Source organism: Thermococcus sp. 101 C5 (assembly GCF_009372125.1).
Classification (GTDB): Archaea; Methanobacteriota_B; Thermococci; order Thermococcales; family Thermococcaceae; genus Thermococcus_A; species Thermococcus_A bergensis.
In genome coordinates, this window is the sequence record NZ_WHIZ01000003.1 from 1 (window position 1) to 53,994 (window position 53,994).

A 53,994-nucleotide genomic window follows, 5' to 3' on the forward strand; every position below is an offset into this window, starting at 1 on the left:
GTAATGTGTTATGGTCTGAAAATCCTCCTCAGAGTCAAATACTGTTTAAATAACAGGGGGTGAAACTAAACACGCCCTGCTATGGCTGTCCAGTTATAAGCACTTGGCGCCAATCTAGGGGCAAGTCCTACGTTGGCGACAACACCATCACCCAACAATATCAAAAGAAATGTACCTACAATTTCTGCCATAATTATTGCTTTGTCGGATGGTTCGTCGGGCATTTCTATACACCACCGTACAGTTTTTTTTCAAAAATGTTTTATTTAATACCTATTTAATAAACTTTTTTGTTATAACACATTATTATCCTTGTGAGTAATGGGTGTTCCCTTTAACTAAGTGTTAAAAAACAGGGTGCAACTTTGATAATTTGTTCAAAAACACCGTTATTTTCTTTTACAAAATTACCAATTTTTCAAAGTTTTTTGCACAAAATACATATAGGACTTCGGGAATTCCTCATACTGGTGATGCTCATGAACGCAGTTCAACTTGTAAGCAGAGATATTGAAAAGGTGATAAGAGTACAGACGAAAGTTATAGACTATATGACAGACTTCTTTGTGAAGAAGGGCTTTAAGTGGCTCTTGCCAGTTATGCTTAGTTCCATAACCGATCCATTGTGGCCCGATCCAGCTGCCAGTAAAATGAGGGCTCCAGAGATTGAAGCCTATGGAACAAAACTCAAGCTCATGCACAGCATGATTCTGCATAAGCAGTTTGCAATAGCTATGGGACTGGAGAAGATATTCGTCCTTTCACCGAACATCAGGCTTGAGGAGAGGGATAGAGACGACGGCAGGCATGCGTATGAGTTTAGCCAGCTAGACTTTGAGATAGCCTATGCGAGCATGGAGGATGTGATGGGGTTGATTGAAGAGCTTATGGTGGGTCTTTTCAAGGAAGCAAGGAAATGGGGAGAACTTGAGGAAAGAGGACTGCCAAGGATTAAGGCGCCGTTCAAGAGGTTTACCATGAGCGAAATAATGGAAGAGTTTGGAGACGACGAAGAGGCAAGCAAAGCAATGGACGAGCCTTTCTGGATAACGGACATCTCAAGGGAGTTCTATGATAAGGAAGACCCTGAAAGACCGGGACACTTTAGGAACTATGATCTGGTATTGCCCGAAGGTTATGGTGAGGTTTCAAGCGGTGGAGAAAGGGAGTGGCAGTATGAAGTAATAGTCAGAAAACTTAAGGAAAGCGGCCTGAGCTTGGAAGCTTTTAGGCCTTACCTCGAGGTTGCAAAGGCTGGGAAGCTCAAGCCCTCTGCCGGAGCCGGCATCGGCGTGGAGAGGCTTGTTAGGTATATGGTTGGAGCAAAGCACATCGCTGAGGTACAGCCCTTCCCAAGGATTCCGGGAATCCCTGCTGTTATCTAGCTTTGTCCCTTTATTCTATTTTCCATAAGTTTCCAAACCTGTTGTAATGCACTCTGTCTGGCATTATCTCTTTTTCACTGTGGGATGGCTTCTCTTCAGCTGGATACCCTATGCCAATGACGCATAGAATCCTTATATGCCTTGGAATTCCCAGTAGCTCTCTTATATACTCCTCTGCGCTTTTCTCTTCGCTGTGCATTCTGTCGAGCACATGTCCCCAGCATGCCCCTAATCCAAGGGCTGTTGCCGCCAGCTGTATATGCTCTGCTGCTATAGATGCATCAAACACCCATGCGGAGCTTATGTTCTCATCTCCACATACAACTATTGCAAGCGGCGCTGTCTCCAAGAACCTCAAAGCTGGCCTAGTCTGAGCCAGTTTTTTGATAAGGTCTCCATCATCAACAACTATAAAATGCCATGGCCTTCTGTTTCTTGAACTCGGCGAATAGAAAGCGGCCTCAAGGATTTTCTTCACGTATTCTTCCGGAACTTTCTTGTCCTGAAAGCGCCTTATGCTTCTCCTCCTCTTAAATACCTCAAAAAACTCCATACGCTCCACCTCAAAAAGAAAAAATTAGAGGGAGAATATATCCTTTGCGCTGTATTCGGGTTCACGTGCTTTGCTAACCTTGAGCTCCATGTTGAAAGCGTTTATGATGGTTCCTTCTTTTTCTGCCCACAAGCCTGAAGGAAGGGCTAAGACATCACCTTTTAGCTCCTTTCTGGGCTTTCCTATAACCACATAGGCCTCTGCCTCGGGTAATCCTTTAACTCCAAGCTTCAGCAAGCCTACTTCATTGACACCTTCGTGGAGTATGAGGGTAGGTACTTCCAATGGTTCAGCAGGTGCTTCAAGTACAGCAACTTCGTAGTCTTCCTCCACGAACTCTTTGCCTTTCAGCAGCACCTTCAGATAGGGATACTTTTCGATGTCCGCTCTTAAAAGAACTTTCTTGGCTTTCTTTATGTCCTCTGGGGTTGCTGTGGAAATCCCTTCCTCTACGAAGGCTCCAAGTTTGAACCCTCTCTCCTCTGCAACTTTCTTGAAGTACTCAATCTCCTCATTCGTCAGCTCGGGAGTCAATATAAGGGCAATGTCCTTGTGGCTCCCTATGAATTCTCTGACTTTCTCCCATTCCACTTTTTCGCCGTTGAGAAGCGGGAATGTTAAATCCTCAGCCCACGGCCTCTTAAAGCGGCAGATGTCACAGAGGTGTCCGTTGTTCCATCCTGCCACTGAAGAAGCCCTAACGAGCATATCCTCGTAAACCTCGATGTTCATTTCACATGCAAAGTTACACCCGTTGCAGACAGTTTTTACTGGCTTGGTTTTCCACGGGCCGGGTTTTATGAACGGCAGTTTTTCGCTTATAGCTCCGGTTGGACAGACGTCAATCATGTCCCCTATGAAAACCCCGTCCATATCTCCAAGTGTCTCTCCAAGAGGAGGCGAAATTCTTGTTGTGAATCCCCTGAAGAGGTAGTCCACAACTCCTTCTCCAGCTATCTCGTGGGTTAAGTTGACGCACCTGCCGCACAGAACACACTTGTTGTTGTCGAGGACAACGTTTGGATGTGTCTCATCGATTTCAAAGCGGTTTGTCTCGCCCTTAAACCTGTCCTGCTTTGCCTCGTAAAGCGTGGCATACTCTCTAAGCTTGCACCTGAAGACCTCCATACATCCACAGCTCATACATCTCTCTGCTTCCTTAAGCACTTCCTCCTCTGTTAAGGTCTCCTCGACTTCAACGAATCCTTTAATTCTTTCCTCAGCAGGCTTTAATTTTGCTTTAACCCTTGGCTTCTTCTCCACATGCTCATAGTCCTTTTCGGTGACGTCTTTCCAGTGGTTGTATGGTCTCAGGTCGAAAAGAACTCTGTATAGGTCGTCATCCTCCACTATTTCCTCTATGTGCTTTGAAGGCTCAAGGAGCGCTTCCCTTGCCTTGTTGAGCTTGCCTTTGAGGTAGAGGTCAATCATCAACGCGGCTTTTCTTCCAGTTGCTATACTCTCTATGACAGTTGAAGGTCCTAAGACAAGGTCTCCTCCCGCGAAAACCCCTTCAAGGCTTGTCTGTAATGTTATCTCATCTACCGCGGCTTTTCCACGCTTGGCCTCTATGCCGAGCGCCTTCAAGAAGGAATCATCGCAGTACTGGCCGATGGCAAGGATGACGTTGTCAGCTTCCAAGAAGAAGTTTGAGCCCTCTATTGGTACTGGACGTCTTCTTCCGCTTTCATCTGGCTCGCCCAGCTTCATTCTAATTAGCTCAACCTTTTCTACCTTGCCGTTGCCATGGATTTTAACAGGGTTGGCAAGGAATATGAACTCAACTCCCTCCTCTTCTGCTTCCTCAACTTCCCTTGGGTTTGCAGGCATTTCTTCCCTTGAACGCCTGTAAACAACAGTAACCTTTGCGCCAAGCCTTAAAGCCGTTCTTGCGACATCTATAGCAGTGTTTCCACCGCCGACAACGATAACCCGTTCGCCGAGCTTTACTTCTTCGCCCATGTTGACCTTTCTGAGGAACTCGATGCCCTGCATGACACCTTCAAGCTCTTCTCCCTCTATGCCCATTTTCTTACCTTTCCATGCTCCAATGGCTAGGAAAACGGCATCGTATTCTTTCCTGAGCTCTTCAAGCGTTATATCCCTTCCAAGCATGGTGTTGGTCTTGACCTCAATACCCGTGTTAATGACCGTCGCTATATCCTTGTCAAGGACGTCGCGCGGGAGCCTGTAAGATGGAATACCGTAGCGCATCATTCCACCAAGCTCTGGCATGGCCTCGATTATGGTCACATCATGACCCATAGTTCTCAAGTAATAGGCGCATGCAAGTCCCGCTGGGCCACCACCAACAACTGCTACCCTTTTGCCTGTAGACGGAGGTATCTCAGGCATCCATGGTCCGTGTTCGAGATCGTAATCAGCCGCAAACCTCTTGAGCTGTCTTATCGCGAGGGGCTCCTCTACGAGGTTCCTTCTGCACTTGCTTTCACAGAAAGCCGGACAAACCCTTCCAAGAACCGCTGGGAGGATGTACTTCTCCTTCATGAGTTTGACTGCCTCATGGTATTTGCCCATCGCAATTAGTGCAAGATATCCCTGAACATCACTGTGCGCCGGGCACCCATCTTGGCATGGGCCTATACAATCTCCGTAATGGTCGGAAAGCATTAGCTCAAGGGCGGTTCTTCTCATTGAAATTATCTTTTCGTTTAACGTTTCTATTGCCAGACCTTCGACTGGCCTGAGTGTACATGAAGTTGCAATCCCCCTGGGAGTTTCGACTAAGCAAAGGCGGCATGATCCATAGGGCTCGAGCTCAAAATCGTAGCACATTCCTGGGATGTGTTCTCCTTTTTCCCTCAGGCTTTGGAGGAGCACCTTGTTTTCGGGGACGTCAACTTCCTTACCATTTACGATGACCTTGACCATGTCAATCACCCTCGTAGGCATCAACTATCTCTATGGCGTCAAACCTGCACACAGTATAGCACGTTCCGCATTTTATGCAAGCTTCTTGGTCTATTACGTGCGGCTTAAGCTTCTCTCCGCTTATTGCTTTGACAGGGCAGGAAATTGCACACGCTGTACATCCTGTGCACTTGTCGGGTATTATGACATACTTTATGAGGGGTTTACACACCTTGGCCGGGCACCTCTTGTCTTTCACGTGGGCGATGTATTCATCCATAAAGTAGCGAAGCGTTGTAAGAATAGGATTCGGTGCAGTTTGTCCGAGACCACATAGGGAGCCGGCTTTCACTTTTGTGGCAAGCTCCTCGAGCTCCTTTAGGTCATCCATTGTCCCCTGACCGTTGGTTATCTTATCCAGAACCTCCCACATCCTCTTCGTCCCCAGCCGGCAGAAGGTGCACTTGCCGCAGGACTCTTTCACGGTGAAGTCCAAAAAGAACTTGGCGACGTCGACCATACAGGTGTCCTCGTCCATAACCACCATTCCGCCGCTCCCCATTATGGCCCCGGTGGCGTTGACGCTCTCGTAGTCAACCGGCGTGTCGAAGAGCTCCTCCGGGATGCAGCCGCCGGAGGGGCCGCCGAGCTGGACGGCCTTAATCCTCTTGCCGGTCTTCGTGCCGCCTCCGATCTCGTAGAGTATCTCCCTCAGGGTGATGCCCATGGGCACCTCCACGTTGCCGCCGTGCTTTATCTTGCCCGAGAGGGCGAAGACCTTGGTACCCTTGCTCTTCTCGGTTCCGAGGGAAGCGTAGGCTTCCCAGCCGTGCTTTATTATCCACGGGACGTTCGCCCAGGTCTCGACGTTGTTTATGTTGGTAGGCTTGCCCCAGAGGCCCTTTTGGGCTGGATATGGCGGCCTCGGCCTCGGCATCCCGCGCTTGCCCTCGATGGAAGCAATCAAAGCAGTCTCCTCACCACAGACGAAGGCTCCGGCACCTTCCTTGATCTCGATGTCAAAGGAGAAGCCAGAACCGAGGATGTTCTCCCCGAGGAAACCCCTCTCACGCGCCTGCTGGAGTGCTATTTTGAGGCGCTTTATGGCGAGCGGGTACTCGGCACGGACGTATATGAAGCCTTTGGTAGCCCCAATGGCGTAGGCACCGATTATCATCCCCTCTATGACCCGGTGGGGGTCTCCCTCAAGCACGTTCCTGTCCATGAAGGCTCCCGGATCACCCTCATCGGCGTTGCAGATGACGTACTTCTCGTCTCCCTTCGCCTCGCGCGTGAACTTCCACTTCAGGCCCGTCGGAAAGCCGGCGCCGCCCCTTCCGCGGAGGCCAGACTTGATGATGACGTCTATTATCTCCTCGGGCTTCATCTGGAGGGCCTTCTTCAGGGCCTCATAACCGCCAGCTTGAATGTACTCGTCTATGTTTTCTGGATCTATGTAGCCCGAGTTCTCAAGCACTATCTTCTTCTGCTTGGCGAAGTAGCCGTCAACGTCCCACGTCCTTCTCTCCCCGTCCTCCCACCAGTCCCTCTTCACTACCCACTCCTCGATGGGCTTACCTTTGATAACGTGCTCCTCGATGATCTTGGGGACCTTCTTCGGGTCGACGTGACCGTAGGTGATTATTTCGTCCTCGGTGATTATGTCCACGAGGGGCTCGCGGTAGCACATCCCCACACAGCCGACTATCTTGAGCTTAACACTCAACCCTCTCTCTTCCAGCTCGCGTTTTATTGCCTCGTACGTCTCCTTGGCACCGGCCGCTATGCCGCACGAGTTCATTCCCACAGCTATCGCCTTTATCTCAGACATCGAGCTTCCCCTCCCTGAGGTCTCTAATCAGCTTCCTCACCTTCTCCGGCGTCAGCTTGCCGAACACCTTCTCGTTGATCATGATGACCGGTGCAAGACTGCAGCAGCCAAGGCAGGCGACCCTTTCAAGAGTTATAAGCCCATCTTCGGTTGTCTGGCCCTCTTCAACTCCAACTTCTTCTGTAATTGCCTGAGAAATGTTGACAGCTCCGTTAACGTGGCAAGCTGTTCCATGGCAGATTTTGACGACATACTTTCCAAGGGGCTCAAAACGGAACTGGGCGTAGAATGTGGCGACGCCATAAACTCTGCTCAGGGGCACCTTTAAATATTTTGAAATCTCCTCTAGGGCCTCTCTTGGGAGATAACCAAAAATTTCCTGAGTTTTCTGCAACAATGGAATCAAAGAACTGGGATTCGGCTCATAACTATAAATGTACTCAAACTTTGAATTCATGATCACCACCTGCCATTACTATACTATTTATCTACGTCAACGTTTATAAACGTGCACTGAAGTATATGTTTGTAACATTTGGTTGGTCACCTTTTGTTTAAAAAACCCTTAAATCAATTCTTTACAAATATAAACAATGAATAACGGATTCGGGTGATTATCTTGCGATATGTAAAGTTGCCAAAGGAAAATTTTGAGGAATTCTTCAATTCCCTAAGGAAATGGGGCAAATTGTATGCTCCAACTAAGAAGGGCAACATATACTCCTTTCAACATGTAGAGAACCCTCCAGAGATAGCCTTTGATTATACCCGTACAATGCTTCCTCCGAAGAAGTTCTTTGTGAGGCCTAAGGATGAGATGCTGCGACTTAGGGGGGGTAAATGGGAGGAGAGCGATGGAGCCGAACCAATAGTTCTATTTGGGGTTCATTCATGTGATATACACGGATTGGAGATACTTGATAAGGTCTATCTTGCAGAGCCTGTGGATCCATATTACAAAAAGAGGAGAGAAAATTCAATAATAATCGGCATTAGCTGTATGCCCGATGAGTACTGCTTCTGCAAAAGCCTGGGCACGGACTTTGCAATGCACGGCTTTGATTTGTTTCTCCACGAACTCCCTGACGGCTGGTTGGTGAGAGTTGGCAGTGTTAGGGGTCACGAGATAGCGTGGGAAAACGAAGAGCTCTTTGAAGAGCTTACTGAGGAGGACGTAAAGAACTTCAGAGAATTTGAAGAGAAGAGAGCAAATTCCTTCAAGAAGCATCTTAACAAGAAAGGCCTTGAAGATATCCTTGATTTGGCCTACAACAGCCCGGTGTGGAAAAAGTACGAGAAGATATGTCTTGGATGCGGCAACTGCAACATGGTCTGTCCAACATGCAGATGCTACGAAGTATGTGACCTCTGGATGAACGCCTATGAGGCAGCGAGAGTGAGGAGATACGATTCTTGCTTCATGGAGAGCCACGGCTTAGTTGCTGGAGGGCATAACTTTAGACCAACCCGTTTGGATCGCTTCAGGCACCGCTATTACTGCAAGAGCTACTTTGACCCCTCAGCAGGCTTCAACTGCGTTGGATGCGGAAGATGTGATGAGTTCTGTCCGGCTAGGATAGAGCATGTTAAGGTTCTTGATGAGGTAAGGGAGGGGTTACAATGACCTTTCAAACACATGATGCGAGGATTTTGGAAGTTAAGGAGCTCACCTCAAGGGAAAAGCTTTTCACACTCCGCTTTGTCGATCCCGAAATCAACAGAAGCTTCAAATACAAGCCCGGTCAGTTTGTTATAGTTGACATAAGAGGCTTTGGAGAGTTTCCGATAAGCCTGTGCTCAACTCCCACGAGGGAAGGTTACTTCCAGCTCTGTGTTAGAAGGGCCGGGAGAATGACAAAATACATGCACACTCTAAAGGAAGGCGATGTGATTGGAATTAGGGGACCTTATGGCAATGGCTTTCCAATGGAAAAGATGGAAGGTTCGACTTTAATTCTGGTGGCTGGAGGATTAGGGATGGCTCCCCTCCGCTCAGTGCTGTGGTATGCTCTGGATACAGGGAAATACGAGAAAATCTACCTCTTCTACGGTACAAAGGCCTATGAGGACATTCTTTTCAGGGATGAGGTGATACACCTCCTCAAACATGGGGAGGACATGAACTGTCATGTGAAGCTTGCCTACGAAGTGGAAAGCCCTTCATGTATATACCTAGAGAAAGGTTATTCGCCGAGAGTGTGCAAGGGAGTTGTCACAGATCTCTTCAGGGGAGAAACCTTTGACGTCGAAAACACCTATGCGCTAATCTGCGGCCCACCGGTGATGTACAAATACGTTATCAAGGAGCTCTTGGATAGGAAGCTCCCCCGGGAAGGATTTACATGACCCTCGAAAGGAGAATGCGCTGTGGGGTTGGAAAATGTGGACACTGCATCGTGGGAACGAGCACGTCCATTAAATACGTGTGTAAAGACGGCCCTGTCTTCACTTATTGGGACGCTCTATCTACAAGGGGGCTGATATGATGCTTAAGCTTGGTGTTTTTGAGCTGACCGATTGTGGGGGATGTGCCCTCAATATCCTCTTCCTCTACGAAAGGCTCTTTGATCTCCTCGAATTCTACGAGATAAAGGAGTTCCACATGGCTTCGAGCTTTAGAGAGCATGATACCCTTGACGTGGCTATAGTTACCGGGAGCGTATCAACTCAGAGAGACCTTAATTTGCTCCACTATGCGAGAAACCACTCCAATTATCTCATTGCCCTTGGGACGTGTGCCACCCATGGAGACGTGCAGGCGAGTGTTGAGGGAAAAATAAGGGACAAGCTTGAGAGGGTTTATGGAACGAGAGCAAACCCAATGAAAGCGTTGGACTCAGCTCCAATTGTTCAGCACGTCGCTGTTGATTACGCCTTGCCGGGTTGCCCTTATGATAAGGATGAACTTTATCAGGTGCTCATGAATTTGGCAAAAGGTGTTGAGCCACCTACAAAGGACTACCCGGTCTGTGTGGAGTGCAAGCTCAATGAATACGAGTGCGTCCTCGTTAAGAGAGGCATTCCCTGTTTGGGTCCGATAACGCTCGGCGGATGCAACGCTGCATGTATAAAATCCCACCTTGGCTGTATTGGGTGCAGGGGACCTCTACCGAAGGAAGCAAACCCTGCAAGTGAGTTCGAGATTCTCAAGGAACTTGGCTATGACGAGGAGTACATCAGGAGAAAGTTCAAGACTTTTGCAAGGGGTGAGCTGAGATGGTGAGCATTGAAATTGAGGCATTTACAAGAGTTGAAGGAAACGGAGGGGCAGAGGTAATCATCGAGAACGGGGAAGTGAAGGACGTAAGAGTAAAAATATTTGAAGGGCCAAGGTTCTTCGAACTCCTCACCCTTGGAAGACACTACTGGGATGTGCCCGACTTGGAGGCAAGGATATGTGCAATCTGCTATCTCTCACATTCAGTCGCTTCAGTTCTTGGAATAGAGCGGGCTCTGGGAGTTGAAGTTCCAGAGGAGATAATGCTCCTAAGAGAACTCGGCCTTCTAGGAGAACTCATCGAAAGCCATGCTTTACACCTGTACCTCTTAGTGGCCCCAGACTTATTTGGCTATGCTGACGCAATAAGAATGGCTAGCAGACATGGAGAGGTAGTAAAAGAAGGCCTTACAATCAAGGCGTTTGGCAACTACATCCGGGAAGTTATTGGTGGAAGGGAGATACACGGCATAAACGTCAAGCCCGGTGGATTTGGGAGATATCCAACAATAGAAGAGCTTGAAAGAATGGAAAGACAAAGTGAGGCATTATTAAAGCTTGCAAGGAGGGCAGTGGGCATATTTGCGGATCAGGAGTATTTGGGAGCAAAAGCAGAGCATTACGTTGCAGTTAACGGCTACCTCTATGGGGATAAACTTATCGCGGACGATGAAGGGGGCTTTGACTACTTTGAACACATAGAAGAAAAAACCCTGCCCTACAGCTTTGCAAAGCAGAGCAGGTACAAGGGAGAAGTATTCATGGTGGGGGCCCTTCCCAGGGTAATGCTGAAGCACGAAGCCCTCACCCCGATGGCAAAGCACCTTTATGAAGAATACAAAGAAAAGCTCTCTCAGGGATACGCAAGCTTAAACAATCTGGCTCAAGCCATTGAACTTGTATATGCCCTTGAGAGAACAAAGGAAATAGCTCAAAATCTCCTCGACAGAGGAATTAAAGGTGAAAACGTCCCAGTAGAGCCTCGGGAAGGAGAGGGAATCGGATACGTGGAAGCACCCAGAGGCGTTTTGCTGCACCACTACAGGATTGATGAAAAGGGCAACATAGCGTATTCCAACATAATAACTCCAACCGCGTTTAACCATGCCATGATGGAGCTCAGCCTTTACGAAGAGGCTAAAAAGAGATATGGAAGCTCAGATGAAGTGACTTTCCTTCAGAAGCTGGAAGAGACTGTAAGGGCATTTGACCCATGCATTTCCTGCTCTGTGCACGTTGTTAGACTGTGACTCTTCTTTTTATTTTTGTAGTGCAAAAGTGTTATATATGCAAAGAGCATTGACTTAATTATAGAGGTGAGAGTTTTGGAATCTCTGGAAGAAGTTTTTAGACTCATTGACAAAATAAAGTTTGGTGAGATTGCACTCGTTGAGTACCGCAGGTCTTTCATACCCGAGTTCATGACCCTTGGGCTTCTGTACTACGGGAAATCGAGGGGTTTGCCGGTTATAATTGATGATAACTTTGATTCCCTTCACGTTATCCAAAAGCATCTTGAATTTCTTGGTATTAATGAGGACTTTAGAGATGTTCTTGTTGTTAAAACCGGTGGAAAAAGGAAGGTTGGAAATGTTGTTAAGAGAATAGAGTTTGTCAGCGAGCCGGTTATATACATAAGAAATTATGAAGAGGAAGGGAGAGCAGTCTTTTCACAGGTTGAAAACTCCATAAACATTGTCCTTGGCCTGGAAAGACTGTTTTCTTTCGTGTCATCAGTATCGGAATTTTATACCTTTATTCTTACGATTCAGTCTTTCCTTGGAGATGATAGAAGAAAGGCCTTCTATCTGGTCAATAAAGATATTGCATCGTCAATTCCATTTAACCCTCTACCCGAACTTGAAAGAATAGCAACTACGGTGATTGAAGCCACTCCAAGACCTACAAGCGGTATCTTTACCTTCAAGAAATCCCCAAGTTTGGACTTATTTGGAAAGAAAGTCGAAATCTCTGGAGGGGAGTTAGGATGGAAATAACGAAAGAGAGGCTTTTTAGATTAATAGATAGGACACCCTTTGGTGATTTGGTTCTGATCGAGGATGATACTTCTTACGGCTCGGTTATTGCCACTTATGTTTTAGTTAAGTATGCACGAGAGAAAGGAATGAAAATTATGATTGATGACAGCTTGGACATGCTTTTCCTTGTAAAAATGCAGCTCAAGCTCCTTGGCATTAATGAGGACTTTTCAGACGTCTTTGTAATCAAAACTGGAGGAAAGATGAACGTTGGAAACGTTGTGGGAAGAATTCCCCTGGAACCAGAGCCGGTAATATATTTGAACAGATATGAGGACATAGCAAACAAAGTTTTTTCTGAGGGGAAGTACATCAACATAGTTCTTGGGCTTGAAAGGCTTTTCGCTTTCTTCCAGAACTCTAATGAGTTCTACACCGTGATAAGCTCCATTTAGGGATTCTTAGGTAACAAGAGCAGAAAGGCATTTTATATAATAGACAAAAAAGTTGCTTCAAATCTCGAGTTCAACCCAATCCCAGAGCTGGAAGAGATAGCGACTACTCTGGTGTACCTCAAAGGGGAATACGGAAAGGGAAAGGTTCTCTTTGGTAAGACTTCGTTTATAGAGCTTTTGGGTAAGGAATATGAGGCCTCCCTTGAGAGAGTACTCCAGTGGTGAACATGGGGCTCTTTGACATTTTCAAAAAGAAAGATGATGCAATTGAGATAGTCTCAAAACGGCCCGTGGCTAAGTTTAAGGTGGAAAAGGTCTTTGAAATCTTTGGCAGGGAAATTCTGGTTGGAGAGGTCGTTGAAGGAGTTATCTACCCGGGCTATAAAATAAAGGGAAATGGCGCTGCGCTCATAAGGGAAATACAGAAAGACAATCAAAGGGTCGATTTTGCACTCGCATATGATGAAGTGGCCCTTAGTTTAGAGGGAAGGGTCAATGCAAAAGTTGAGGATATACTTGAGGTTTACCAGTCCTAAGAGCTTTTAAACCCCTTCACTCATGCTTTTTTGGTGGTGGATATGATAATATTTGACAACCACTTTCACGTTGACCCCTTTAAAGGGCTGTTCTTAGAGGCGGTTAAAGAATTCCACAAGGCTGGAGGGACGCATCTAAACGTCGTTTATAAGAGCGCCCACGACTATGGGTTTGAAGGAGTTAAAGCTGAGGACTTTATGAAAGCAATGGACTTTCACATAAGCCTTGTGGAGCGGATTAACAAAGAAACTCCTGTTAAGGCATTTGCTGTGGTTGGGGTTCACCCGGCGGAGTTTGCCTACCTTGCGGAGAAGAAAGGTGTGGAATACGCTAAGAACGAGGTCATGAAGGCGTTGGAATATGCGCAAAAGCTCTGCCTTGAGGGAAAGGCCATAGCGATAGGTGAAATTGGAAGACCTCATTACGAAGTAAGCAAAGAGATATGGGAAGCAAGCATTGAGCTAATGAAATATGGGATGGAGTTGGCCAAAGAGGCAGACTGTGCAGTTCAGCTCCACACGGAGAGTTTCAACGAAGAGAAGTTCAGGGAGCTCGGAGCGATCATTAAAGAAGTGGGAATAAAGCCATACAAAGTTGTTAAGCACTACTCCCCGCCGTTGGTCAAGGTCGCCGAGGAGGTGGGGGTTTTTCCTTCAATTCTGGCGAGCAAAAAATCCATTATGGAAGCCCTAATGCAGGGAAGCAGATTCTTGATGGAGACCGACTACATAGACGACAAAAGGCGGCCGGGAGCAGTTTTGGGCCCAAAAACCGTGCCCAAGAGGACGAAAGCATTTATCCAGCAGGGCCTAATGGATGAGGAAACCGCCTACAGAATCCACGTCGAAAATCCAGAAAAGGTTTATGATGTGGAGATAGATGAGTAAGGGCAATTAAACTCTTATCCCTTCTTCTTTAATAGTTTGTATGAACGAATCATTTCTCCTTCTGAATTCCTCTGGAGAAATAATAATCGGGCTTATGAGCTCCCCATACTCAAGAAGTACTTCGGTAGAAATATCTATGACATCTTCAAGTGGAACGTTACCAACAATCATCACGTCTATATCGCTTTCTTCTTCACTCTCTCCTCTTGCATAGGAGCCAAATACAATAATCTCCTGTACTTCATCTCCAAATTTTTCTTTTATTCTTTTTAAGAATACTTCAAGGGCTTTTTTCTTCATTTTTGATCATCTCCAGAGCCTTTTTAACCCTGTCCAAGAATGCTTCAGCACTTTCAACAAGTTCTTCAGCTTCTTCATGTGTTGGCTGGTAATAAATATCATAATCTGCCCGAGATCTCAGAACAAAGGCCTTGTTAAGTGCTTTAGCATATAACTCTTCAATAAATCCTTCCGTCACAAAATACAGCCCAAACATCTTGACAACTCCAGAGTGTTTTCTTGGCTTTATATCTTTTGTTAAGAGTAATGCTTTAGCGGCATGGAACATTGAATAGTATGCTCTACTTATTGCATCTCTAAGCTTGTTGTTTTTCAGAAGTATATGCGCTGAGGAAAGCTCCTCTTCTGCAAGTCTTAAGTGGCGCTCTATCTCTTCCCACATGATGCTCCCCAAGGAAAATTATGGCTAGCCAATATATTAACCCTTCGGGAGAAGAGAAATGGGCAGGGTGGAAGAGGTAGAAAGAAAATTCCAAGATTATATTGAGGATTACTTGCTGCCCATGGTTATTGTTGTCATCCTAGGCGTTGCCATCACTTGGGTTACCTTCTCTGAGGGGAGTTATGAAGCTTTCTGTTGAGTCTTTTAGGGGGGTATTCTCACATTGGGAACTCCGTTAGTGTTCATACTTAAGTCAATTTTTATTTTCAGCTGCATTTCACTATCTCCAGATAGATGCACAGGAATTCGTGGAAGCTTACAGAGAGGATTATCCGCAGATGAAGGATATTGAGATTTTGGAATCGGGATACAAGAAGGCTTTAAAATATCAAAGCGATGCGTTTATGGCAGCCCTTCTCGCTTGGCTTGGCTCTGGTTTTTACTTGGGGCTTTTAGCTTTAGCAATAACCACGGGAGTCTTGGCTGTTAAGAACTGGTCGTATTTATGGATGATAACTGGAGTTCTTTCGCTGGCCTCATTTGGGAGTTTTATCTTGATGATCCTTCATTACCTCCGCAAGCGCTCCATCGAGAAGGCTCTCTTCGCCATCCAGTTCAAGAAGGGCGACAAGGCAGAGATATCAATCAAAATCTAAACCTCTCCCGCCTCTCTCAAAATTCTTTCATAAAGCTCCTCGCTCAGCCAGAAGCCCGTGGCTTTCAGCTTTTCGAGCTCGTCCTTAAGGCTCTCTATCTCCCCACGAAACTTCGCTCTGAGGAGAATGCCGATAGTTCCCACAACTCTAAGTCCCAGAGCCCTCGCTACTTCTCGACCATCATAGTCGTCGATCAAAATAAGCTCGGCGTTCTTTTCAAGTGCTAGAACTATCGCCTCGCTCTCACCTTCATCCAGTTCAAGCATGAGAGTACGTTTTAACCTCTCGTCGGATATCTTCTCCACCTTGATCCATCCGGCGTTTTTAATTGCCCTTGCATCTTCGCTCTCGCCACCTTCAAGGACGCACTCTCGATAAACGGCTTCGGGGATAATTATTTCCCCAAAGAACTCTCGAAGAAGTTCAAGTCTGCCAATCTTGGCAAGATGGGTCAGAGGAGTTGAATCTCCTCTTGGCCAGTTCCTCAAGGAACTCTCTCTTGGTTACTCCCGCAAGCTTGGCAGCTTTTCCGAGGGAGAGAACTCCTCGCTGATACAAAATAACCGCAAGATCAATTTTCAGTTTCCTCTACTTCTTTCCTCGGAAGCTTCATTGCGGCGATTATATCTTCTGGAATTACTATTTCCATTTTCCCCCGGTTGATGGTTGTAGTGGAAAATATTTAAAACCTTAGCTAGACCCTAACCTTTCTCACAACTTTCACTTTCCCGGGCTTTCCGAGTTCTCCCTCTACCTCAAAGACCTTTCCGAAAAACTGCTCCACGACCCAGACGTTAGTTATTAAGTGCCTTGTGACTTCGCTCACCCATATCTCCCCTCCCGCGAAAGCTAGGAACGGTATGAGCTGGTCACCAAGGAACTTATCTACTGCATGTCCTGTCTTTAGTTGCTCTATAAGCTCATTTGCGGCCTCTCTTCCCACGACCTCTGCTGGCTTGCCTCTCTCCCCAAGGGCATCTCCTCCTAGGCGAAGAATGTCTGTGTTCGCCCATACGACGATTCCACTTCCCGGCCCCAGGTGGGGGTCTTTCCCAGCTTCATAGTACTCTTCCTTAATCTTCACCGGCACAGAAGGATAAACCCTCTCAAGGACTTCTCTTGCGGCTTTTGCCTGTCTTATAGCGACGTGAGAAGGCAACCTTACAGCGTGGCTTATTCCTTCAAAGCTGTGAAGTCTTTTAAACTCTGTAGCAACCAACGACTTCTTTTCTTCCCAAGGATAGGCTTTACCAACGACTAATCCTCCGCCTCTTGGATAGTGCCCCCTCCGCTTTATTTCTATCTCCACCCTAACGCCGAGCTTTTCGAGGGCGTAGAGGGTTACGTGCTTGAGATAATCAACTGGAGGGCTCCAGGGGACGTCAGTTCCCCCGGTTATCTCAAAAGTGACCTCGCTATCTGCAAAGACCATCGCTGGCAGAAGGGCTTGGAGAACAAGGGTTATGCTGCCGGCAGTTTTTATTGGTACCCTAATGTGTTTTGTTTTTGTCTCTTTGGGGTAAAACTCCAGTTCAGTTGAACCTTCTCTCGCTCCCTTTACTTCTCCATTTGAAAGCTCCTTGAGAGCTAAAACGCCGTATAGGTGCTGGGGTCTTAGTCCGGGTTTTGGTCTCTTAGCACGGATGTTTATTATCTTAACAGCCTCTCCTGTGATGACTGAAAGGGCAAGTGCAGTCCTTAATATTTGTCCCCCACCCTCTCCATAACTTCCGTTAATGACCTTCATTCTCCTCACCAAGAAACAGTACAAGCGCTTCATTTAAAAGTTCTTCTGACCTTGCGTTGGGTTTTTTCTCTTTGAGCCTCTTGAAGAGCTTTGATAGAGTTGAAGCGGTTCTGAAAGTTCTTTTCTCTTTGGGTATTTTCTCCACCACTTCACCCGACACTTTTACTCCAATCTTTTCCTCTAGGAGTTTCTTGAATTCTTCTTGGCTTAAATATAGCAGCCTTATCTTCACAGGCAGGTCATACTTTTCATTTTTGCTTTCCACTATCAGCGTGAACTCCACGGGAACTTTGAAGCCCTTAATCTTTGCGCTCCCTTTTTCCTTAATCCTTATGAGTTTTTCAACAAGTTCCTCGGGAGGCTCTCGGAGTATTAGAAATCCCTTGTGGGCTTTTAAGAACAGAGGGGCTCTGTAAATCCTATCTCCAATTTCACCCGCTTCAAAATCTTCCAAAGAATCCACATAGCTGTCCCAAACCACTACCGGAGGTTTTATTAGGATCTCTTTTCCTCTCTTTATCACTTCATGGAGCTCGCTATCAAAAAGCCGAAGTTTTAGCGAGCCAAGTTCAAGGACTTCTGGGATTTTAACGGCTCCCTTGATAGCTTCTTTCAAAACCTCTGAAAGGGGGAGTTCTGCATGGTTTATCACCAGCGTGTCTTCCATAAGCTCCAGAGCTTTGAGCTTTTCGATAAATCTCGGCGGGAGGTTTAGGCTTTTGAGTCCAAGTCTAACCGGTTCTTCTTTTAATTCTTCTTTGGATTTTATCTCCATTAGAAGATCTTTGCTGAGGGAGGTTATCTGATAGATCTCCTTCTTTCCCTGAAGGTAGAGGATCCCATTTGAGAGAAGCCTTAACCCAAGACGGCCAAGAAAAGAAGAAAGCTCGCTTTCAGTTCGCGTGCTTATTATCTCTTTCCCTTCAACATTCTCATACCCCTTATCCACCACAATGAAATCAGCCGGATGGATCCCCTTTTCGTATAGAAACCTCTCCAGGATGTCCCTGGCGAGCTCTTCGTTTTCCGCGTAGACTTTTATAAATTCCACTACCTCGTTCTTTCTAACCCCAATAAAGACTACTCCGGAGTATCTCTCCTTAGGTGTAAGCAGGTCAGTCTCCATGATTCTTTACTTTGATATTTGTTTTTATATCCTTTTTCAAAGGCTCATAAATCCTAGCGGCTCTCCGGTGTCAAGGTTTACTATCTTTACCTCTCTCTTTCTCGTGTCCAGAAATGCAACGCTCTTCACTCCGCTGACGTACCCGCAAACTTCACCGGGATTTAGAACTATGCTCCTTCCGGTTTCCCTTATCTCATACTTGTGAGTGTGTCCCCTTATCACTACGTCATAAAGCTGGCTCCGTATAAATGCTTCAACCACCTTCTCATTTGTACCATGCAAAAGAACTATTTTAAGTCCGTCTATCTCCAGTTCTAATATCTCCTCTTCTACTCCAATTGCCTTTTTGAGGCCTTCTCTTTCTCCATCGTTGTTGCCGAAGACTCCCTTAAAGTGCGCATTTAGCTTTGAAAGCTCCTTTTTGACAAAAGGTGCCACGTAATCACCTGCATGGAGCACGAGGTCAACGTTTTCTTTGTTAAACAGCTCAACGGCTTTTGCTATAGCCGGAAGATTGTCATGAGTATCGCTCATTATCCCTATCAGCATTTGTCCACACCTCTGTATAGTCAAGGATGAGGAGTTTATATCTTTATCTTCGGTGGGCTAAAGCTTAAGAACTTCATGTAATCAACAATTTGTATGGTGAGAGGGTGAAGGATGATGCTGGTTGGCAGGGCATTGATCCCGGTTAAGGTGTTAAAATCATTTGGAAGCTGGAAACCCGGGGATACTCCATTAGTTGAAGACTGGAAAGCTAAAGAACTGTGGGAGAGCGGTGTAGTGGAGATTATAGATGAGAGTGAGAAAATCATTCGCGAACTTGAGAAGGTTATAAATGAAGAAAAAAACAGCGAGCCAATAACATCAATTCCTGAAGGACTGTATGAGAGGGCTGAATTTTACATTTACTACCTTGAGAACTATGTAAAAACTAAGACGGATGGGGATATCGAAGTTTTGAGTGCTAAAATGACCAAGCTCTCCAATTTAAAGAGAAAATATGAGTACCTCAAAAGGCTTCGCTTTAACAAGATAATCAACGCAATAATGTTCAGACCGGGAAGCTTGGAAATCTTGAGCAGGCTCTCATTGGAAGAGAGGAGAATATACCTCCAAATATCGCAGATTAGAAATGAGTGGCTGGGTGAGAAGTGATGGACAGGCAGGAGATGATAGAGAGGTTTGTGAAGTTTCTTAGAGAGTACACTGATGATAGTGGGAACAAGGTTTATTTGGATGAAATAAGGGACGTGCTGACCGTCATTCCGAAAAGGCATATTGCGATAAACTGGGAGCATTTGAACGCTTTTGACCCCGAACTTGCTGGCGAGCTTATAGACAACCCCGAAGAAGTCATCCTCGCAGCTGAAGATGCCCTTCAGATAGTCCTTCAGGAGGATTTCTTCAGAAAGGAGCCTTTTCCAATTCACGCCCGTTTCTATGGTTTGCCAAAGAGCTATCTCGTGAAAGAGCTTGGGAGTGAGCACATAAACAAATTCATCCAGGTGGAGGGAATAATAACGAGGATGACTGAAGTGAAGCCCTTTGTTTCAAGAGCAGTCTATGTCTGCAAAGACTGTGGACAGGAGATGGTGAGACTTCAAAAACCCTATGCCACGCTGATAAAGCCCAACAAATGTGAAGCCTGTGGAAGCAGAAACATTGAGCTTGACGTTGATAAGAGTACTTTTCTCAATTTCCAGAGCTTCAGACTCCAGGATAAGCCTGAAAGCCTTAAAGGTGGACAAATGCCCCGTTTTGTTGACGTAATTTTGCTTGACGACCTTGTGGATATTGCCCTTCCAGGAGATAGAGTGGTTATAACCGGAATTTTGAGGGTTGTTTTAGAGCAAAGGGATAAGAGACCAATATTCCGGAAGATAATAGAGGCAAACTATGTGGAGCAGTTAAGCAAGGAAATAGAAGAGCTCGAAATAACTCCGGAGGATGAGCAGAAGATTAAGGAGCTTGCAAAAAGGAAAGATATCGTTGATGTAATAGTCGACTCGATTGCCCCTGCTATTTATGGGATGAAAAAGGAGAAACTCGGAATTGCTCTCGCGCTGTTTGGAGGAAACACGAAGCAACTTCCTGATGGAACAAGGCTAAGAGGAGAGAGCCATATTTTGCTCGTGGGAGATCCTGGAGTGGCCAAGTGTGTTGACTACGATACGAAAGTCGTGCTGGCAGACGGAAGCATCAGACCAATAGGAGAACTTGTTGATGAAGCCATAGAGAAAGCCAAGGAAAGTGGAACTCTCGGAGTTGTTGACGATGGCTATTATGCACCCATAGACCTTGAAATCTATGCCCTTGATGCTTCAACACTAAAAGTTAGGAGAGTTAAGGCAAATATTGCCTGGAAGAGAACTGCTCCAGAGAGAATGTTCAGGATAAAGACCGCGAGCGGAAGGGAGATAAAGGTAACGCCCACACATCCTTTCTTTATCTTCGATGAGGGAAGTTTCAAGATCAGAAAAGCGGAAGAGCTGAAAGTGGGAGATTTCATAGCAGTTCCGAGGATCATTCCTGCAAAAGGGAAACCAGTAAATCTCAACATGGCACCTATTCAGAAACCAAAGACTGCAAAGAGCAGGCTTACCCTTCCAGAGTTCGCAGATGAGCAGTTCTGGTATATCATTGGGCTAATTACGGGAGAGGGACACGTCCAAAAGAGAGGTGGCAGTGCTACTCTTTACTTCACCAACAGTGACGAAGAGCTTATAGAGCAAGTCAGGGAGTATTTTAGCAGGATTGGGCTGAATCCAAAAGTAAGGGGTCCTCACAATGGAAAGACAGCTCACGAAGTCTATGTCTCCAGTGTTGAGCTTTATAGCCTCCTTGAATGGCTTAAAATCTCCAGTAACTCTGCAGAAAAGAGGATCCCACCCCAACTGTTTAGTGCTCGGGATGAGGACATAAAAGCCTTCCTCAGAGGATATTTCGATGCTGAAGGAACTGTTGATAAAGGACGGCCAAAAATAACGATTGTCTCAGCATCAAAAGAACTTGTCAGGGGCATCCAGCACCTGCTGCTGCGGTTTGGAATCAAGTCTCAACTTCACAAGGTCAAAAATAAAGCAACAAACGGAAAGATGGGTGAGAAAAAGACGTACTATCGGCTTTTCATTACCGGAGAGGATGCAATAAAGTTCAAGGATGTTATTGGATTTGGGCTTCAGAGAAAGATGGAAGTTCTTAAGAAAGTGACTCAGAATATCAAATCAAACACGAATGTTGATGTCGTTCCTGGCGTTAGCACTCTTCTTAAAGAACTTAGAAAGAGCACTGGGCTCACTCAAAAGGAAATGGGGGTAAATCGTTCCACATATTTGCATTACGAGCGGGGGGATAGGTTACCCAGCAGAGAAAAGCTTGGGGTTATAGCCAGAACCCTCGAAACACATCTACCCAACTCACATGAGGTTAAACTTCTCAAGCTCCTTGCCAGTTCCGACATATTCTGGGACAAAGTCGAGGAGATAGAAGAGTACAAGCCAGAGCACCCGTGGGTATATGACCTTCAGGTTCCCGAGCATCATAACTTCATAGCTAACGATATCTTTGTTCATAATAGCCAGATACTCCGTTATGTGGCGAATTTAGCGCCGAGGGCTATCTATACCAGTGGGAAGAGCTCAAGCGCCGCTGGTCTGTGTGTTGCCCCAGACTCCCTCATAATAACAGAAAACGGCACATGGGAGATTGGAAAGCTCACTGAAGACTGGATTAAAGACGTAGGGGCAATTCAATACTCCGAGGGTATTTATTACGCTCCGTATCTCGGAGAGAGCTTCTCGTTCAGCGAAGGAAAAATCAAAAAATCGCCAATGAGCAAGGTGTGGAAACTAAAATCTCCGAGAGAGCTTATCATGTTAAAAACAAACACAGGAAAAGAAGTTATAACAACTCCCGAGACCCAATTGATGGTATTCAAAGATGGCAGCTTCAAGTGGAAGAAATCTGAGGATATTCAGCAAGGGGATTATGTAGTAACACTTAGAAAGATCGAAGTTGAAGAGAAACCGCTTTATGTTATCGAAATGCTCCAAGATCTTGATGAGCTCGTTTTATATGGGATCAAAAAAGATGTAAAAAGGTTAATTGAGAAGATAAGAAGAGAAAAAGGCATAACAAAGAGAGAACTTGCAAAGATTCTTGGAGTAAATGAGAACATGCTATATCATAACTGGGTGAATGAGGGAGCAAGAGGCAATATTACCATGAAACACCTGAAGAAGCTCGTTGAGCTTGCAGAAGTGCCGCTTTCATCAATTCATCCAAGAGAAGTTGCTCTTCAAGATGGAAAAAGAATCAGAATACCCAAGCTCCTTGATGAGAAGTTTGCTTATTTTGTTGGACTAATTGCGGGAGATGGAGATGTATCCCGAGCAGGATGGGGAGTTTCTGTGAGATTCTCTAACAGGAGCAGCGAAATGAGAAGAAAATTCAAGGAATTAGCTGAGTATCTTTTTGGAATAGAAGCTAAGGAAAATGCGCAAGAGGACAGAGTTCCAGCAGTGCGCTTTCATTCAAAGGTAGTTGCTCATCTTCTCAAAAAGCTGGGCGTTCCACTTTCACCAAAGTCTGAAAAGGTAGATATTCCCCCAGAACTCTTTGCAGCACCAAAAGAAGTCTTAGCTGCCTATCTCAGGGGAATTTTTGATTGTGACGGAACGGTCGTTCTAAGAAATAAAGGGTCGTCATACATAGAATTCGATACTACAAGTGAAAAGCTTGCTAAAAAGATTCAGCTGGCACTTCTTCGCTTTGGTATAGTCTCCCACTTAAGGAAGAGAAACAGAAAAGGATATGTTAGTGAGATAAACGGAAAAAGAGTTATTTCTAAACACGATAGATGGGAGCTCAAGATATATGGTGAAAACATCATTCACTTTGCGAGGGAAATTGGGTTTGAACATCCCGAGAAGAAAGCCCGCCTTGAAGAACTGGTTAGAAAGCTAAGAGCCTCAAAAAGGGACACTAACATCGACGTTGTTCCTGGTATCGGAGGCTTGCTCCGGAAGATAAGAACCTTCTATGGAATGGGCATTGAAGAAACCTACGGCACAAACTTTGGCTCCGCCATTGAGCATGGACGTCCAATATCAAGAAGACTCCTCAAAAGGGTTCTTAGGAACCTTGAGAAAGCTGATATCGAAAGAGTCCCTGTCGAACTGCCCAATGGGCTCAGGGTTAGAATTGGTGAAGTTATAGAACCAAAAGAAATCGGGCTTAAGAGAGAAGAGTTTTACGAGCTGTTCAAGAGGAATAGAAGTAGAAAAATAGACTACGCACTCCTTGTAAAAGTTGCAAGAGCCCTTGCAGAGAGAGATGAAAAAGCGTACAGAGAGCTTGTCTGGATTTTAAGCGACGTGACTGCAAAGGAAATGGAGATACGCGAGAAAATAGAGTTCCTCAGAAAGCTTGTTAACTCGGAGTTGCTCTTTGAGAGAGTCACTGAGAGCAAGAGAATAAAAAGTCTTTACGAATACGTCTATGATATCACCGTTGAAGGTTCCCACAGCTTTATTGCTAACGGATTCGTAGTCCATAATACCGCTGCTGCAGTGAGGGATGAATTAACAGGTTCCTGGGTTTTGGAGGCTGGAGTTCTTGTTTTAGCCGATATGGGCATAGCATGTCTTCACCCAGATTCGAGAGTGCTTGTGAACGGCAAATACCTTCCAATAAAAGAGTTATTTAATGAGGCAAAGTCCTACAAAGCCAAATCTAACGGGGAGATAGTGGATATTCAGGAAGATACTTTCGAAGTTGTCTCATTAGACCTTGAAAGAATGAAAACTGGTAACTCTTTGGCAACAATCATCCGGAAGAAACAATGGAAAGGAGAACTCGTTAAGCTAAAATTCCGCTCGGGTAATGAACTCCTTCTTACCCCTGACCACTGGCTCATTGATGGTAAAACATTAGAATGGAAAGAAGCGGGAGAGTTTAAACCGGGTGATACGGTCGTTGCTCCTCTCAAACTCCCAGAGGTGAAGGAGAAAATCCACATCCTTGACATACTTCCTGAAAACTGGCGGGTTAAATTAACCAAGGAAGAAAAAGAAGAGCTAAGAAAAGAAGTTCTTAGAAGATTCAAGTCTATTGCAGAATTCAACAGGCACTACGGTATTTCAAAAGACTTCCTATCTGGGAGAGGAGCTATAAAGGTTGGCAAGTTCAGGAAAATACTCAAAGATTTCGGCATTTACGAAAAATGGAAGAAGCGTCCCCTGGCTTATGGGCCATATTCAAGAAGAGAAAAGCTTAAGGTCGCATATATAACTCCAGAAATGGCCTATTTCTTTGGATTTCTGTACGGAGACGGGTGGATTCAAAGAATTGGAGATAGGGTAACACTGCGGATAACCCAATCACTTGTCAATGAAAAACAGCTCAAAAGGTTAAGAGAGAGTTTTGCATTATTTTATCCCAAAAAACTCAGAGAGTACAGGAGAACTACGTCGAGCATCTTGGCAGGGAACAAAATCTCGAGTGAAAGCATAATCTTCTCAGTAAATTCTCCTCTTCTCGGCTACATCTACGAGTACCTCACAAAAGACAATCTAACGAACCTCTTTGGGCTAGATGATGAGGCACTTAAAGCATTTGTTGCAGGGGCTCTGGACTCAGACGGTTGTGTATCAATAAAGCGGAGTGATAAAGGAGAAGTTGTCCACGTGGAATTCCTCCTATCTAATGATATCAGGAAAGATAATGCCTTTGCCATGCTCCTAAGGAGATTTGACGTGTATGCCAGAATTGTAAGAGACAAACGAGAAAACGTTAATAGAATACAAATAACCTCTAGGGAGGACGTTAAAAACCTTTTAGAAGCTGTGAAATCTTACAGCATAAAGGTCAAAGAAATCCCTGAAGTTAAACGCCTTATATCGTCCAAAAGCGACAAATTGCCCTCAGAACCTGTCAAAGAAATTGCGAGGAGGATAAGAGAGGAAATACCAGCTTCAATTCTCCTGAAAAAAGGTCTTTGGAGTATTATCTATGAGTACTCCAAAGGCATCCGTGTTCCAACTAGGAAACAAATCCATAAACTTCTGGAGAGACTTTCGGATTATCTCAGCCCGGAAATAAAATTTAAGCTTGAAATTCTAGCAAGAAGAGACTACTTCCTTGACGAAATTGTGGAGGTAGGGAGGATACCATATGAAGGGCATGTTTACGATCTTTACGTGCCTGTTTATCATAACTTTGTAGCCGAAGGAATAATTGTGCACAACTGCATTGACGAAATAGACAAGATGAGCGATAGGGATAGGAGCTCCATACACGAGGCCCTTGAGCAGCAGACCGTTAGTATATCAAAGGCGGGAATCACCGCGACGCTGAACGCAAGAACCACGGTTATAGCCGCGGCCAATCCCAAATATGGAAGGTTCAACAGGATGAAGCCTCTTCCAGAGCAAGTGGACTTGCCTCCAACACTTCTAAGCAGATTTGACCTTATCTTCGTTCTTCTCGATGAGCCGGATGAAAAACTTGACTCCGAGATAGCCGAGCACATACTTAAGGTCAGAAAGGGCGAAGCTGAGGCAATTACTCCGAAGATACCCCACGACCTTATTAAAAAGTACATAGCCTATGCAAGAAAGAATATCAAACCGGTGCTCAGTAAAGAGGCAATGGAAGAAATCAAGCGCTACTACGTTAAAATGAGAAGGACAATAGGGAGAGGAGGTAGTGAAGAAGGGATTAAACCGATTCCAATCACTGCAAGACAGCTTGAGGCCCTCATAAGGCTTAGCGAGGCTCATGCAAAAATGAGGCTCAGTGAGATTGTCACAAAAGAAGACGCCAGAGCTGCCATTGAGCTCATGGAGTATACACTTAGGAAAACGGCAATGGACGAAGAAGGAAACATTGATGTCAGCATCTTGGAGATTGGAAAATCCTCAAAGAAAATCAACAAGATGGACAAGATTCTCAATATAATAAAAGAGCTTCAGGATTTGGAAGACTACGGGGCCCCTAGGGAAGAGATAATAAAAGAGGCCAGCAAACACGGAATAGGAAAGAGTGAAGTTGAGAAAATATTGGAAGAACTCAAAGCGAACTCAATGATATATGAACCGCGCTCGGGCTACTACAAAGTTTTGTGAAAAGATTAATAAGGCAGAGATAGAACCTTATAGCGAGGTGAGAAAAATGGAGTACGATTATTATGATTATGAGAAGCTTTTGGAAAAAGCATATGACGAACTTCCCGAGAACGTTAAGCACCATACATCGAGATTTGAGGTTCCCGCTGCAATCGTGACAATTGAAGGTAACAAGACAATAATCGAGAACTTTAGAGACATTGCTGAGGCAATGAACAGGGATCCGAACCACCTGCTCAAGTTTATCCTGAGGGAAGTTGCCACAGCAGGTGTCTTGGAAGGAAGAAGGGTTGTGTTGCAGGGACGTTTTACCCCATACCTCATAGCGAACAAAATGAAGAAATACCTCAAAGAGTACGTCATCTGTCCCGTATGTGGCTCTCCAGACACGAAGATCCTCAAGAGAGATCGCTTCCACTTCTTGAAGTGTGAAGCCTGTGGTGCCGAAACACCAATAGAGCACCTCTGAGCTCTTTTTCACTCTTTTATTTGTGTGCATGTATTCTTTTAGACATTTTACGACTATGAAAATCCTTTTAAAGGGGTTTACAAACTACAACTTAGTTAACCAATGGTTATGGGGGCAGCTCTTATGACTATGGAAGAAAAAGTGAAGGAACTCTATGAAAAGAAGGAGAAAATTCTTAAGATGGGTGGAGAAGAAAAAATCGCAAAGCAGCACGAAAAAGGGAAGCTTACAGCAAGAGAAAGAATTGAAAAGCTCCTTGATCCGGGAAGCTTCGTGGAGCTTGGAATGTTCGTAAAACACCGCGGCACAGAATTCGGCCTCGACAAGATGGAACTGCCTGCAGATGGGGTTATTACCGGTTACGGAACCATCGATGGCAGGCTCGTCTTCGTCTACGCCCAGGATTTCACTGTTATGGGTGGTTCTCTTGGAGAAATGCATGCCGCAAAGATAAAGCGCATCATGGAGCTTGCTCTGGAAGCAGGTGCTCCGGTAATAGGTCTCAACGACTCCGGTGGAGCAAGAATTCAGGAGGGTGTTGACTCCCTTAAGGGCTATGGTGAAATCTTCAAGATGAACACGATTCTGAGTGGAGTGGTTCCACAGATTACTGCTATCATGGGTCCCTGTGCAGGTGGAGCAGTTTACAGTCCTGCTATAGGTGACTTTATTCTCATGGTCGACAATCCTGCAAGCTATATGTTCATTACCGGTCCTCAGGTAGTAAAGGCCGTCACTGGTGTGGAAGTTTCTCCAATTCAGCTTGGTGGTGCAATGATTCATGCTCAAAAGAGCGGACAGGCCCACTTAATAGGCAAGAGTGATGAAGAAGTTCTCATGCTCATAAGAAAGTTGCTAAGTTACCTTCCATCAAACAACATGGAAAAGCCACCAAGATACCCGACCAACGACCCACCCTTCAGAAAGAGTGAAAAGCTCTATGAGATAGTTCCCGACGATCCCAACAAAGGTTACGATGTGAGGCAGGTCATCTATGAGATTGTTGATAGAGATGCCAACGGAAATCCGGATTTCCTCGAAGTACTTCCATACTTCGCTCCAAATGCAGTTGTGGGCTTTGGAAGAATGAACGGGCAGACAGTTGGTATAGTCGCAAACAACCCAATCCACCTTGCTGGAGTTCTTGACATAGACAGCTCCGACAAGATAGCGAGGTTCGTAAGAACCTGTGACGCCTTTAACATCCCGATAGTCACCCTCGTTGATGTCCCCGGTTACTTACCCGGAGTTCAGCAGGAATACGGTGGAATCATAAGGCACGGTGCAAAGGTACTCTACGCTTATTCAGAGGCAACAGTCCCGATGGTTACAGTAATCCTGAGGAAAGCTTATGGTGGAGCTTACTTAGCAATGGGAAGCAAGCACCTCGGTGCAGATTTTGTCTTTGCCTGGCCAACAGCTGAGATAGCCGTTATGGGTCCAGAAGGAGCGGCAAATATCATCTTTAGAAAGGAGATTGCCAAAGCAGAAAATCCAGAAGCGGTTAGACAGGAAAAGATAAGGGAGTACAGAGAGAAGTTCGCTAACCCATATGTGGCCGCAAGCAGAGGCTACATAGACGACGTTATCGACCCAGCAGAGACAAGAGGAAAGATTATCATGGCGTTGGAAGCTTTGGAGAGCAAGCGTGTAAAGCTTCCACCGAAGAAGCACGGCAACATACCGCTGTGAGGTGCGAGAGATGGTCACAGTGGAGTTTTTCCTTGAGGGCTTTTATATTACCATTTTGGGTGTTGTGGTGGTTTTCCTAGTGCTGGCACTGCTCGCCTTGGCAATGTACGGAATAGGCCATCTAGAGAAAGCGCTGATTGAAAGAAAAAAGCCTGTGGAAGTTAAGCCTTTACCCAAAGAAGAGAAAGAAGAAAAGGTCATCGCCGAAGAGAAGCCTTCAATTGAGCCCAAGAAGCTTGCTGTAATCACTGCTGCGGTTTTGGCCTACATAGCGGAGAAAAACGCCCAGCTCAGGCCTTTGCCGTTTAAAAAGAAACCTTCCGATGTTTGGCGTTTATATGGCGTCCAAACCCAACTTGAGGAAGTTGAGAACTTTAATTATGAAATGGGGGCATGGTGATAATGAAAGGTAAAGTTAAGGTCATTGTTGATGGCGTTCCCTACGAGGTTGAAGTTGAAGAACTCGGTGGCGGGAAGTTCAAAGTCAGTTTTGAAGGAGAAAGCTATGAAATTGAAGCCAAAGACCTTGGAATACCAATGGGTGCCCTTCAAGCTCCTTCGGCAGCTCCTGTTCAGGCTGGTGCTCCTGTCGCTACTCCTGCGCCAGCTCCAGCACCTTCAGCGCCGGTTGGGGTTTCTTCTGCTCCAGTGCCGGCTGGTGAAAATGTTGTTACAGCACCAATGCCGGGTAAGGTGCTTAGGATTTTGGTTAGGGAGGGTGATGAGGTTAAGGCTGGTCAGGGGTTGCTTGTGCTTGAGGCAATGAAGATGGAGAACGAGATTCCTTCGCCGAGGGATGGTGTTGTTAAGAAAATCCTCGTTAAAGAGGGCGATACAGTAGATACCGGCCAACCACTAATAGAACTCGGGTGATGGAAAATGGGGCTTGAACAGGCAATACTTGACTTCTTTGCCAACATAGGTCTCTTTCACTTAACAGTAGGAAATGTGATAATGATACTTGTCGGGTTTATCCTAATCTATCTGGCTATAAGGTATGAGATGGAGCCATTATTGCTGCTTCCGATTGGAGCAAGTGCCGTACTGGTAAATCTCCCGCTAACAGGCATTTTGAGCGCTGACCCACACCATCCGGGACTGTTCTACCTTATAAAGCACTACCTTATCGACACAGAGGTCGTCCCATTACTGATATTCTTTGGGCTTGGAGCAATGACAGACTTCGGTCCAATGATTGCCGATCCAAAGACCGCACTGCTTGGAGCAGCAGCACAGATTGGTGTTTTCGTTGCAATGCTTGTCGCGATTGCGTTGGGCTTTAACCTTCAGGAGGCAGCCTCGATAGGTATCATAGGTGGTGCTGACGGCCCAACGACGATTTATCTAACTACAAAGCTCGCTCCTCACTTACTCGGTGCGACTGCAGTGGCTGCTTACTCCTACATGAGCCTTGTCCCGCTCATCCAGCCTCCCGTTATCAAGGCTCTTACAACCCCTGAGGAAAGGAAAATCAGAATGGAGCAGTTGAGACCAGTTTCAAAGAGGGAAAAGATACTGTTCCCAATAGCTTCAATGATAATCATCGGTCTTCTCGTGCCTTCAGCAGCTCCCCTAGTTGGAATGCTCATGATCGGCAACCTCTTCAGGGAAAGCGGTGTTGTTGAGCGTTTAAGCAAAGCCGCAAGAGAAGAGCTGATGAACATTGTTACAATATTCCTAGGGCTTGGCGTTGGTTCGACAATGCAGGCAGAGAGCTTTCTAACCTTAAGCACAATAAAAATCCTCCTCCTTGGTGTTGTGGCATTTGCTTCAGCAACAGCTGGAGGAGTATTGCTTGGTAAACTCATGATGAAGCTCAGCGGTGGAAAGATAAACCCAATGATCGGTGCAGCAGGAGTTTCAGCAGTTCCAATGAGTGCTAGGGTTGTTCAAAGGATCGCTGCAAAAGAAGACCCCGGAAACTTCATACTAATGCATGCAATGGGACCAAACGTTGCTGGAGTTATAGGAACCGCAGTCGTAGCTGGAGTTCTGCTCTCAGTGCTTGGATGATTTCTTCTTTTTTTATTAAACTCCTCTGATGAATTTCATTTTTAATTGGATAGAAAAGTAAAAATCTGAGAAAAGAAGATCACATCATGCCGGGCATTCCGCCCATTCCACCCATGTCTCCTTCTCCGCCTTTGCCTTCGTTCTTTGAAAGCTTTGCAGCTATGACGTCGTCGATTCTGAGGATCATTATTGCAACTTCGCTTGCGCTCTTTATGGCCTGCCTCTTAACCCTCGCTGGCTCAATGACTCCCCTCTCGAGCATGTCAGCTGGCTCTCCAGCGAAGACATCTACACCGATTGCTTTTCCTTTGTTCTTGTGCTCACTTATGGCCTTAACAAGGACATCTATTGTGTCAAGCCCTGCGTTCTCTGCGAGGGTCTTTGGAATGATCTTCAAAGCCTCGGCAAAGGCCTCAACTGCAAGCTGTTCCTTGCCTCCTACCTGCTTTGCAAACTCATCAAGTCTGATGCTAAGCTCAATCTCTGTAGCTCCTCCTCCTGGTAAGATTGCACCGTCTTCCATGACGTCCTTGACGACTTTGATAGCGTCTTCGAGGGCTCTTTCGACTTCATCCACAACGTGCTCTGTTCCACCTCTGATGAGGATTGTGACGGCCTTTGGATTCCTGCAGCCCTCAACAAATATCATGTTCTCGCCAGCAACCTTCCTCTCCTCAACAAGCTCGGCATAACCGAGGTCTTCGCTTGTTAGGTCTTTGACGTTTGTGACGATCTTTGCACCTGTGGCCTTGGCAAGCTTCTCCATGTCGCTCTTCTTGACCCTTCTAACTGCCAAGATACCGTGCTTTGCGAGGTAGTGCTGTGCTAGGTCATCAATTCCCTTCTGGCAGAAGACAACGTTAGCACCTGTTGCGGCTATTTGCTCCACCATCTCTTGGAGCATTTTCTCCTCCTGCTCGAGGAATGCGTAGAGCTGGTCTGGGCTTGTGATGTTTATCTTTGCGTCTGTTTCGGTCTTTTTAACTTCGAGGGCATCGTTGATAAGTGCAATCTTGGCGTTTTCAACTTTCTTTGGCATTCTTGGGTGGACTCTCTCCTTGTCGATTACGACACCCCTGATGAGCTGGGTGTCCCTTACGCTTCCACCCTCCTTCTTCTCAAACTTGATGTTGTCAATATCTACAACGTATTTGCCGTTAAGCTTCTCGGCAACCTGTTTAACTGCCCCCACAGCAAGTTTTGCCAAAAGCTCTTTGTGGCTTTCAGCATTCTTACCGGTTATTGAAGTTGAGGCTATTTTTATGAGGATTTCCTCATTGTCTGGTTCAACTGAGATTGCCATGCTGTCAAGTATCTCTTGAGCCTTCTCGGCTGCAAGAGTGTAACCCTTAATAATTATGCTTGGGTGGATATTTTGATCTAAAAGCTCTTCAGCCTTTGCTAAGAGTTCTCCCGCAATTACAACGGCTGAGGTTGTTCCATCTCCGGCTTCCTTGTCCTGGGTCTTTGCGATTTCAATAATCATTTTAGCTGCAGGGTGCTGAACGTCTATTTGCTCCAAAATCGTTGCACCGTCGTTTGTGATGACTATGTCTCCAAGGCTGTCAACAAGCATTTTGTCCATACCCTTTGGACCAAGGGTGGTTCTTACGGTCTCCGCTATGACTCTAGCGGCCAAAATGTTTAGTCTTTGGGCATCCCTTCCAACGTATCTCTGGGTTCCTTCGGGGAGAATAACAACAGGCTGTCCACCTTGTCCTACCATCATTTCAATTACCTCCGTTATGTTAAACAAGAACCTTTCGTTAGTACTCTATAAAAACGTTTCTACTTAAAAGGCTGAATTTGATGAAAAATTTTGAATAGTAGCCAATAAATGGGCAGAAGTTTTGCCTAACTTACAAAGAAGAGGAACGCAAAAGATTATTAAAGAGTGTTTGTCCATTCTCTTCCATGGAGGGATATCGGACAATTAGAGGGTTTGGGAAGGTTGAAAAGCTCTATGTGGATTCTCTCTTTATCGGCTATGCCATGCCAGTAAAATCAGAGAAAGAGGCCAAAGAGTTCATTAGAAAAGTCAAGGAAGCCCACGCAGATGCGACGCACAATGTTTCCGCTTATAGGGTTAGAGAGGGGAACACACTTCTCGTTCACTATGATGACGATGGAGAGCCAAGGGGAAGTGCCGGAAAGCCTGTTTTTAAGGTTCTTGAATACAAGGGTCTGGAAAACGTTGTGGTCGTTGTAACGAGGTATTTTGGCGGAACAAAGCTTGGCTATGGAGGATTGATAAAGGCATACAGCGAGACAGCAAGTGAAGCTCTTGAAAAAGCGGGAATAATAGAGGTCATCAAAAAAGAACCAATTGAAATAGTTTTTCCGTACAACCTTTACAACGCAGTTGAAAAAGCAATTGAAAAATTCGAGGCAGAAATTTTCGAGAGAGAATTCAATGTCGAAGTCAAATTTGTGGCTGGAGTGTTGCCAGAGAAAAAAGAGGAGCTTATAAACTACCTCATCGAGATCACCAAAGGAAAAGCAAAAATAAGAGAGTTCCTAGATTTTGAGAGGGGAATCAGAAAGAAGAGAGATTAGTCAGCTCTCCAAAGCATTTATCAGTTCCCTCTTGTCTGGTTTTTTAATAATGCCGAACTCCAAAGCATGTTGAAGAACAAACTCCGGAATCTCATTGTCAAAAAATGCCCTTATCCCTTTCTCCGGTATGTAGAACGCGTAAACCCTTGTTGCTCTGCCTCCGCATTTCCCTCTTGCAACCATAAATCCCTTTTCGGCGTTTACTCTTACGATTTCCCACGAAAATGTCTCAGCTAGGGAAAAGAAAGCCTCAAAGAGCTTAGCTTTAGCCTCTTTCAAAGATTTGTTTACAGCCTGTCTTGAAATTCCAAGACTTTCTGCTATTTCTATCTCTCTCATCCCTTTTGCCTTCATAGTCCAGATTCTTTCCATGCTTTCCGGGAGCCTAATCATCACTTAAAACCTCCATGATTGCTTTGATTGCTCTTTCCACTTTATCTCTGGGAGCGTTAGAGGTTAAGAGATATTTGCCTTTCTTTGTTTTCAAAACGATGTGGTCTTCAGTGTCGATATCGTATACTATCAAAAGAGTTATCATAGCTAAGACTGCTATCATTGGAATCATTTCTGCTTTACGAGTCTTAAGCCATAGAAGAAATGCACCAGCAATAGAAATAGCGACTGTTGCAAGAAGCTTATGACGTGTTTTCCCAGTTGGTACTGCCATTGAGAGCAGTACAGAACTTGAGATTACAATTATCCCAAGGGCTCCCAGGTAATACCCCGGCAGAAGGTTCTCCGGAAATGTGGAATAACGGTATAACGCATAGACAAGTGCCCCCATATAAGCGATTCCAACTATAGGGAAATGCCTTAAAAGAACACCCCTTTCCACTCTGTTCAGGATTAAAACCTCATCAATATCCTCCGCTCTGAGCTTTATAGGTAGCAACCCAAAGGCATACTTGAGAACTAAGGTTTTGTTTTCAATTTTGGCTGATACTCCCCATGAAGCAAAGATAAGAGCCCAGCCAGTAATTCCCATCCACAATGAGGAGAATTCTATCCCTCCAAGTATCATCACAAGTGCAGAGATTGCCATTAGAGCTGGAACTCCGCTGAAATTTGATGGCCTAATGCCTTCAAGCTTCATTTCTAACACCCATAAACATTTTGATAGCTTTTCTTCCATCGGGGCATCCTATTACGATAATACCTTTTCCCACAGTATTGACAATTATGTAGTCGAATCTTGTCCAGAAAACGATAAACACGAGAAATACAATTCCAAGAAATACTCCAAGAACTGGGTTTTCACCAACTAAGGTGGAAAATATGGGAAGCAACACTACAATACCCAAAAAGATTTTCCCGAAGTCTTCCCAAATTTTATAGATTGGAACAAAGAGATACAAGAAATAAGCAACATAAATGACAAAAATCCAGAGAAAAAGGAGAGGGAATTCTCTCCATGGCGCTTTGATGAGGGTTATAATAAAGAGCAACACTACAAGTCCTGCATCTTTCCAGTTGTATCTAAATAATTTGGCCTCTCTGAGCTCATTCGCAAGCATTACCTCTTTGATTTCCTCAAAAGGTATTTTAACCTTCCAGAAAAGATATTTTAAAACAAGTCCATCTTCTTTAATCTCTATACCCCTTCCCCTAGAGAGTGCAAAAAGAGTAAGTCCACCAAAAGTAAGCTCTACAACGCGGACTTGAAGAATTAAACTCGCAATCATTAGAGAATATCCCAATATTACAAAAATCCTTGAAACTCCTAGAGGGGTTATAGGCCATGAGTCCTCAAGCTTCATTCACTTCACCATTGAATTCTTGTCAACCTATGTAAGTTGACATAATATTTAAACCTTTTGTCAAATGTTCGAGAAACTTTAATACACTTACAAAACAAAATACAAGTGGTGTTGTGGGTATGGAAGAGCCTAGGGTCTATCTCATTAAAGAAATTAAGAAGCTCAAGGAGTTCTTAGAGAAGGTTTCAGACTACAAACTGTTGGACATTGAAATAGAAAACAGAGCATCTCTTCTAGATGATATGCTCGAGAGTAAAGATGAAAAGCTTAAATATGCCATGAAAAAACTTGAGGAAAATGAGATCGATGAGGCCAAGCTGGTACTTAAAGGAGGAAATGCCTTGTTAGTGCTAAAAATTGAAGACGTTATCTCTATCAGGCTTGTATTTGAAGATGCTCATGGTGTTATTCAGGCACTTGAGATAAATGGGTGAAGCACATGAAGCTGATAAAACAGGGAGCAGAAGCAAAGATTTATCTGGCAGGCTTTGAGGAGCTTTACTTCCCGTTTAATGGGGAGAAAGTCATAATAAAACACCGCATACCAAAGCGTTATAGGATCAAGGAGATTGACGAAAAACTTAGAAAAGAGAGAACCGTGAGAGAAGCAAGAATCCTTCACAGGGCAAAAGAGTTTGGGGTTAACGTTCCCTACGTGTATGAAGTTGACCTAAAGGACATGAAAATAGTCATGGAGTACATTGAAGGTGAGAGACTAAAGGAACTGCTTGAGAGCATCCCGATGGAAGAGCGCCTAAAAATCTGCAGGGAAATCGGCAGGCAGATAGGAAAGCTCCATGAAGCGGGCATAGTTCACGGCGATTTGACTACCTCAAATATGATTTTCAGAGAAGGAAAGGTTTACTTCATTGACTTCGGTCTTGCCGAGTTCGATGCAACACTTGAAGCTCAGGGAGTTGACCTGCATCTCCTCAGAAGGGCTATGGAGAGCACACATTACAAGTGGTTTGAGAAGGGGTTTGAAGAGGTTTTAAACGGTTATGAAGAGATTAGAGGCACAGAAAAGAGAAAAGAGGTCGAAGCAAAGCTGGACGAAATCGAAAGCAGAGGACGATACAGAGAGAGGGGATGGATTAAGGGTTAGCCTTTGAAAGCCTTCAGGACTCTCTCAAAAATCTCCTTCTCTTTTCCGCGCTTTTTCTTTGCCAGTTTTTCCACTATCAGCTCTGGAGTGCTCTTTCCAAGCTTTCCAAACTTGGGCTGTCTGTCCACTATCAGGTTGAGGTTCTCATCCAAGCCTTCTGCCTCTATTCCGTCAACCCTCGCAAAGGACAGCTCTCTCTTTAGGTCTTCTCCTAAGTGAGAGACGATAACGACGTAAAACCCCTTTTCGTGGGCTACCTTAAGGAGCTCCCCAATAATCTTCACTGCAGCACCGGGTTCCGTTATGGCCTCAAACTCGTCTATGAGGATCAGCTTTTTGCCTTCTTTTGTGAGAGCGCGGGCAAAAGCCTTTAAGGCGGTCTCAAAAGCACCGGCTCCGTAGGAAGAGCGCTTCCTTCTGAAGAAGAAAAGCTCATCTAATGGCTCAACCCATGCTTTTTCCGCAGGAACTGGAAGCCCCATGTGGGTGAGGAGAACTATCTGGGTGATGAGTTCGAGCAGAGAGGTCTTTCCACCGCTGTTAGCTCCAGTTAAAATCACAACCTTTTCTCCTCTTGTGCCGTCAAAGCTCGCAACGTTCCCAACGACGTAGTTGACCGGCTGTGGGTTTTCTATAAAGAGGTGCCTTCCATTTATGAAAGCTACCCCTCCGCTGGCAATTTCTGGAAAGACAAAGCCTTCGGTAAATTCTTTCACAGCCCTCAAGAATTCCAGTTCATAAGCTTTTTGAAGCTCTTCTTTCAGTTTCGGGAGTAGTGGCTTTATTTTCCTCAGGATTTCCCTGCTCACTAAATACATCTCAATCTTTGTTTCTTTTTCGAGCTCTGTCCTCAGGAGTTCAACAGTCTCTGCAGAAACTTCCACTGGGTATAAATTATCTCTTGAAAACACCTCCACATCAAGATTAAGCAGTTTACTAAGTCTTTCTTCGCTTTTTCTTATCTCCCTCAGGATTTCGTTTTCAACCTGGGAGAAGTGGGAGAATATTGCTTGATAATTTCCGCTCTTTAGTTCCTTTAGGAACTCCAAAAGTTCCTTTCCGCTCAGGGTTAGGCTAAATTTCTTTAGCATCTCTTCGATCTTTGTGTTTAACCTCTGCTCTTCTCTCCGAACTATTTCGTCTAGGTTCTCTAAAATCTCTCTCCTCTTCGCAACTTTTTCGAGTCTTCTTAGCTCTGTCAAAATTTCCTCTGCAACGGAAGGAGAGTTTAGAATTCTCCCTATGCTGGCAAGGGCTTTAAGCGTTTCTCGGTTCTCCCACAGGGGCATTATATAGAGCTCGGGAGCTATTTCGCTAATGGAAAGTTCAACATCAATGCCATAGTCAGCTGTGCTCAGTATTAGGTCATAGCCTTCCTCTGGTTCTAGAGAGACGTCACATATATTGAGGGCTTTTGCCTTCTCGAATTCCTCTTCACTGACTACAAGAAGCCTGTCGTGGAGATATTCCCTTCTAAACCTTATGGGTCTTATCTTTGAAAGGAGAGGCTTTAGCTCTTCGCTGATTTTCGGAAGATTTTCCTTCAGATACCTATGTCTTCTTAATATTTCCTCTCTGTTGTTTGTTAGCGAAAATTTCTCAAGGTACACTAGACTTTCTCTGAGCTGGATTCTCCTCTTTATCTCATTTTTTATAGCCTTGTATATTTCCTTCGCTTCACTGTTGAGCTTCATCTCTCACTAAACCTCTGGTGGATTTTATAAACCCTACTCCTTCACTTTCTCCACTACTCTAATCTCTTCAATCTTTGTAAAGGGATACTGGCCGCTGGCATCTTTTTCTACGGCCTTTACCATGTCCCATATCGTGAGAAGGGCAACGCTGACACCAGTTAGCGCTTCCATTTCGACGCCTGTTTTGTAGTAGGCTCTAACCTCACAAGTTGCCTCGATGTAGTCTTCTCCGAACTCAAAGGATATGTCCACTCCTGTGAGCGGAATGGGGTGGCAGAGGGGAATGAGCTCTGGAGTTTTCTTTACGGCCAAAATTCCTGCAAGCTGCGCAGTTGCTATCACGTTTCCCTTTTTTGTTTTTCCCTCTTGGATGAGCTTGATGGTCTCAGGTTTTAGCTTTATTCTTCCCTTTGCAACGGCTTTCCTGAAGACCACATCCTTATGCCCAACCTCGACCATTTTTACGCCCTTTTCATCGACATGTGTGAGCTCCATTTTCTCACCTCTCCTATTACTCCAGAAAAGTATTTAAGCTTTAGAATATAAAATTACCTCGAAGTTCGAAGTATTTGGGTGGTGAATATGGAGGAATTTATTATTTCTACAACGGAGAATGTTCCCGGGTATAAGGTAGTTAAGGTTCTTGGAATCGCGAGGGGAGCAACCGTTAGGGCAAAGCACCTTGGAAAAGACATACTTGCCGGTTTAAGGAATATTGCTGGTGGAGAAGTTAAGGAGTACACCGAAATGCTTGCAGAGGCGAGAGAGATAGCCCTTCAGAGGATGATTCAGCACGCAAAGGAAATGGGAGCAAACGGGGTTATTGGAGTTAGGTTTATGACTTCAGCAGTTGCCTCAGGAGCAGCAGAGATTTTTGCCTATGGAACGGCTGTTGTACTGGAAAAGGAGTGAAACCTGCTTTTTCTTTTTCATTTGATAATCCCCTCTATTGTTGATTTGTTTATCTTGTTTTTACTTATGTTTTTTTGAATGATTAATAAAACTAAAGGTATCAATAGCTTTAAGTATATGAGTTGCTATCAGGCTTGGTGGTCACCATGAAAGTAATGAACATTGCAGTGAAGGATTTTGAAGTCGGCATCAAAACGAGGAAATTCCAAATAATGACAGCGCTATTTGTAATACTCTCCCCGAGAATGAGATACAGCTCAACATATTCGGGCGGGATGTCCCCTTCCGAAAGAGTGGAGTAGCTCACTAACGTCTAATCACCAAAAAGTTTAAATTCCAAAATAGGATATTTAAATTCAACTAAGTAATTGCAAAACAATGAGGTGAGAAAATGTCATCAATTTTGAACGTTTCCATGAAAGAAATCTATGAGGGAATAAAGACAAAGAGAGTGCTTATAGTGCTTGTCGTGTTTTTGATGGCTGGCGCAGGGTATGCATACTGGATAAAGAGTACTTTAATGAGAATAGAGGTTTTAGACACCGATATGGCTTTAAACGCCGCTCAAAATGCCCAAATTTCCTCAATGATGTTTTTCCTTGCAGTAATTGGAGCAATTTTTGGGGCTGATGCTATAAACAGGGAAGTTGAAAGAGGAACTATTAAAGTCACTTTGAGTCATCCAATTTATAGAGATCAATACTTGTTAGGAAAGTTCCTTGGCAGAATGGCAGTAGTTATAATGGCATTTTTAATATTTGCAATAGGGAGCATTGCATTCTTGTTAATACTTGGTGTTCCGTTAGGCTCAGAATTTGTAGCAACTTTCGTAAAAATGTTGCCATTTTTTGTGCTGTTTTCGCTTGTCTATCTCTCCTTAGGCTTTCTGCTTTCCACATTCATAAAAAAACCTTCAACAGCAATAATAGTGGCGGTAATTCTGCCGATATTCCTTGAAATTGTCTACCCAAGTGTTGCTTCGACCCTTGTTGTGTTAATGAGCTTGAGAGAGGGAGTTGCCCCTACTAATCCAATAGTCCTACAAGAGGCACTAAAGAAAGTTTATCTCCTGCTCTCACCAGTCCCAGGTTACCATATGGACAACATACTAAACGCGATTAAGTATGGGGTTTCTATATCTGAATTCTCTGAATTATTAGCTTCTGGGGGATTTTCACTCACATTAAAGCCTTCAAATATTTCGTACCTGGAGGCAATTGGAATTGCATGGAAAAACATTGTAGCCTTGGTAATTATGTTTCTCTTGCCTTTTGCAATAGCCTATGCAAAGTTTATGAAAATGGAGCTGAGGTGATATTATGAAAGCCATAGAAGTTGAAAACCTCACCAAAAGCTATGGAGATTTCAAAGCCGTTGATGAACTGAGCTTTGAAGTTTACAAAGGGGAAATTTTTGGATTTTTGGGTCCAAATGGAGCGGGTAAAACGACCACTATCTTGAGTATGCTTGGGCTTGTAATCCCAGACAAAGGTACTGTGAGAATACTTGGAAATGACGTTTTCAGAGAGCCCATAAAAGTCAAAGAGCGAATAGGCTTTCTTCCAGAAAATGCAACTCTCTATGAAGAATTGACAGCATGGAGGAACTTGGAGTTCTTTGCAAACTTTTACAGCTTTTCAAAACAAGAGAAGGAAAAGCGCATTGAAGAACTTTTAAATCTTGTAGGACTGTGGGAAGCAAGGTATAGAAAAGTCAAGACCTTTTCGAAGGGTATGAAGCAGAGGCTTTTGCTGGCTCAAGCACTTATAAACGATCCCGAAGTGCTGATACTGGACGAGCCCACAAGCGGCCTCGACCCGGAAGGGGCTTACCTAGTAAAAAGCATCGTTAGAGAAGAACGCAAAAAAGGAAAAACGGTGTTTTTCTCATCTCATATACTCAGTGAAGTAGAGGAGTTAAGTGATAGAGTCGGTATAATAGTCAAAGGGAAACTTAGGGCACTGGGAACGCTTGAAGAAATAAAGAAAGAATTCATGGAACTTGAAGGGTACGAGATAAAGGTTGAGACAAAGCAAGCACTTCCGGAAATCGATCTTTCTGGAGTTATAAGAATGGAAAGGATAAACGAAAATAAGGCAATTATATTCGCAAAGGAGGACATTAGGGAGCAGCTTTCAGAGCTTCTTGCAAGGAAGGGAATAACAATTGTGAGCCTTGAAGTTGAAGAGCCAAGCTTGGAGGACGTTTTCTTGAGGACTATTTACAAGAGGTGAGTCAAATGAAAAAATGGGCCTCCTTGATTATTTTTGTTCTCTTGCTTTCGAGTTTTCCCTTCATGAGCGCCCAACCCTGGGTGACGGTGTTTGAAGGTAGGGTAAAGATAGGAGAGAGTCTGATTGTAGGGGAATACAAAATATACCTCACCTTGGAAAAGAACGAAATGAAGCCGTATGCTATAATCTACGAGGATAAGGAAATAAAGAAAATTGTTGGGCAGGGGAATCTTACCGAAGTTGGCAGCATAAGGGTTGTCCTTGGAAGCTACAATGCTGAAAACGAGGATGTCTTTGTTGCATTGCAGTATAAGCCTCCTCTAACCAAAGAGATAACCCCTAAAAACGGAGCTTCGTTTGAAGTAGGGGATTATTCTCTAAAGGTGATGGACTCAGGCAATGAAAGCGTGTTGCTGAGCATAAACGGGGATGATATAGAGGTAAGGGCAAACTCTGTCAGAGTTTACGACAAACTCGCCCTCGAATACATAGAAGATGTTTTGAGGGTTTACTACGCTAATGTTGAGGTTGACAGAAAGGTGAGAAAGGATTATGAGGTTTACTATCCTTTCAGGGGGCTTAAGGTGAAAGCTGGCGATGAAGTCCAAATTCCAATAACTGTCTACAACAATGGCAACAAGGAATTAAATTTACAGCTAAAGATCCTCTCAAAGCCTTTGGGATGGGATGTAAGAGTTCTCGATGAGAGTGGGAAATATGAGGTCAATGAAATCGCTTTAAATCCCAAGGCTTCTGCTGTTTTAACTCTTTTTATAAAGATTTCCGAAGATGCGAGCGGAAAAAAGGGAATTCGCTTTGCAGTTGGGGAAGAGATTAGCGAGATTACCCTCGATGTGGTTAAAAATGCGGGCATTGATGTTATAATTCCCATGCTTGGTGTTGAAACTGAGGCTGGTCAGAGTGTTACATTCCCAATAATCATAAAAAATAGGGGAGAGGAGAAAGCTGTAAAGCTGGAAGTAACAGAGAAACCTGCTGGATGGAATGCATATTTCCTCATGGGTAACCAGAGAGTCAAGTCTTTTCTTTTGGAAGGAGAGCAAGAGATAACTCTTTTTGTAGAGGCTCCAAGAAATGCTGAGCTTGGTGAGCATAAAATAGGGTTCTCGATAAACGGAATAGAAAAGAACGTGAGCGTTTTTATCTACAAGACGTACAAAGGAGAGCCCGCAAAAATACTCGTGATCGTTAAGGATGAAGAGGGCAACTTTGTGAAAAAAGCAAAAATTAGCACTGGAGACGAAACTACCTTGACAGACGGCTATGGAAAAGCCAAGATAGAGCTTAAACCCGGAGAATACAAAATTTTTGTGGAAAAAGAGGGATATGAAACTGTTGAAGAAGATGTCACACTTGAGGATGGGGAGGAAAAAACTTTGGAGATAACTTTAACAAAGCTCCCCTACTACTTCGAGCTTGAGGGAAGCGGGGACACAGTTGCAGTTACGGCTGGATCCATAGGGAGCTATACAATGAGCATAAAGAACTTAGGAAAAGAAGAAGATTCGTATTTGCTTTCGACTTTTGACGTTCCGGAAGGATGGTCAGCGGAATTTTATTATGCGGAAAGTCCTATGAGAAAGATAAAAATTAACCCGGGAGAATCCAAAGAAGTTACTTTAAGAATAGTTCCTCCCTTTAATGCCCAGCCTGGAGAATACAACCTGACGATTGCCGTTGATAGCTCCTCTGGATTGGAGAAAAGGATAAACTTAGTAGTGAAGCTTATCGGGGAATACAAATTTGAGATGTATCCGGAGACACCAATGGTGAACATTAAAGCCGGTAAGGAGGGGATCGCCTATCTTTCCCTCGAAAACACTGGAACTGCTCCAATAACGAACATAAAATTTGAGGTAAGCGCTCCTCAAGGATGGGATGTTAAAGTTACTCCCCAAGTAATTCCCGAGCTTGGGTCGCTGTATTTTGAGGAGGGCAATGTTGGAGAAAGAACTAGCGAACCAAAGAATCGCTTGACTGTTACGATAAAAGTCCCCGAGACAACTCCTGCTGGAACATATCAAATAACAATCACCGGAAAGGGAGATCAAGCTCAAGCCAGCACCCAGATTACGGTTAGGGTAACTCAGAGCTCTAATACTGCATACATTGGGATACTAATACTCGTGCTAACTTTTGGGGCTGTAATATGGATGATGAGGAGGGTGGGTAGGAGATGAAGGCATTGAACATTGCGATGAAGGAGCTCTATGTCTCAATAAAAAGCAAAAGGTTTGCAATACTCCTTAGCATTTATGTTCTTCTCCTTCTTCTGCTCTCTTACTCTCTGAGGGACAACTTAAGTGAGCTAACCTCTCCCTCTGTTGAAAATTTATCAATGGATTTGTTTGGAGTGAGTGGAGAAGTTTTTGCTACACCTCTTTCTACCATGCTTACCCTCAACTTTACGTTCTTCACGGTAATCGGTGCTATTTTAGGAGCTTCTCTCGGGGCAGATGCGATAAACAAAGAGATTGAGAGCGGAACTATAAAAACGCTCCTTGCACATCCCGTTTACAGGGATGGAGTTATAAACGGGAAATTCCTCGGCAATGCGTTTGTTTTGGCTATTACAATCACCATTGGATATGTGGTTACGATTGCCTTTCTCCTTATCAATGGCACTCCTCTCGATGGAGATTCTGTCTTCAGGGGATTTATTGCATTCCTTTTGACATTTCTCTATTCCTTAGTCTTTCTAAGCTTCTCCATCCTTTTTTCGACACTTCTAAAAAAACCTGAGACCTCTATGCTTATATCAATTGGCCTAGCAATTTTTTTAACAATGATATATGGGTTAATCGTCTCTCTGATAGCCCAACACCTAGCTGGAGAAGTGCCACCTTATGGAACGCCTGCTTTTGAAATATGGGAAGAAACTTTTAAGCTCTGGGAGCAGAGGCTGCACTTTATAAATCCGGCTCATCACTATGTTGCTTTAATTATTGCTGTTTTTGCTGGTGATAGAATAGCCAACTACTATGCTCCCCTTGGAGATTCCCTAATCTTGATGTTCAACAATCTATCAATGCTTTTAACCTTTCTGCTCCTCCCGTTTGCCTTTGCTTATGTTAGATTTATGACCAGCGACCTCAGATAAAAATAGAAAAGAGCAAATTAGCCCTTTGCAACTCCAATAGGTCTCATCCTTGCCACCAGATTAGCTATTCCCGCCTCATGAACAACGTTAACAACGTTATCGACGTTCTTGTAGGCTCCGGGGGCTTCCTCTGCAACAACCCTCATGCTCGCTGCCCTGATGTATATTCCTCTCTGCATGAGCTCGTTTCTAAGCTTATCTCCCCTAAATTGCCTTGTGGCGGCATGTCTGCTCAAAACCCTTCCCGCACCGTGGCATGTGCTGCCAAAGGTTTCTTTCATTGATCCCTCGGCTCCAGCAAGCACATAGCTTGCCGTACCCATTGAACCGGGGATTAAGACAGGCTGTCCCACATTGCGGTAAGCTCTTGGCACAGCCTCATGTCCAGCGGGGAATGCTCTTGTAGCACCTTTTCTGTGAACTACAACTTTGACTTTCCTTCCATCAACCTCGTGCTCTTCAACTTTTGCTATGTTGTGGGCAACATCGTAAACTATGCTCATTCCTAAGTCCTCAGCCTTTTGGTTGAACACTTCCTCAAAGCTCTCCCTTACCCAGTGGGTAATCATCTGCCTGTTAGCCCATGCAAAGTTTGCCGCAGCTTTCATAGCGCTGAAGTACTTTTGCCCTTCCTCTGTCTGGAATGGAACGCTTACGAGTTCTCTGTCTGGCCATGGCACGTTGTATTTTCTGTTTGCCTTTTCCATGATCTTGAGGTAGTCACTTGCCACCTGATGCCCAAGACCCCTCGACCCGGTGTGCACCATCACAACAACCTGTCCTTCAAATAGGCCGTATACCTTGGCGATTTCCTCATTGAAGACTTTATCAACCACCTGCACTTCCAAGAAGTGGTTTCCACTTCCTAGAGAACCTAATTGTGGGGCTCCTCTTTGCTTTGCTTTTTGGCTTACTGCATTTGGATCCGCTCCTTCCATTTTCCCGTTCTCTTCTAGATGCTCTAAATCTTCCTTCCAGCCATATCCGTTATCCACAGCCCACTTTGCGCCATCTGCAAGAACATCATCCAATTGTGTCCAGTGAAGCCTAATCCTTCCTTCGCTTCCAAGCCCGCTTGGCACGTTTTTGAATAGAGTATCGACGAGCTGTTTGATCTTTGGTCTAACTTCTTTCTCCGTTAAGTTCGTCCTAATAAGCCTGACACCGCAGTTGTGCACTACTATACCATTTGCTATGAAGTTGTGGGCTTCGTGGTATACGCCGATGTCGTAGAGTTTCTTGGAGTCACTCTTTGTTCTGCGGACATCTACAACGGGATCAAGAACAAAGCCACCTTCAAGTCCGTACGTCTTGGCAAAGCTCTCAAACTCAGGTAGGAGCTCAGCCAGTTTCCTGTTTCTCTTAACCAGGTTGCTTTCTGAGATTTCTTTTGATGCCATGATTTTCCTTCTAAGATACTCCCCAAAGATCAACGCGTAGGGTTTATGAGAGGTGTATTCATAGCCAATCTTGGAAAGGAACTTGTAAATCTCCTCCGTGTTGGAGTATATCACGAGACGGTACATTACTCTGTTGCTATATTCTTTGACTTTTCTGACGTGGGAACTAATTCCAAATTCTGTCAGCAAATCTTTGACTGAATTAAGGAACCTGACAAGGCTCTCTTCAAGCTCCTTAGCCTTGACAGCAGTCAAGGATATCGTGTTTGGAGTGTATTTGTGATTGCTGGACATTAGCCTCGGTTTGCTTCCGTCCGCTCCAAAGAGGCCTGCGAGAAAGTTCCTCTTGACCCATTTTGGAGACTTCTTAATCCACTCAGGCACGTCGAAGTCAATCTCAGTCTTCTTGCCAACAGGAGCTCCCAATTTGATGAGAAGCTTTGAAAACGCTTTTGATGTCACTTTTATTGAGTACTCTGTTCCTCTAGTCTCAAACTCGCCCCATGCTGTTTTGACTTTCTCGTTTCTTGTCCTTGTGTAAACTCTCGAAGCCTTGATATTGAAGTAAAAACCTAAATCTTTTCTCAACTCTTCCAGTCCCTTGCTGTCTCCATAGAAAACTGTGATAATTCTCTCTCTTCCATTCTTCTCGTGGTATATATCGAACGATCCATCACCAATGAAGTATCCAAGAATTCTTGCCAGAACACCTATCCTTGGATCATCCATTCTCAAAGGAAGCAGACCCCTCTCTTCTAAGTACTTTATCAGTTGCTTATCTTCATCTGCGAAATCTTGGTGGGTTAAAAGAACTTCCGTGCTGGGCTTCTCATATTCTACTCCCTCAAAGGGATAAACTGCAACTAAGTCCCCCGGTTCTAGCTCTTCTGCTATCTTATACCCATTCTCCGTCAACACTGGGTGATCTCCAGAAGCTTTAATGACTCTACCACTGGTGAGCCTTATCTCGTAAATCTCCTCGTCGCTGTCTCTCTCAGCAACCAACATAACTCTGGAGTGATCATTGTGACCCTCCTTGACATTGTAGACTTTGAGTGGAACCTCCTTGAACATCGTGGGTAAATCTTTGACCTTTATTCTGAACCCTAAGTCACTTATGACTTCGCTCTCTTCATGTAGGCAATTCACATCGTAACCCACTCCTCCGGGGCTTATTACTCCTTCTTTCACGTCAAAAGCAGCTACTCCACCGATTGGGAAGCCATAACCCTGATGACCATCAGGCATTACTATCGAATACTTATAAATCCCCGGAAGCATAGCCACATTTGCGGCCTGTTCGAGAGTCCTATCCTGTCTCATTTTTTGGATTAGTGTATCATCTGCATAAACTCTCCCCGGCACTCTCATTCTTTTATCGAACTTCGGTATCTCCCACCTAATCTTGTCTATCCTCTTTAATGGGATTTCCATTCTCCTCACCCCCAAATTAAATAGCTCTCGAAACTTTAAAAGATTGCGCTATTTGAGAGTTATCCTCCTTTCTTTTGGTACGTAGTTTTTGATTACACCGTCTTTTGCCTTCCCGCATCCGAGGTAGTACAGGCCCCATTTTAATATTATCCATCCTCTCACTTCAGTTGAGACTTTCAAGTCTTCTCCGCTCAGCCAGAGCTTTGCTTCTTTCTCTCCAACTTCAACAACGTTTTTCGTAGCTTTGGGACCGACCAAAAAGCTCCCTTCTATGGTAAGCCTTATCCCATCACTTTCGATTTTTCCAAAATAAACTCCCTTATCTGTGTGAGTCTTCGGGTCAAACTCACAGGGCTTATAAGCGTAAACCCTCCTACTCCCTTTTACTTCAAAAATTAAATCTGGTGCGTATCCGTATTGCTCTATCAGCATTTCTTTAACTTTTTTGCTCATGGTTTTCTTATCTTCGCTACAAAGAACGCTTCCGTGTTGTTGTCCTGTGGATGAAGGCGGAGACATTTTTTCACCTCCTCGGAATACTTCTTCCCTTCAAATTCCAAAACGGGTGGTGTTGATTTTAAGGGTAGATTGATTTTCTCAAGCTTGGCGTCAGTCTTGGAGAGGAGGTAGTCAACTACTTCTTCGTTTTCAAGAGGGTCTATGGTACATGTTGAGTACACCAAAACCCCTCCGGGCTTTAGGGCTTTATACGCTGAGAGTATTAGCTTTTTCTGAATATTGGAGTAACGTATAACCTTCTTCATACTCCAGTCTGTTAAGAACTTGAAGCTTTTTCTTATCATTCCAACACTCGAGCAAGGCGCATCGAGGAGTATTTTATCAAATGTATTTTCAAATCTTGAGAAGTACGTGCCGTCTTTGACGGTAACCCTCGCGTTGAGCACTCCAAACCTGTTTAGGTTTGCTATCAAGACATTAGCACGCCATTTTTTTAGGTCATTGGCTATTATACACCCCTCATTTTTCATGTACTGTGCTATCTGTGTTGTTTTAGCCCCTGGAGCAGCCGCCATGTCGAGGACGAGTTCCCCGGGCTTGGGGTCTAGGACAACGGGTGGTATCATTGATGATGCCTCTTGGGGAAAGACCAACCCAAGAGAGTACTCCACCATATCTCCGAATTCTCTGGTGTTGATGAAGAACCCTTCTTTTACCCAGGGAATAGGCTCAAGCTCATATCTCTCTTCCAGCCTTGCCTTTATGTACTCTAGGGGAGCTTTGAGTGTATTGATTCTTATACTCTGTCTCAAAGGTGCCATCATGAGCCTCCAGAATTCTTCTCCATCGTCGAGTTTCAAATATCTCTCGTAAAATGCTTTGTTCATCTTGACGACTTCTTCCATGTGACCACCTCAGATATCTGGGACAAGCTGTGCCATCCATCTTCCGTCAGGGAGCTGCTCTATTTTCATGTCGTGGTAGGTTATGGCTTTGACTTCTTCCTTTGGCTCATGCTTTTCGCTCAGCTTTTCTCCATAGGCTTTTGCCTTGAGCTTGTACCCTTCTTCGGTTTTTTCTATTTTAACTTCAAAGTCCCTAAAAACCAGTCCTTCCGTGTCATGGAGGATAAGGAGCTCTTCGAGGAAGTTGTAGAGCAAAGAGTATAAATCTTCCCCCTCCACTTCCACTTCTCTCACTTCTTTCTTCTCAACTTTTTCTACGTTAACCATTACGTCAAAAAGAGCAATTGCAACGGCTTCAAAAGCCTCTTCAAGGGTATCCCCATAACCTCTTATCCCAATGTCAGCGGTGTGTTCATAGTGCTCCCACCTTTTCATTCTCTCACCCGATAGGTTAATATTTCCCCAAGTTTATTAGGCTTTAGGGGTTACCATGAGGGAGATAACACCGAAGAAGATTATGGAAATGAAGGGAAAAGAGAAAATTACGATGGTGACTGCATACGATTATCCATCAGCTCTTCTAGCAGATAAAGCCAAGATTGACATTATCTTCGTTGGAGACTCTATGGGGATGGTGGTCTATGGAGAACAGAACACCCTAAATGTGACCATGGAGCAGATGGTTTATCACACAAGGGCGGTTGCAAAAGCCGTTAAGAGGGGGCTTGTATTGGCGGATATGCCATTTATGAGTTATGAAGTTAGCGTGGAGGAAGGCATGAAAAATGCTGCTCGGTTAATCCAGGCAGGAGCGGATGCGGTAAAGATTGAAGGCGGTTACGATCATAGGAAGCTAGTAAAGAGGCTTGTTAGGGCGGGCATACCTGTTATGGGGCATACTGGATTGACTCCCCAAAGGTACCTTCGCTTGGGAGGCTACCATATAACCGGGGAGACCGAAGAAGAAATTGAGGAAATACTTAGGGATGCGAAGGCATTAGAAAAGGCAGGTGCTTTTGCTGTTGTTTTGGAGTTCGTTTTGGCAGATGTTGCCAAGTTGGTAACTGAGGAGGTCAAAATACCCACGATAGGAATTGGTTCCGGGCCTTATGTGGACGGGCAAGTTCTGGTATGGCACGATCTCCTTGGCGTCTATGAGCATGTGCCCCCATTTGTAAAGAAATACGCCGACTTAAGGAACATAATTCAGCTGGCGCTTGAGAATTACAGGGAAGATGTAAAAGAGGGCAAGTTCCCAAGCGGAGAACACTACTGGGAATTCCTCGATAAGGACGACTTTGAGAAAAAGAGGAGAAAAGTCGTAGAACGCCTATTAGGGGAGACATTTGATGAGGAAGTTTAAAGTCCGCGAAGAGCTCTTCACCCTTGAGGTACCGGGGGATACGCGGATAAGATTGACCATGGCGCAGGGTTCCTCGATTGTTCCCTTGGCACAAATCCATTTGGAACTTCCGAGAGGGTAAAGGAAAGGTTGAAAAACTTAGAGATAGCCCTTTCTGCGTACCCGGATGTGAAGTATACTTATCTCAGAAACGCCCTTGCGGAATACTGGGGCATAGACGAGAACAGCATTTTCTTTGGCTGTGGAACGATGGGATGCTTTGAAAAGGTGAACAAATTTGTCATAAGCCCGGGCTCCAGGGTGCTTGGTATCTCTCCGCAGTATACAAGGTACATAAGTGACGTACTTGCCATGGGAGGTTCCTATGAATCGGTTTCCCTGAAAAAGGAAAACCGGTTTAAAATCGATATTGGGGAAGTTATAAATGCTCTCACTTCAGATTACTCCCTCCTTTACCTAGACAACCCTCACAACCCCACGGGACAGGTTTTAAGGCTTAAAAAAGTTGAGGAAATCGTTCAATATGCCGAGAGGAAGGGCGTTTTGGTTCTTGTAGATGAAGCTTACGGAGATTTTGTCGAAAAAGAAGAATCGGCAATAAACCTCGAGCATGATAATCTCATTGTCCTGCGCTCTTTTTCAAAAGGTTTTGGACTGGCGTCTATGAGGGTAGGCTATGCTGTTATAAAAAACCGAGAGCTTGGGGAGCTTTACAGAAAGGTGGATTTGCCGTTTCCGATAAGTACAATTGGAGAGATTTTGGCAGTTGAAGCACTTAAAGATCAAAAATTCCTCAAGGAAAGCAGAAAAAAGATAGCCTCCATAAAAAAGGAAATTATCAATGCTCTCAAGAAAAAGTTCCTGATAGCTGAGACCCACATGCAGACTCCAATAATGCTTTTGTGGGGCTCTGGAGATACTTACCACTATTTTCTTGAAAGGAAGATATCAGCTGTTAGAGGCTCAGCTTTTAGGTCGTTGGATGATTCTTACGTAAGGCTTCGAGTTCCAAAAAATGCCGATGAATTATTAGGCCGTCTTTAGTTCACTTTTGATTCTGCTGACCATAAAGGTTCCAATGGTTATGAGCACAAACCCTACTAGGTGATATACTGTGAATTCTTCCCCAAGGAGGGTTGCAACTCCTATTGCTACTGCGGGAGCGGGTGTTATTATTGCTGTCGCTTTTGAGAGGTTTATCCGCTTTATTGCGAGGTACCATATCACTTGTCCAAATGAGAGTATTATGCCCTCTGCTACAGCAAGCTTTGAAAACTCAAGCCCAGAGGGGAATGCAAGCAAAAGAAGCAAAATTCCCCCAAAGGTATTTCTAAATGCTGCTATAAGAAATGGGTTGTATGGGAGTTTCTTTGCTATCACATGCCCGCTCTGCCAGAAGAGGGGGACTAGCAGGAGGAGTAAATCTCCCTTTCTTGGCATTATTGCTTTACCCTGTGTTATCACTAAAAATAGACCCACAAGGATTGAAAGTGACCAGAAGATTTGCCCTTTGGCTATTTTTTCCCTCAAGAAAACATATGCAAGAACAAACGAGAAAAGAACTTCTGCCCTTGTTATAAGGGAAGCATTTATCGCGGTACTTAGTCGAGCTCCATAAGAATAAGCGATATATGCCAGGGCAGTTCCAAACACCCCTACCAAAAATGCTCTTGGAATACACTGTGGATTTTCCTTTACCCCTTTCCAGCGGGATGTGAGTAAAACGATTGGCCAAAGGATTAAAGAGGCTATGAGGGCAGAAAATGCTGCAAAGCTAAGGGGGTTGGTTGGGTTTGCCTTAATTACCACGGGTTCTATTCCATAAAGGAACATACCTAAAAAAGCCAGGAGAGTCCCCTCAGTCTCTTTGTTCATCCCACCCACCTAGGAGAATAAGATTCCTCTTGTAAAGTTCAAAGATGAATGTTACAAGGCGTTCATACAATGGCTCGGCTTCCTCACCAAATTTTTCTTTCACCTTCTTTCCAATTTGTTCTATGCTCCTCGTACCATCACAAAGTTCCCATATAAAAGCTCCTAATTCGTCAAGTTCAAGTCGTCTGTATTCCCCGTGGAGTTTTCTTGCCAGAAAATCCAATCTGGAGGTCATGGGGATTAAGAGATAATACTTATTATCAGTTTTTTTCAGTTTAATTTCATCATTTCTCTTTGGGATGAGCTTGAGGTACTCTTCCATTATACTTCACCAGAAGAGATGAGAAAGGGGGCTTATAAGGGTGTTGGCGCCGGGGCAGGGATTTGAACCCTGGCGGGCTTAACGCCCACGGACTCTCCAGGCCCGCGCCTTCCCAGGCTAGGCTACCCCGGCGCTAAAAATAATGAGAATCATGAGATGAGCTCAATCTCGATTGTCACGTCTTCAGGAACGCGAATTCTCATGATTTGCCTCATAGCTCTCTCGTCAGCTTCAATATCGATGAGCCTCTTGTGAACTCTAAGTTCGAATCTATCAAAAGTTGCGCTTCCTTCCCCATCTGGGCTCTTTCTTGTGGTTATCCTTATTCTCTTTGTTGGCATTGGTATTGGCCCGCTCATTCTAACACCAGTTCTCTCTGCAATCTGCTTGATTTGATCTGTAACCTCATTAAGAGCACCTATGTTTGTGCTCGCCAGCTTAATCCTCGCCTTTTGCATTTTTGCCACCTCTCTAAGTTCCAATGGGAAACATAATAATTTAAAGGAAAAGGCTAGAGAAGGGCTTCACTCGCCCTTCTGGATGGATATGACCATACCAGCAGCGACTGTTTGACCCATGTCTCTGATAGCGAATCTACCAAGCTGTGGTATCTCCTTAACTGGCTCGATGACCATTGGCTTGGTTGGTCTGAGGATTACGATAGCTGAGTCACCGGTCTTGATGAATTGTGGGTTCTCCTCAACGATGTTACCGGTTCTTGGGTCGAGCTTGGCAAGGAGTTGCTCGAATCTAACTGCAACTTGGGTTGTGTGGGCGTGGAGGACTGGTGTGTAACCAACGGTAATTGCGGTTGGGTGGTTGAGGACGATAATCTGGGCCTTGAATGTGTCCTTTGGTCTGACGACTGTTGGTGGGTTTGTTGGGTGACCAGCAACGTCACCTCTCTTTATGTCGTTCTTACCAACACCTCTGACGTTGAAACCAATGTTGTCACCTGGGAGAGCCTCTTCAAGTGGCTCGTGGTGCATTTCAATGCTCTTGACTTCACCCTGGATGGGCTTGTGGAAGATTGTTGATGCTGGCTCGAATATGACTACGTCGCCAACCCTAAGTCTTCCGGTCTCAACTCTACCGACTGGAACTGTACCGACACCCTTAATTGAGTAAACGTCTTGGATTGGGATTCTAAGTGGCTTGTCGACTGGCTTCTCTGGCTCTGGGATCTGGTCGAGAGCCTCTATGAGTGTTGGGCCGTTGTACCAGGGCATCTTGTCGCTCTTCTTCACTACGTTGTCTCCATTCCAAGCGCTGATTGGGATAACTGGGAAGTTCTTGTAACCGAGCATTTGCAAGAGCTTTGTAACTTGGGCTGCAACATCTTTGAACTTCTTCTCGTCGTAGTTGACCATGTCCATCTTGTTAATCGCAACAATTATGTGGTTGATACCGAGTGTTCTTGCAAGGAATGCGTGCTCCTTTGTCTGTGGCATTACACCGTCTGTGGCTGCAACGACGAGAACTGCAGCGTCAGCCTGTGAAGCACCGGTAATCATGTTCTTAACGAAGTCTCTGTGACCTGGAGCGTCGATAATGGTGATGTACTTGTTTGGAGTCTCGAACTTGCTGTGGGCAACGTCAATTGTAATACCTCTTTCTCTCTCTTCCTTGAGTCTGTCCATAACCCAAGCGAACTTGAATGACTTACCCTTTTCACCCATCTGCTCGAACTTCTGGATGATCTGCTCTGGAATGTTGCCTGAATCAAAGAGCAATCTACCGATTGTTGTACTCTTTCCGTGGTCTACGTGTCCGATAAACACTATATTAACGTGTGGCTTTTCCTTTGCCATCTTCACACACCTCCAAAGTTATGCCTAACTCTAATCATCAAAGTGGGTTTTTAAAGCTTTCTCTAAACCTCAGCTCTCTCACGCGGGAAACCCGCATCTGTTTGAGAGAGCCTCATGAGTTCATGTTTGGATAAAACCTAGGGTTTAAAAAATTAACTAATTGTATTTTCAGTGGAATTTTGTTTAAGAGTACAGCAAGGCCATGGATTACCAATATCAGACCAATCTTCGTCTTTTAACGCTCTCCCCTTCCAATATGGAGGGTTATTCTTGAGTATTCTATATCTGGAGTGTTATACAACTACAACTGTTAATCTACCCTTCCACGGAAAATATCAGTCTTTTACTTCCCTTTGCACAGGGGTTTTTATCCCATGAAAATTGGTAGTTTTTCACTGCGAGGGGTTTTGGCTATAAAGGAAAATTAATAATTCCAATTGGGGATGCTTTGTCATTAAAGCGCATTTTCCTTTTGAAAGTCTCATCTTTCAGGGTAGGAGATGATTAGCGGATTGCGACTTTTGAGTACGATACTGTCAGGATAACTGGGGTATCACCTCCTGAAGCCATTCAGTAACATCACCAGGCGGATCACCAAAACTAGAATGAATTCTGACAAAATTATACCAGAAGGCAAACAGAAAAACAAACCTATGAACCCTCCTCCAGTCTTTACCCCTGAAATTATTCCAGAAACGCTTCGTCCTCTCCTTCAACGTCCTAAACCAGCGCTCAACACTGTTCCTCGGCCCGAAAGTCACATGCAGATAATCCAGCCCGAGAGATTTAAACGCTGATTTATACCACGGCCCTTTGT

The 53,994-nt window shown here is 44.6% G+C and carries 53 protein-coding genes, 1 tRNA gene and 3 pseudogenes; 29 read left to right on the top strand and 28 right to left on the bottom strand.

What is annotated here, in order from left to right; all coding sequences use genetic code 11:
• Positions 1 to 65 precede the first annotated feature (65 nt).
• Entirely contained in the window at positions 66 to 224 is a 159-nt protein-coding gene (locus GBV73_RS11070; protein WP_172967176.1) for a hypothetical protein, read from the bottom strand.
• A 255-nt stretch (positions 225 to 479) separates the two neighbouring features.
• Between GBV73_RS11070 and GBV73_RS00655 the strand changes: the two genes are divergently transcribed.
• Entirely contained in the window at positions 480 to 1,385 is a 906-nt protein-coding gene (locus GBV73_RS00655) for an asparagine synthetase A (RefSeq protein ID WP_152878756.1), read from the top strand.
• Positions 1,386 to 1,395: 10 nt separating this feature from the next.
• On the opposite strand, the gene GBV73_RS00660 is transcribed toward GBV73_RS00655, so the two are convergent.
• Genes GBV73_RS00660 through nuoE form a run of 4 tightly spaced genes read right to left on the bottom strand, consistent with a single transcriptional unit; the run spans position 1,396 to position 7,097 of the window.
• The gene (locus GBV73_RS00660) at positions 1,396 to 1,938 is read right to left on the bottom strand and encodes a nitroreductase family protein (RefSeq protein ID WP_152878718.1); all 543 of its coding nucleotides are present in this window, start codon (positions 1,936 to 1,938) and stop codon (positions 1,396 to 1,398) included.
• 24 nt (positions 1,939 to 1,962) lie between these two features.
• Positions 1,963 to 4,830 carry an NAD(P)-binding protein gene (locus GBV73_RS00665; RefSeq protein ID WP_152878719.1) on the bottom strand — a complete coding sequence of 956 codons (2,868 nt, stop codon included), beginning with the start codon at positions 4,828 to 4,830 and terminating at the stop codon, positions 1,963 to 1,965.
• A gap of 1 nt (position 4,831) precedes the next feature.
• On the bottom strand, positions 4,832 to 6,640 hold the full coding sequence (gene nuoF / locus GBV73_RS00670) for an NADH-quinone oxidoreductase subunit NuoF (protein ID WP_152878720.1): 1,809 nt from the start codon (positions 6,638 to 6,640) through the stop codon (positions 4,832 to 4,834).
• Positions 6,633 to 7,097: an NADH-quinone oxidoreductase subunit NuoE gene (nuoE, locus tag GBV73_RS00675; RefSeq protein ID WP_042701025.1), complete on the bottom strand. Its 465-nt coding sequence runs from the start codon at positions 7,095 to 7,097 to the stop codon at positions 6,633 to 6,635. Before nuoE ends, nuoF begins: the two co-directional genes overlap by 8 nt.
• A gap of 162 nt (positions 7,098 to 7,259) precedes the next feature.
• Between nuoE and shyB the strand changes: the two genes are divergently transcribed.
• The 8 genes and pseudogenes from shyB to GBV73_RS00715 all read left to right on the top strand — a co-directional run bounded on the left by shyB (position 7,260) and on the right by GBV73_RS00715 (position 13,715).
• A complete protein-coding gene (gene shyB / locus GBV73_RS00680; protein WP_152878721.1) occupies positions 7,260 to 8,264 on the top strand; it encodes an NAD(P)-dependent hydrogenase/sulfhydrogenase 2 subunit beta in 1,005 nt (334 codons plus the stop codon).
• Positions 8,261 to 9,126 (top strand): annotated as a pseudogene (gene shyC / locus GBV73_RS00685) (NAD(P)-dependent hydrogenase/sulfhydrogenase 2 subunit gamma). The gene shyB and the pseudogene shyC overlap by 4 nt, the downstream one beginning before the upstream one ends.
• Positions 9,123 to 9,863: an NAD(P)-dependent hydrogenase/sulfhydrogenase 2 subunit delta gene (shyD, locus tag GBV73_RS00690; protein ID WP_152878722.1), complete on the top strand. Its 741-nt coding sequence runs from the start codon at positions 9,123 to 9,125 to the stop codon at positions 9,861 to 9,863. Before shyC ends, shyD begins: the two are co-directional and overlap by 4 nt.
• Complete coding sequence (gene shyA, locus GBV73_RS00695) at positions 9,860 to 11,107, top strand: NAD(P)-dependent hydrogenase/sulfhydrogenase 2 subunit alpha (RefSeq protein ID WP_371716957.1); 1,248 nt, start codon at positions 9,860 to 9,862, stop codon at positions 11,105 to 11,107. Before shyD ends, shyA begins: the two co-directional genes overlap by 4 nt.
• 66 nt (positions 11,108 to 11,173) lie before the next feature.
• On the top strand, positions 11,174 to 11,854 hold the full coding sequence (locus GBV73_RS00700; RefSeq protein WP_371716956.1) for a DUF257 family protein: 681 nt from the start codon (positions 11,174 to 11,176) through the stop codon (positions 11,852 to 11,854).
• Positions 11,845 to 12,516 (top strand): annotated as a pseudogene (locus tag GBV73_RS00705) (DUF257 family protein). The gene GBV73_RS00700 and the pseudogene GBV73_RS00705 overlap by 10 nt, the downstream one beginning before the upstream one ends.
• A gap of 2 nt (positions 12,517 to 12,518) precedes the next feature.
• Complete coding sequence (pbp11, locus tag GBV73_RS00710; RefSeq protein WP_152878757.1) at positions 12,519 to 12,827, top strand: tRNA-binding protein Pbp11; 309 nt, start codon at positions 12,519 to 12,521, stop codon at positions 12,825 to 12,827.
• 42 nt (positions 12,828 to 12,869) lie between these two features.
• Positions 12,870 to 13,715 (top strand): TatD family hydrolase, encoded by an 846-nt coding sequence (locus GBV73_RS00715; RefSeq protein WP_152878758.1) that lies wholly within the window; start codon positions 12,870 to 12,872, stop codon positions 13,713 to 13,715.
• 6 nt (positions 13,716 to 13,721) lie between these two features.
• On the opposite strand, the gene GBV73_RS00720 is transcribed toward GBV73_RS00715, so the two are convergent.
• Positions 13,722 to 14,015 (bottom strand): nucleotidyltransferase domain-containing protein, encoded by a 294-nt coding sequence (locus GBV73_RS00720; RefSeq protein ID WP_152878725.1) that lies wholly within the window; start codon positions 14,013 to 14,015, stop codon positions 13,722 to 13,724.
• On the bottom strand, positions 13,996 to 14,397 hold the full coding sequence (locus GBV73_RS00725; protein ID WP_152878726.1) for a HEPN domain-containing protein: 402 nt from the start codon (positions 14,395 to 14,397) through the stop codon (positions 13,996 to 13,998). The genes GBV73_RS00720 and GBV73_RS00725 overlap by 20 nt, the downstream gene beginning before the upstream one ends.
• Positions 14,398 to 14,455: 58 nt before the next feature.
• On the opposite strand from GBV73_RS00725, the gene GBV73_RS11075 reads away from it, so the two are divergent.
• Together GBV73_RS11075 and GBV73_RS00730 are read left to right on the top strand one after the other, a co-directional pair.
• Entirely contained in the window at positions 14,456 to 14,596 is a 141-nt protein-coding gene (locus GBV73_RS11075) for a hypothetical protein (RefSeq protein ID WP_172967177.1), read from the top strand.
• A gap of 109 nt (positions 14,597 to 14,705) precedes the next feature.
• On the top strand, positions 14,706 to 15,053 hold the full coding sequence (locus GBV73_RS00730) for a hypothetical protein (protein ID WP_152878727.1): 348 nt from the start codon (positions 14,706 to 14,708) through the stop codon (positions 15,051 to 15,053).
• Here GBV73_RS00730 and GBV73_RS00735 read toward each other — a convergent pair.
• The 5 genes from GBV73_RS00735 to GBV73_RS00755 form a co-directional block, all read right to left on the bottom strand.
• The gene (locus tag GBV73_RS00735) at positions 15,050 to 15,541 is read right to left on the bottom strand and encodes a DUF3368 domain-containing protein (RefSeq protein WP_152878728.1); all 492 of its coding nucleotides are present in this window, start codon (positions 15,539 to 15,541) and stop codon (positions 15,050 to 15,052) included. The two genes, GBV73_RS00730 and GBV73_RS00735, sit on opposite strands and share 4 nt — an antisense overlap.
• On the bottom strand, positions 15,477 to 15,611 hold the full coding sequence (locus GBV73_RS11505) for a UPF0175 family protein (protein WP_305791174.1): 135 nt from the start codon (positions 15,609 to 15,611) through the stop codon (positions 15,477 to 15,479). The genes GBV73_RS00735 and GBV73_RS11505 overlap by 65 nt, the downstream gene beginning before the upstream one ends.
• Positions 15,612 to 15,747: 136 nt before the next feature.
• Positions 15,748 to 16,800: an RNA 3'-terminal phosphate cyclase gene (rtcA, locus tag GBV73_RS00745; RefSeq protein WP_152878759.1), complete on the bottom strand. Its 1,053-nt coding sequence runs from the start codon at positions 16,798 to 16,800 to the stop codon at positions 15,748 to 15,750.
• On the bottom strand, positions 16,787 to 17,926 hold the full coding sequence (locus tag GBV73_RS00750; RefSeq protein WP_152878729.1) for a hypothetical protein: 1,140 nt from the start codon (positions 17,924 to 17,926) through the stop codon (positions 16,787 to 16,789). Before GBV73_RS00750 ends, rtcA begins: the two co-directional genes overlap by 14 nt.
• Positions 17,927 to 17,962: 36 nt before the next feature.
• Complete coding sequence (locus GBV73_RS00755) at positions 17,963 to 18,475, bottom strand: metallophosphoesterase (RefSeq protein WP_152878730.1); 513 nt, start codon at positions 18,473 to 18,475, stop codon at positions 17,963 to 17,965.
• A 114-nt stretch (positions 18,476 to 18,589) separates the two neighbouring features.
• Here GBV73_RS00755 and GBV73_RS00760 point away from each other — a divergent pair, with 114 nt between their 5' ends.
• The 7 genes from GBV73_RS00760 to GBV73_RS00790 all read left to right on the top strand — a co-directional run bounded on the left by GBV73_RS00760 (position 18,590) and on the right by GBV73_RS00790 (position 30,229).
• Positions 18,590 to 19,084 carry a Gins 23 protein gene (locus GBV73_RS00760; protein ID WP_042699964.1) on the top strand — a complete coding sequence of 165 codons (495 nt, stop codon included), beginning with the start codon at positions 18,590 to 18,592 and terminating at the stop codon, positions 19,082 to 19,084.
• Positions 19,084 to 26,055 (top strand): LAGLIDADG family homing endonuclease, encoded by a 6,972-nt coding sequence (locus tag GBV73_RS00765; protein ID WP_152878731.1) that lies wholly within the window; start codon positions 19,084 to 19,086, stop codon positions 26,053 to 26,055. Before GBV73_RS00760 ends, GBV73_RS00765 begins: the two co-directional genes overlap by 1 nt.
• Before the next feature lie 46 nt (positions 26,056 to 26,101).
• Positions 26,102 to 26,524 (top strand): translation initiation factor IF-2 subunit beta, encoded by a 423-nt coding sequence (locus GBV73_RS00770; protein WP_152878732.1) that lies wholly within the window; start codon positions 26,102 to 26,104, stop codon positions 26,522 to 26,524.
• Positions 26,525 to 26,647: 123 nt separating this feature from the next.
• Positions 26,648 to 28,216 carry a carboxyl transferase domain-containing protein gene (locus GBV73_RS00775; RefSeq protein WP_152878733.1) on the top strand — a complete coding sequence of 523 codons (1,569 nt, stop codon included), beginning with the start codon at positions 26,648 to 26,650 and terminating at the stop codon, positions 28,214 to 28,216.
• 10 nt (positions 28,217 to 28,226) lie between these two features.
• Positions 28,227 to 28,616: an OadG family protein gene (locus GBV73_RS00780; protein WP_042699956.1), complete on the top strand. Its 390-nt coding sequence runs from the start codon at positions 28,227 to 28,229 to the stop codon at positions 28,614 to 28,616.
• A 2-nt stretch (positions 28,617 to 28,618) separates the two neighbouring features.
• Entirely contained in the window at positions 28,619 to 29,089 is a 471-nt protein-coding gene (locus tag GBV73_RS00785; protein WP_152878760.1) for an acetyl-CoA carboxylase biotin carboxyl carrier protein subunit, read from the top strand.
• Between the two features lie 6 nt (positions 29,090 to 29,095).
• A complete protein-coding gene (locus tag GBV73_RS00790; protein ID WP_152878734.1) occupies positions 29,096 to 30,229 on the top strand; it encodes a sodium ion-translocating decarboxylase subunit beta in 1,134 nt (377 codons plus the stop codon).
• A gap of 79 nt (positions 30,230 to 30,308) precedes the next feature.
• On the opposite strand, the gene thsB is transcribed toward GBV73_RS00790, so the two are convergent.
• Positions 30,309 to 31,955 carry a thermosome subunit beta gene (thsB, locus tag GBV73_RS00795; RefSeq protein WP_152878761.1) on the bottom strand — a complete coding sequence of 549 codons (1,647 nt, stop codon included), beginning with the start codon at positions 31,953 to 31,955 and terminating at the stop codon, positions 30,309 to 30,311.
• Positions 31,956 to 32,143: 188 nt separating this feature from the next.
• On the opposite strand from thsB, the gene GBV73_RS00800 reads away from it, so the two are divergent.
• Positions 32,144 to 32,785: a YigZ family protein gene (locus tag GBV73_RS00800; protein WP_152878735.1), complete on the top strand. Its 642-nt coding sequence runs from the start codon at positions 32,144 to 32,146 to the stop codon at positions 32,783 to 32,785.
• Here the strand turns inward: GBV73_RS00800 and GBV73_RS00805 are convergent, their stop codons facing one another.
• Genes GBV73_RS00805 through GBV73_RS00815 form a run of 3 tightly spaced genes read right to left on the bottom strand, consistent with a single transcriptional unit; the run spans position 32,786 to position 34,542 of the window.
• Positions 32,786 to 33,178 (bottom strand): hypothetical protein, encoded by a 393-nt coding sequence (locus tag GBV73_RS00805; protein WP_152878736.1) that lies wholly within the window; start codon positions 33,176 to 33,178, stop codon positions 32,786 to 32,788.
• Positions 33,171 to 33,878, bottom strand: a complete 708-nt coding sequence (locus GBV73_RS00810; protein ID WP_152878737.1) for a hypothetical protein — start codon at positions 33,876 to 33,878, stop codon at positions 33,171 to 33,173. The genes GBV73_RS00805 and GBV73_RS00810 overlap by 8 nt, the downstream gene beginning before the upstream one ends.
• Complete coding sequence (locus GBV73_RS00815; protein WP_152878738.1) at positions 33,868 to 34,542, bottom strand: hypothetical protein; 675 nt, start codon at positions 34,540 to 34,542, stop codon at positions 33,868 to 33,870. The genes GBV73_RS00810 and GBV73_RS00815 overlap by 11 nt, the downstream gene beginning before the upstream one ends.
• A gap of 119 nt (positions 34,543 to 34,661) precedes the next feature.
• Between GBV73_RS00815 and GBV73_RS00820 the strand changes: the two genes are divergently transcribed.
• Positions 34,662 to 34,976, top strand: a complete 315-nt coding sequence (locus GBV73_RS00820) for a hypothetical protein (RefSeq protein ID WP_152878739.1) — start codon at positions 34,662 to 34,664, stop codon at positions 34,974 to 34,976.
• Positions 34,977 to 34,981: 5 nt separating this feature from the next.
• Positions 34,982 to 35,647, top strand: coding sequence for a Kae1-associated kinase Bud32 (locus GBV73_RS00825; protein WP_152878740.1), 666 nt, complete (start codon positions 34,982 to 34,984; stop codon positions 35,645 to 35,647).
• On the opposite strand, the gene GBV73_RS00830 is transcribed toward GBV73_RS00825, so the two are convergent.
• Both GBV73_RS00830 and moaC read right to left on the bottom strand, forming a co-directional pair.
• Positions 35,644 to 37,341 carry an endonuclease MutS2 gene (locus GBV73_RS00830; RefSeq protein WP_152878741.1) on the bottom strand — a complete coding sequence of 566 codons (1,698 nt, stop codon included), beginning with the start codon at positions 37,339 to 37,341 and terminating at the stop codon, positions 35,644 to 35,646. The genes GBV73_RS00825 and GBV73_RS00830 overlap by 4 nt on opposite strands.
• 33 nt (positions 37,342 to 37,374) lie before the next feature.
• Positions 37,375 to 37,836 (bottom strand): cyclic pyranopterin monophosphate synthase MoaC, encoded by a 462-nt coding sequence (gene moaC, locus GBV73_RS00835; protein WP_152878742.1) that lies wholly within the window; start codon positions 37,834 to 37,836, stop codon positions 37,375 to 37,377.
• An 87-nt stretch (positions 37,837 to 37,923) separates the two neighbouring features.
• Between moaC and GBV73_RS00840 the strand changes: the two genes are divergently transcribed.
• The 6 genes from GBV73_RS00840 to GBV73_RS00860 all read left to right on the top strand — a co-directional run bounded on the left by GBV73_RS00840 (position 37,924) and on the right by GBV73_RS00860 (position 43,608).
• Positions 37,924 to 38,253 carry a YbjQ family protein gene (locus tag GBV73_RS00840; RefSeq protein WP_152878743.1) on the top strand — a complete coding sequence of 110 codons (330 nt, stop codon included), beginning with the start codon at positions 37,924 to 37,926 and terminating at the stop codon, positions 38,251 to 38,253.
• Positions 38,254 to 38,399: 146 nt separating this feature from the next.
• Positions 38,400 to 38,555, top strand: a complete 156-nt coding sequence (locus GBV73_RS11080; protein ID WP_172967179.1) for a hypothetical protein — start codon at positions 38,400 to 38,402, stop codon at positions 38,553 to 38,555.
• An 89-nt stretch (positions 38,556 to 38,644) separates the two neighbouring features.
• Complete coding sequence (locus GBV73_RS00845; protein ID WP_152878744.1) at positions 38,645 to 39,568, top strand: ABC transporter permease subunit; 924 nt, start codon at positions 38,645 to 38,647, stop codon at positions 39,566 to 39,568.
• Between the two features lie 4 nt (positions 39,569 to 39,572).
• A complete protein-coding gene (locus GBV73_RS00850; RefSeq protein WP_152878745.1) occupies positions 39,573 to 40,487 on the top strand; it encodes an ABC transporter ATP-binding protein in 915 nt (304 codons plus the stop codon).
• Positions 40,488 to 40,492: 5 nt separating this feature from the next.
• Positions 40,493 to 42,688, top strand: coding sequence for an NEW3 domain-containing protein (locus GBV73_RS00855; protein WP_152878746.1), 2,196 nt, complete (start codon positions 40,493 to 40,495; stop codon positions 42,686 to 42,688).
• The gene (locus tag GBV73_RS00860; protein ID WP_152878747.1) at positions 42,685 to 43,608 is read left to right on the top strand and encodes an ABC transporter permease; all 924 of its coding nucleotides are present in this window, start codon (positions 42,685 to 42,687) and stop codon (positions 43,606 to 43,608) included. Before GBV73_RS00855 ends, GBV73_RS00860 begins: the two co-directional genes overlap by 4 nt.
• Before the next feature lie 17 nt (positions 43,609 to 43,625).
• On the opposite strand, the gene GBV73_RS00865 is transcribed toward GBV73_RS00860, so the two are convergent.
• The 4 genes from GBV73_RS00865 to GBV73_RS00880 are packed head-to-tail and all read right to left on the bottom strand — an operon-like array spanning position 43,626 to position 48,241.
• The gene (locus GBV73_RS00865) at positions 43,626 to 46,442 is read right to left on the bottom strand and encodes an RtcB family protein (protein WP_152878748.1); all 2,817 of its coding nucleotides are present in this window, start codon (positions 46,440 to 46,442) and stop codon (positions 43,626 to 43,628) included.
• Between the two features lie 48 nt (positions 46,443 to 46,490).
• Complete coding sequence (locus tag GBV73_RS00870; protein ID WP_152878762.1) at positions 46,491 to 46,895, bottom strand: hypothetical protein; 405 nt, start codon at positions 46,893 to 46,895, stop codon at positions 46,491 to 46,493.
• On the bottom strand, positions 46,892 to 47,806 hold the full coding sequence (locus tag GBV73_RS00875) for a tRNA (cytosine(49)-C(5))-methyltransferase (RefSeq protein WP_152878749.1): 915 nt from the start codon (positions 47,804 to 47,806) through the stop codon (positions 46,892 to 46,894). The genes GBV73_RS00870 and GBV73_RS00875 overlap by 4 nt, the downstream gene beginning before the upstream one ends.
• A 9-nt stretch (positions 47,807 to 47,815) precedes the next feature.
• Positions 47,816 to 48,241 carry an archease gene (locus GBV73_RS00880; protein WP_152878750.1) on the bottom strand — a complete coding sequence of 142 codons (426 nt, stop codon included), beginning with the start codon at positions 48,239 to 48,241 and terminating at the stop codon, positions 47,816 to 47,818.
• Between the two features lie 55 nt (positions 48,242 to 48,296).
• Here GBV73_RS00880 and panB point away from each other — a divergent pair, with 55 nt between their 5' ends.
• Together panB and GBV73_RS00890 are read left to right on the top strand one after the other, a co-directional pair.
• Complete coding sequence (gene panB, locus GBV73_RS00885) at positions 48,297 to 49,169, top strand: 3-methyl-2-oxobutanoate hydroxymethyltransferase (RefSeq protein WP_152878751.1); 873 nt, start codon at positions 48,297 to 48,299, stop codon at positions 49,167 to 49,169.
• Between the two features lie 129 nt (positions 49,170 to 49,298).
• Positions 49,299 to 50,213, top strand: a complete 915-nt coding sequence (locus GBV73_RS00890; RefSeq protein WP_253910270.1) for a histidinol-phosphate transaminase — start codon at positions 49,299 to 49,301, stop codon at positions 50,211 to 50,213.
• On the opposite strand, the gene GBV73_RS00895 is transcribed toward GBV73_RS00890, so the two are convergent.
• The 6 genes and pseudogenes from GBV73_RS00895 to GBV73_RS00920 form a co-directional block, all read right to left on the bottom strand.
• Positions 50,199 to 51,044, bottom strand: coding sequence for a DMT family transporter (locus GBV73_RS00895; RefSeq protein ID WP_152878752.1), 846 nt, complete (start codon positions 51,042 to 51,044; stop codon positions 50,199 to 50,201). The genes GBV73_RS00890 and GBV73_RS00895 overlap by 15 nt on opposite strands.
• Positions 51,028 to 51,366 (bottom strand): PqqD family protein, encoded by a 339-nt coding sequence (locus GBV73_RS00900; RefSeq protein ID WP_152878753.1) that lies wholly within the window; start codon positions 51,364 to 51,366, stop codon positions 51,028 to 51,030. The genes GBV73_RS00895 and GBV73_RS00900 overlap by 17 nt, the downstream gene beginning before the upstream one ends.
• Before the next feature lie 44 nt (positions 51,367 to 51,410).
• Positions 51,411 to 51,498 (bottom strand) — tRNA-Ser (locus GBV73_RS00905).
• 17 nt (positions 51,499 to 51,515) lie between these two features.
• Entirely contained in the window at positions 51,516 to 51,824 is a 309-nt protein-coding gene (rpsJ, locus tag GBV73_RS00910; protein ID WP_152878754.1) for a 30S ribosomal protein S10, read from the bottom strand.
• Between the two features lie 66 nt (positions 51,825 to 51,890).
• Positions 51,891 to 53,177, bottom strand: a complete 1,287-nt coding sequence (tuf, locus tag GBV73_RS00915; RefSeq protein ID WP_152878755.1) for a translation elongation factor EF-1 subunit alpha — start codon at positions 53,175 to 53,177, stop codon at positions 51,891 to 51,893.
• Positions 53,178 to 53,713: 536 nt separating this feature from the next.
• Positions 53,714 to 53,994, bottom strand: a pseudogene (locus GBV73_RS00920) (IS6 family transposase); the annotation flags it as partial.

Bases quoted from the DNA above. Each gene is read 5' to 3' on its own strand.
- GBV73_RS11070 (WP_172967176.1), bottom strand. From the start codon at position 224: ATGCCCGACGAACCATCCGACAAAGCAATAATTATGGCAGAAATTGTA.
- GBV73_RS00655 (WP_152878756.1), top strand. From the start codon at position 480: ATGAACGCAGTTCAACTTGTAAGCAGAGATATTGAAAAGGTGATAAGA.
- GBV73_RS00660 (WP_152878718.1), bottom strand. From the start codon at position 1,938: ATGGAGTTTTTTGAGGTATTTAAGAGGAGGAGAAGCATAAGGCGCTTT.
- GBV73_RS00665 (WP_152878719.1), bottom strand. From the start codon at position 4,830: ATGGTCAAGGTCATCGTAAATGGTAAGGAAGTTGACGTCCCCGAAAAC.
- nuoF (WP_152878720.1), bottom strand. From the start codon at position 6,640: ATGTCTGAGATAAAGGCGATAGCTGTGGGAATGAACTCGTGCGGCATA.
- nuoE (WP_042701025.1), bottom strand. From the start codon at position 7,097: ATGAATTCAAAGTTTGAGTACATTTATAGTTATGAGCCGAATCCCAGT.
- shyD (WP_152878722.1), top strand. From the start codon at position 9,123: ATGATGCTTAAGCTTGGTGTTTTTGAGCTGACCGATTGTGGGGGATGT.
- pbp11 (WP_152878757.1), top strand. From the start codon at position 12,519: ATGGGGCTCTTTGACATTTTCAAAAAGAAAGATGATGCAATTGAGATA.
- GBV73_RS00715 (WP_152878758.1), top strand. From the start codon at position 12,870: ATGATAATATTTGACAACCACTTTCACGTTGACCCCTTTAAAGGGCTG.
- GBV73_RS00720 (WP_152878725.1), bottom strand. From the start codon at position 14,015: ATGAAGAAAAAAGCCCTTGAAGTATTCTTAAAAAGAATAAAAGAAAAA.
- GBV73_RS00725 (WP_152878726.1), bottom strand. From the start codon at position 14,397: ATGTGGGAAGAGATAGAGCGCCACTTAAGACTTGCAGAAGAGGAGCTT.
- GBV73_RS11075 (WP_172967177.1), top strand. From the start codon at position 14,456: ATGGGCAGGGTGGAAGAGGTAGAAAGAAAATTCCAAGATTATATTGAG.
- rtcA (WP_152878759.1), bottom strand. From the start codon at position 16,800: ATGAAGGTCATTAACGGAAGTTATGGAGAGGGTGGGGGACAAATATTA.
- GBV73_RS00750 (WP_152878729.1), bottom strand. From the start codon at position 17,926: ATGGAGACTGACCTGCTTACACCTAAGGAGAGATACTCCGGAGTAGTC.
- GBV73_RS00755 (WP_152878730.1), bottom strand. From the start codon at position 18,475: ATGCTGATAGGGATAATGAGCGATACTCATGACAATCTTCCGGCTATA.
- GBV73_RS00760 (WP_042699964.1), top strand. From the start codon at position 18,590: ATGCTGGTTGGCAGGGCATTGATCCCGGTTAAGGTGTTAAAATCATTT.
- GBV73_RS00765 (WP_152878731.1), top strand. From the start codon at position 19,084: ATGGACAGGCAGGAGATGATAGAGAGGTTTGTGAAGTTTCTTAGAGAG.
- GBV73_RS00770 (WP_152878732.1), top strand. From the start codon at position 26,102: ATGGAGTACGATTATTATGATTATGAGAAGCTTTTGGAAAAAGCATAT.
- GBV73_RS00775 (WP_152878733.1), top strand. From the start codon at position 26,648: ATGACTATGGAAGAAAAAGTGAAGGAACTCTATGAAAAGAAGGAGAAA.
- GBV73_RS00780 (WP_042699956.1), top strand. From the start codon at position 28,227: ATGGTCACAGTGGAGTTTTTCCTTGAGGGCTTTTATATTACCATTTTG.
- GBV73_RS00785 (WP_152878760.1), top strand. From the start codon at position 28,619: ATGAAAGGTAAAGTTAAGGTCATTGTTGATGGCGTTCCCTACGAGGTT.
- GBV73_RS00790 (WP_152878734.1), top strand. From the start codon at position 29,096: ATGGGGCTTGAACAGGCAATACTTGACTTCTTTGCCAACATAGGTCTC.
- thsB (WP_152878761.1), bottom strand. From the start codon at position 31,955: ATGGTAGGACAAGGTGGACAGCCTGTTGTTATTCTCCCCGAAGGAACC.
- GBV73_RS00800 (WP_152878735.1), top strand. From the start codon at position 32,144: ATGGAGGGATATCGGACAATTAGAGGGTTTGGGAAGGTTGAAAAGCTC.
- GBV73_RS00805 (WP_152878736.1), bottom strand. From the start codon at position 33,178: ATGATTAGGCTCCCGGAAAGCATGGAAAGAATCTGGACTATGAAGGCA.
- GBV73_RS00810 (WP_152878737.1), bottom strand. From the start codon at position 33,878: ATGAAGCTTGAAGGCATTAGGCCATCAAATTTCAGCGGAGTTCCAGCT.
- GBV73_RS00815 (WP_152878738.1), bottom strand. From the start codon at position 34,542: ATGAAGCTTGAGGACTCATGGCCTATAACCCCTCTAGGAGTTTCAAGG.
- GBV73_RS00820 (WP_152878739.1), top strand. From the start codon at position 34,662: ATGGAAGAGCCTAGGGTCTATCTCATTAAAGAAATTAAGAAGCTCAAG.
- GBV73_RS00825 (WP_152878740.1), top strand. From the start codon at position 34,982: ATGAAGCTGATAAAACAGGGAGCAGAAGCAAAGATTTATCTGGCAGGC.
- GBV73_RS00830 (WP_152878741.1), bottom strand. From the start codon at position 37,341: ATGAAGCTCAACAGTGAAGCGAAGGAAATATACAAGGCTATAAAAAAT.
- moaC (WP_152878742.1), bottom strand. From the start codon at position 37,836: ATGGAGCTCACACATGTCGATGAAAAGGGCGTAAAAATGGTCGAGGTT.
- GBV73_RS00840 (WP_152878743.1), top strand. From the start codon at position 37,924: ATGGAGGAATTTATTATTTCTACAACGGAGAATGTTCCCGGGTATAAG.
- GBV73_RS11080 (WP_172967179.1), top strand. From the start codon at position 38,400: ATGAAAGTAATGAACATTGCAGTGAAGGATTTTGAAGTCGGCATCAAA.
- GBV73_RS00845 (WP_152878744.1), top strand. From the start codon at position 38,645: ATGTCATCAATTTTGAACGTTTCCATGAAAGAAATCTATGAGGGAATA.
- GBV73_RS00850 (WP_152878745.1), top strand. From the start codon at position 39,573: ATGAAAGCCATAGAAGTTGAAAACCTCACCAAAAGCTATGGAGATTTC.
- GBV73_RS00855 (WP_152878746.1), top strand. From the start codon at position 40,493: ATGAAAAAATGGGCCTCCTTGATTATTTTTGTTCTCTTGCTTTCGAGT.
- GBV73_RS00860 (WP_152878747.1), top strand. From the start codon at position 42,685: ATGAAGGCATTGAACATTGCGATGAAGGAGCTCTATGTCTCAATAAAA.
- GBV73_RS00865 (WP_152878748.1), bottom strand. From the start codon at position 46,442: ATGGAAATCCCATTAAAGAGGATAGACAAGATTAGGTGGGAGATACCG.
- GBV73_RS00870 (WP_152878762.1), bottom strand. From the start codon at position 46,895: ATGAGCAAAAAAGTTAAAGAAATGCTGATAGAGCAATACGGATACGCA.
- GBV73_RS00875 (WP_152878749.1), bottom strand. From the start codon at position 47,806: ATGGAAGAAGTCGTCAAGATGAACAAAGCATTTTACGAGAGATATTTG.
- GBV73_RS00880 (WP_152878750.1), bottom strand. From the start codon at position 48,241: ATGAAAAGGTGGGAGCACTATGAACACACCGCTGACATTGGGATAAGA.
- panB (WP_152878751.1), top strand. From the start codon at position 48,297: ATGAGGGAGATAACACCGAAGAAGATTATGGAAATGAAGGGAAAAGAG.
- GBV73_RS00895 (WP_152878752.1), bottom strand. From the start codon at position 51,044: ATGAACAAAGAGACTGAGGGGACTCTCCTGGCTTTTTTAGGTATGTTC.
- GBV73_RS00900 (WP_152878753.1), bottom strand. From the start codon at position 51,366: ATGGAAGAGTACCTCAAGCTCATCCCAAAGAGAAATGATGAAATTAAA.
- rpsJ (WP_152878754.1), bottom strand. From the start codon at position 51,824: ATGCAAAAGGCGAGGATTAAGCTGGCGAGCACAAACATAGGTGCTCTT.
- tuf (WP_152878755.1), bottom strand. From the start codon at position 53,177: ATGGCAAAGGAAAAGCCACACGTTAATATAGTGTTTATCGGACACGTA.